The 55,768-nt window shown below is 71.1% G+C and carries 53 protein-coding genes (2 of these 53 only partly in view); 21 read left to right on the top strand and 32 right to left on the bottom strand.

Annotated elements, in window-relative coordinates; all coding sequences use genetic code 11:
- A protein-coding gene (locus ACIBI5_RS19505; protein ID WP_397248552.1) for a VOC family protein crosses the window boundary here: on the bottom strand, window positions 1–57 show its start. 642 nt of this gene lie to the left of the window's left edge; only the first 57 of its 699 coding nucleotides appear in the window; the start codon lies at window positions 55–57; its stop codon lies beyond the left edge, outside the window.
- Between the two features lie 49 nt (window positions 58–106).
- Here ACIBI5_RS19505 and ACIBI5_RS19500 point away from each other — a divergent pair, with 49 nt between their 5' ends.
- The 3 genes from ACIBI5_RS19500 (at window position 107) to ACIBI5_RS19490 (ending at window position 3,046) form a co-directional block, all read left to right on the top strand.
- Window positions 107–844: an IclR family transcriptional regulator gene (locus ACIBI5_RS19500; RefSeq protein WP_397248550.1), complete on the top strand. Its 738-nt coding sequence runs from the start codon at window positions 107–109 to the stop codon at window positions 842–844.
- Between the two features lie 3 nt (window positions 845–847).
- Complete coding sequence (locus ACIBI5_RS19495; RefSeq protein WP_184966672.1) at window positions 848–1,060, top strand: DUF2277 domain-containing protein; 213 nt, start codon at window positions 848–850, stop codon at window positions 1,058–1,060.
- A gap of 72 nt (window positions 1,061–1,132) precedes the next feature.
- A complete protein-coding gene (locus tag ACIBI5_RS19490; protein ID WP_397248548.1) occupies window positions 1,133–3,046 on the top strand; it encodes a hypothetical protein in 1,914 nt (637 codons plus the stop codon).
- Here ACIBI5_RS19490 and ACIBI5_RS19485 read toward each other — a convergent pair.
- Window positions 3,043–3,450 carry a hypothetical protein gene (locus tag ACIBI5_RS19485; RefSeq protein WP_397248546.1) on the bottom strand — a complete coding sequence of 136 codons (408 nt, stop codon included), beginning with the start codon at window positions 3,448–3,450 and terminating at the stop codon, window positions 3,043–3,045. The genes ACIBI5_RS19490 and ACIBI5_RS19485 overlap by 4 nt on opposite strands.
- 50 nt (window positions 3,451–3,500) lie before the next feature.
- Here ACIBI5_RS19485 and ACIBI5_RS19480 point away from each other — a divergent pair, with 50 nt between their 5' ends.
- The 3 genes from ACIBI5_RS19480 to ACIBI5_RS19470 are packed head-to-tail and all read left to right on the top strand — an operon-like array spanning window position 3,501 to window position 5,762.
- Complete coding sequence (locus ACIBI5_RS19480; RefSeq protein WP_397248544.1) at window positions 3,501–4,181, top strand: response regulator transcription factor; 681 nt, start codon at window positions 3,501–3,503, stop codon at window positions 4,179–4,181.
- Window positions 4,178–5,416 (top strand): sensor histidine kinase, encoded by a 1,239-nt coding sequence (locus tag ACIBI5_RS19475; RefSeq protein ID WP_397248542.1) that lies wholly within the window; start codon window positions 4,178–4,180, stop codon window positions 5,414–5,416. Before ACIBI5_RS19480 ends, ACIBI5_RS19475 begins: the two co-directional genes overlap by 4 nt.
- A gap of 46 nt (window positions 5,417–5,462) precedes the next feature.
- The gene (locus ACIBI5_RS19470; protein ID WP_397248540.1) at window positions 5,463–5,762 is read left to right on the top strand and encodes a PepSY domain-containing protein; all 300 of its coding nucleotides are present in this window, start codon (window positions 5,463–5,465) and stop codon (window positions 5,760–5,762) included.
- A gap of 3 nt (window positions 5,763–5,765) precedes the next feature.
- On the opposite strand, the gene ACIBI5_RS19465 is transcribed toward ACIBI5_RS19470, so the two are convergent.
- Window positions 5,766–6,437, bottom strand: coding sequence for an HNH endonuclease family protein (locus ACIBI5_RS19465; protein ID WP_397248538.1), 672 nt, complete (start codon window positions 6,435–6,437; stop codon window positions 5,766–5,768).
- Between the two features lie 186 nt (window positions 6,438–6,623).
- On the opposite strand from ACIBI5_RS19465, the gene ACIBI5_RS19460 reads away from it, so the two are divergent.
- Window positions 6,624–7,205: an RNA polymerase sigma factor gene (locus ACIBI5_RS19460; protein ID WP_397248536.1), complete on the top strand. Its 582-nt coding sequence runs from the start codon at window positions 6,624–6,626 to the stop codon at window positions 7,203–7,205.
- Window positions 7,202–8,269 (top strand): CU044_5270 family protein, encoded by a 1,068-nt coding sequence (locus ACIBI5_RS19455; RefSeq protein ID WP_397248534.1) that lies wholly within the window; start codon window positions 7,202–7,204, stop codon window positions 8,267–8,269. The genes ACIBI5_RS19460 and ACIBI5_RS19455 overlap by 4 nt, the downstream gene beginning before the upstream one ends.
- Here ACIBI5_RS19455 and ACIBI5_RS19450 read toward each other — a convergent pair.
- From ACIBI5_RS19450 to miaA, 10 genes are all read right to left on the bottom strand, one after another.
- Window positions 8,229–11,321, bottom strand: coding sequence for a 2Fe-2S iron-sulfur cluster-binding protein (locus ACIBI5_RS19450; RefSeq protein WP_397248532.1), 3,093 nt, complete (start codon window positions 11,319–11,321; stop codon window positions 8,229–8,231). The two genes, ACIBI5_RS19455 and ACIBI5_RS19450, sit on opposite strands and share 41 nt — an antisense overlap.
- Entirely contained in the window at window positions 11,318–11,557 is a 240-nt protein-coding gene (locus ACIBI5_RS19445; RefSeq protein WP_397248530.1) for a sarcosine oxidase subunit delta, read from the bottom strand. The genes ACIBI5_RS19450 and ACIBI5_RS19445 overlap by 4 nt, the downstream gene beginning before the upstream one ends.
- Complete coding sequence (locus ACIBI5_RS19440) at window positions 11,557–12,759, bottom strand: sarcosine oxidase subunit beta family protein (RefSeq protein ID WP_397248528.1); 1,203 nt, start codon at window positions 12,757–12,759, stop codon at window positions 11,557–11,559. Before ACIBI5_RS19440 ends, ACIBI5_RS19445 begins: the two co-directional genes overlap by 1 nt.
- A 201-nt stretch (window positions 12,760–12,960) precedes the next feature.
- Entirely contained in the window at window positions 12,961–15,372 is a 2,412-nt protein-coding gene (locus ACIBI5_RS19435) for an FAD-dependent oxidoreductase (protein ID WP_397248527.1), read from the bottom strand.
- A gap of 341 nt (window positions 15,373–15,713) precedes the next feature.
- Window positions 15,714–16,076: a phosphomannose isomerase type II C-terminal cupin domain gene (locus ACIBI5_RS19430; RefSeq protein WP_397248525.1), complete on the bottom strand. Its 363-nt coding sequence runs from the start codon at window positions 16,074–16,076 to the stop codon at window positions 15,714–15,716.
- A gap of 37 nt (window positions 16,077–16,113) precedes the next feature.
- The gene (locus ACIBI5_RS19425; protein ID WP_397248523.1) at window positions 16,114–16,872 is read right to left on the bottom strand and encodes an SDR family NAD(P)-dependent oxidoreductase; all 759 of its coding nucleotides are present in this window, start codon (window positions 16,870–16,872) and stop codon (window positions 16,114–16,116) included.
- Entirely contained in the window at window positions 16,872–19,148 is a 2,277-nt protein-coding gene (locus ACIBI5_RS19420; protein ID WP_397248521.1) for a tetratricopeptide repeat protein, read from the bottom strand. The genes ACIBI5_RS19425 and ACIBI5_RS19420 overlap by 1 nt, the downstream gene beginning before the upstream one ends.
- Window positions 19,149–19,167: 19 nt before the next feature.
- The gene (locus ACIBI5_RS19415) at window positions 19,168–19,923 is read right to left on the bottom strand and encodes a hypothetical protein (RefSeq protein WP_397248519.1); all 756 of its coding nucleotides are present in this window, start codon (window positions 19,921–19,923) and stop codon (window positions 19,168–19,170) included.
- Between the two features lie 25 nt (window positions 19,924–19,948).
- Window positions 19,949–20,761, bottom strand: a complete 813-nt coding sequence (dapF, locus tag ACIBI5_RS19410) for a diaminopimelate epimerase (RefSeq protein WP_397248517.1) — start codon at window positions 20,759–20,761, stop codon at window positions 19,949–19,951.
- Window positions 20,758–21,651 (bottom strand): tRNA (adenosine(37)-N6)-dimethylallyltransferase MiaA, encoded by an 894-nt coding sequence (gene miaA / locus ACIBI5_RS19405; RefSeq protein ID WP_397248515.1) that lies wholly within the window; start codon window positions 21,649–21,651, stop codon window positions 20,758–20,760. Before miaA ends, dapF begins: the two co-directional genes overlap by 4 nt.
- Window positions 21,652–21,730: 79 nt before the next feature.
- On the opposite strand from miaA, the gene ACIBI5_RS19400 reads away from it, so the two are divergent.
- Window positions 21,731–22,012, top strand: a complete 282-nt coding sequence (locus ACIBI5_RS19400) for an antitoxin (protein WP_397248513.1) — start codon at window positions 21,731–21,733, stop codon at window positions 22,010–22,012.
- Here ACIBI5_RS19400 and ACIBI5_RS19395 read toward each other — a convergent pair.
- A complete protein-coding gene (locus ACIBI5_RS19395; protein ID WP_397248511.1) occupies window positions 22,009–22,536 on the bottom strand; it encodes a methylated-DNA--[protein]-cysteine S-methyltransferase in 528 nt (175 codons plus the stop codon). The two genes, ACIBI5_RS19400 and ACIBI5_RS19395, sit on opposite strands and share 4 nt — an antisense overlap.
- On the opposite strand from ACIBI5_RS19395, the gene ACIBI5_RS19390 reads away from it, so the two are divergent.
- Window positions 22,505–23,401 (top strand): ribonuclease Z, encoded by an 897-nt coding sequence (locus tag ACIBI5_RS19390; RefSeq protein ID WP_397248509.1) that lies wholly within the window; start codon window positions 22,505–22,507, stop codon window positions 23,399–23,401. The two genes, ACIBI5_RS19395 and ACIBI5_RS19390, sit on opposite strands and share 32 nt — an antisense overlap.
- Here the strand turns inward: ACIBI5_RS19390 and ACIBI5_RS19385 are convergent.
- The 3 genes from ACIBI5_RS19385 to ACIBI5_RS19375 form a co-directional block, all read right to left on the bottom strand.
- A complete protein-coding gene (locus tag ACIBI5_RS19385; RefSeq protein WP_397248507.1) occupies window positions 23,398–24,066 on the bottom strand; it encodes a class III extradiol dioxygenase subunit B-like domain-containing protein in 669 nt (222 codons plus the stop codon). The genes ACIBI5_RS19390 and ACIBI5_RS19385 overlap by 4 nt on opposite strands.
- Window positions 24,067–24,102: 36 nt before the next feature.
- Window positions 24,103–24,837, bottom strand: a complete 735-nt coding sequence (locus ACIBI5_RS19380) for an isocitrate lyase/phosphoenolpyruvate mutase family protein (protein ID WP_397248505.1) — start codon at window positions 24,835–24,837, stop codon at window positions 24,103–24,105.
- A gap of 99 nt (window positions 24,838–24,936) precedes the next feature.
- Entirely contained in the window at window positions 24,937–25,461 is a 525-nt protein-coding gene (locus tag ACIBI5_RS19375; protein ID WP_397248503.1) for a hypothetical protein, read from the bottom strand.
- Between the two features lie 185 nt (window positions 25,462–25,646).
- Here ACIBI5_RS19375 and ACIBI5_RS19370 point away from each other — a divergent pair, with 185 nt between their 5' ends.
- A complete protein-coding gene (locus ACIBI5_RS19370) occupies window positions 25,647–26,150 on the top strand; it encodes a hypothetical protein (RefSeq protein ID WP_397248501.1) in 504 nt (167 codons plus the stop codon).
- A 206-nt stretch (window positions 26,151–26,356) separates the two neighbouring features.
- Here ACIBI5_RS19370 and miaB read toward each other — a convergent pair whose 3' ends face one another.
- Window positions 26,357–27,844, bottom strand: coding sequence for a tRNA (N6-isopentenyl adenosine(37)-C2)-methylthiotransferase MiaB (gene miaB, locus ACIBI5_RS19365; RefSeq protein WP_397248499.1), 1,488 nt, complete (start codon window positions 27,842–27,844; stop codon window positions 26,357–26,359).
- A gap of 173 nt (window positions 27,845–28,017) precedes the next feature.
- On the opposite strand from miaB, the gene ACIBI5_RS19360 reads away from it, so the two are divergent.
- The 5 genes from ACIBI5_RS19360 (at window position 28,018) to ACIBI5_RS19340 (ending at window position 33,105) form a co-directional block, all read left to right on the top strand.
- Window positions 28,018–28,737, top strand: a complete 720-nt coding sequence (locus tag ACIBI5_RS19360; RefSeq protein WP_376773517.1) for an amino acid ABC transporter ATP-binding protein — start codon at window positions 28,018–28,020, stop codon at window positions 28,735–28,737.
- An 18-nt stretch (window positions 28,738–28,755) separates the two neighbouring features.
- Entirely contained in the window at window positions 28,756–29,619 is an 864-nt protein-coding gene (locus ACIBI5_RS19355; protein WP_397248497.1) for a glutamate ABC transporter substrate-binding protein, read from the top strand.
- A 62-nt stretch (window positions 29,620–29,681) separates the two neighbouring features.
- A complete protein-coding gene (locus ACIBI5_RS19350; RefSeq protein WP_397248495.1) occupies window positions 29,682–30,350 on the top strand; it encodes an amino acid ABC transporter permease in 669 nt (222 codons plus the stop codon).
- Window positions 30,347–31,216, top strand: coding sequence for an amino acid ABC transporter permease (locus ACIBI5_RS19345; RefSeq protein ID WP_397248493.1), 870 nt, complete (start codon window positions 30,347–30,349; stop codon window positions 31,214–31,216). Before ACIBI5_RS19350 ends, ACIBI5_RS19345 begins: the two co-directional genes overlap by 4 nt.
- Window positions 31,217–31,281: 65 nt before the next feature.
- Window positions 31,282–33,105: a prolyl oligopeptidase family serine peptidase gene (locus ACIBI5_RS19340; RefSeq protein WP_397248491.1), complete on the top strand. Its 1,824-nt coding sequence runs from the start codon at window positions 31,282–31,284 to the stop codon at window positions 33,103–33,105.
- On the opposite strand, the gene ACIBI5_RS19335 is transcribed toward ACIBI5_RS19340, so the two are convergent.
- Together ACIBI5_RS19335 and ACIBI5_RS19330 are read right to left on the bottom strand one after the other, a co-directional pair.
- Window positions 33,102–33,932 (bottom strand): NAD(P)H-binding protein, encoded by an 831-nt coding sequence (locus ACIBI5_RS19335; RefSeq protein ID WP_397248489.1) that lies wholly within the window; start codon window positions 33,930–33,932, stop codon window positions 33,102–33,104. The two genes, ACIBI5_RS19340 and ACIBI5_RS19335, sit on opposite strands and share 4 nt — an antisense overlap.
- Before the next feature lie 363 nt (window positions 33,933–34,295).
- A complete protein-coding gene (locus tag ACIBI5_RS19330) occupies window positions 34,296–35,324 on the bottom strand; it encodes a saccharopine dehydrogenase NADP-binding domain-containing protein (protein WP_397248487.1) in 1,029 nt (342 codons plus the stop codon).
- An 88-nt stretch (window positions 35,325–35,412) separates the two neighbouring features.
- On the opposite strand from ACIBI5_RS19330, the gene ACIBI5_RS19325 reads away from it, so the two are divergent.
- Window positions 35,413–36,000, top strand: a complete 588-nt coding sequence (locus tag ACIBI5_RS19325) for a TetR/AcrR family transcriptional regulator (RefSeq protein ID WP_397248485.1) — start codon at window positions 35,413–35,415, stop codon at window positions 35,998–36,000.
- A gap of 437 nt (window positions 36,001–36,437) precedes the next feature.
- Here ACIBI5_RS19325 and rny read toward each other — a convergent pair whose 3' ends face one another.
- From rny to ACIBI5_RS19305, 4 genes are all read right to left on the bottom strand, one after another.
- Window positions 36,438–38,054, bottom strand: coding sequence for a ribonuclease Y (rny, locus tag ACIBI5_RS19320; protein WP_397248483.1), 1,617 nt, complete (start codon window positions 38,052–38,054; stop codon window positions 36,438–36,440).
- Between the two features lie 385 nt (window positions 38,055–38,439).
- Window positions 38,440–39,417 carry a recombination regulator RecX gene (gene recX / locus ACIBI5_RS19315; RefSeq protein WP_397248481.1) on the bottom strand — a complete coding sequence of 326 codons (978 nt, stop codon included), beginning with the start codon at window positions 39,415–39,417 and terminating at the stop codon, window positions 38,440–38,442.
- A gap of 11 nt (window positions 39,418–39,428) precedes the next feature.
- Entirely contained in the window at window positions 39,429–40,541 is a 1,113-nt protein-coding gene (gene recA, locus ACIBI5_RS19310; protein WP_397248479.1) for a recombinase RecA, read from the bottom strand.
- 142 nt (window positions 40,542–40,683) lie between these two features.
- Window positions 40,684–42,051 carry a PhoX family protein gene (locus ACIBI5_RS19305; RefSeq protein ID WP_397248477.1) on the bottom strand — a complete coding sequence of 456 codons (1,368 nt, stop codon included), beginning with the start codon at window positions 42,049–42,051 and terminating at the stop codon, window positions 40,684–40,686.
- Window positions 42,052–42,202: 151 nt separating this feature from the next.
- Here ACIBI5_RS19305 and ACIBI5_RS19300 point away from each other — a divergent pair, with 151 nt between their 5' ends.
- Window positions 42,203–42,475 (top strand): hypothetical protein, encoded by a 273-nt coding sequence (locus ACIBI5_RS19300; RefSeq protein ID WP_184966736.1) that lies wholly within the window; start codon window positions 42,203–42,205, stop codon window positions 42,473–42,475.
- On the opposite strand, the gene ACIBI5_RS19295 is transcribed toward ACIBI5_RS19300, so the two are convergent.
- Window positions 42,458–42,652 carry a DUF3046 domain-containing protein gene (locus ACIBI5_RS19295; RefSeq protein WP_184966738.1) on the bottom strand — a complete coding sequence of 65 codons (195 nt, stop codon included), beginning with the start codon at window positions 42,650–42,652 and terminating at the stop codon, window positions 42,458–42,460. The two genes, ACIBI5_RS19300 and ACIBI5_RS19295, sit on opposite strands and share 18 nt — an antisense overlap.
- A gap of 249 nt (window positions 42,653–42,901) precedes the next feature.
- Entirely contained in the window at window positions 42,902–43,390 is a 489-nt protein-coding gene (locus ACIBI5_RS19290; RefSeq protein WP_379611423.1) for a VOC family protein, read from the bottom strand.
- A gap of 88 nt (window positions 43,391–43,478) precedes the next feature.
- On the opposite strand from ACIBI5_RS19290, the gene ACIBI5_RS19285 reads away from it, so the two are divergent.
- Complete coding sequence (locus ACIBI5_RS19285) at window positions 43,479–48,032, top strand: ATP-dependent helicase (RefSeq protein ID WP_397248475.1); 4,554 nt, start codon at window positions 43,479–43,481, stop codon at window positions 48,030–48,032.
- A 682-nt stretch (window positions 48,033–48,714) separates the two neighbouring features.
- Complete coding sequence (locus ACIBI5_RS19280; protein WP_397248473.1) at window positions 48,715–49,806, top strand: glutamate--cysteine ligase; 1,092 nt, start codon at window positions 48,715–48,717, stop codon at window positions 49,804–49,806.
- A gap of 458 nt (window positions 49,807–50,264) precedes the next feature.
- Here ACIBI5_RS19280 and ACIBI5_RS19275 read toward each other — a convergent pair whose 3' ends face one another.
- The 4 genes from ACIBI5_RS19275 to ACIBI5_RS19260 are packed head-to-tail and all read right to left on the bottom strand — an operon-like array spanning window position 50,265 to window position 54,411.
- Window positions 50,265–51,992 carry a hypothetical protein gene (locus tag ACIBI5_RS19275; protein ID WP_397248471.1) on the bottom strand — a complete coding sequence of 576 codons (1,728 nt, stop codon included), beginning with the start codon at window positions 51,990–51,992 and terminating at the stop codon, window positions 50,265–50,267.
- Window positions 51,977–52,732 (bottom strand): ABC transporter ATP-binding protein, encoded by a 756-nt coding sequence (locus ACIBI5_RS19270; protein ID WP_397248469.1) that lies wholly within the window; start codon window positions 52,730–52,732, stop codon window positions 51,977–51,979. Before ACIBI5_RS19270 ends, ACIBI5_RS19275 begins: the two co-directional genes overlap by 16 nt.
- On the bottom strand, window positions 52,729–53,319 hold the full coding sequence (locus ACIBI5_RS19265) for a TetR/AcrR family transcriptional regulator (RefSeq protein ID WP_397248467.1): 591 nt from the start codon (window positions 53,317–53,319) through the stop codon (window positions 52,729–52,731). The genes ACIBI5_RS19270 and ACIBI5_RS19265 overlap by 4 nt, the downstream gene beginning before the upstream one ends.
- Before the next feature lie 42 nt (window positions 53,320–53,361).
- On the bottom strand, window positions 53,362–54,411 hold the full coding sequence (locus tag ACIBI5_RS19260; RefSeq protein ID WP_397248465.1) for a cytochrome P450: 1,050 nt from the start codon (window positions 54,409–54,411) through the stop codon (window positions 53,362–53,364).
- 127 nt (window positions 54,412–54,538) lie between these two features.
- Between ACIBI5_RS19260 and ACIBI5_RS19255 the strand changes: the two genes are divergently transcribed.
- Entirely contained in the window at window positions 54,539–54,958 is a 420-nt protein-coding gene (locus ACIBI5_RS19255; RefSeq protein ID WP_397248463.1) for a MarR family winged helix-turn-helix transcriptional regulator, read from the top strand.
- Here the strand turns inward: ACIBI5_RS19255 and ACIBI5_RS19250 are convergent.
- Entirely contained in the window at window positions 54,945–55,592 is a 648-nt protein-coding gene (locus ACIBI5_RS19250) for a M15 family metallopeptidase (RefSeq protein ID WP_397248461.1), read from the bottom strand. The genes ACIBI5_RS19255 and ACIBI5_RS19250 overlap by 14 nt on opposite strands.
- 12 nt (window positions 55,593–55,604) lie before the next feature.
- Window positions 55,605–55,768, bottom strand: partial view of an ROK family protein gene (locus tag ACIBI5_RS19245; protein ID WP_397248459.1) — the final stretch only. 985 nt of this gene lie beyond the right edge of the window; 164 of the gene's 1,149 nt are visible here — the last part of the coding sequence; its start codon lies beyond the right edge, outside the window; its stop codon occupies window positions 55,605–55,607.

Below are 55,768 nucleotides of genomic sequence, written 5' to 3'. Positions count from 1 at the left end.
GGCGGCGTCGGGCGTCAGCAACTGCACCCAGCAGGGTGTGCCTTCCGAGAATTCCATGAGCGAGAGCTTCCCACCCGCCACCGACAGAACCCAGTAGTGTTGCGTCATGAGCAACAGCTCGGTGCAGTCGGTGGATCGGGCGATCGCGATCCTGGAGATCCTCGCCAGCAAGGGCGCCACCCGGGTGACGGACCTGGCCGTGGAGCTGGACGTGCACAAGTCCACCGCCTTCCGCCTGCTCAACGCCCTCGAACAGGGCGGCCTGGTCGAGCAGAGCGGCGATCGCGGCCGCTACCGGCTCGGGTTCGGGGTGGTCAGGCTGGCCGGGGCGGCCACCGCGCAGCTCGACCTGTCCAAGGAGAGCCGGGAGGTCTGCCGCCGCCTGGCCGAGGACGTCGGCGAGACGGTCAACCTCGCGGTCCCCCAGGACGGCCACGCCGTCAACATCAGCCAGGTACGCGGCCCGTCGGCCATCAGCGGACACAACTGGGTGGGCCAGCGCACCCCCTCCCACGCCACCTCCAGCGGCAAGGTCCTGCTGGCCTTCGGCGCGCTGCCGCTCCCCCGCGAGCTGGAGCGCTACACCCCTGCCACGATCGTCACCGTCGAGGGTCTCGCCCTGGCCGAGATCAGGGAGCGCGGCTGGGCGGGCACGGTCGAGGAGCTGGAGCTGGGCCTGAACGCGGTGGCGGCGCCGGTGCGCGGCTCGGACGGTTCGGTGGTGGCCGCGGTCAGCGCGTCGGGACCGTCGTACCGGCTGACGGCCGAGCGCCTGCCGGAGGTCGGCGCGATCCTGGCGGCCGGTGCCCGGGAGATCAGTCAGCGCATCGGCTATTACCGTTGAGGCATGTGTAGAAGCATCAAGACGCTGCGCCCGCCGTACACCGAAGACGTGACCGAGGAGGACGTGCGGGCCGCGGCGCTGCAGTTCGTGCGCAAGATCTCGGGATTTCGCGCGCCCGCCGCGCACAACGCGGAGGCCTTCGACCGCGCGGTGGAGTCGATCACCCAGGCCTCCGAGGAACTCCTCAGCTCCCTCCAGGTCCGCGGAGCTCGCTGAAACGGCCTGTTGACAGGCTCCCTCAGCGAGGGGAACGTCCCCGGTGTAACCCCCATCGGGAGGGAGCCCCCCATGATCAGCGGGCTGTATCAGGGCCAGAACGGCGACTCGCGGCTGGAGCTGAGGGTCGACGTCGACGGAGCACGACCCACCGGACGGGTCAGCGGCGACCTGTTCTCGGTGGCCGGGGCGACCACCTCGTACGTGGGCTCCTTCCGCGTCGACCAGCCGAACACCCAGACCGAGGGCGACAAGACCCGCGTCTGGGGTTCCGGCCGGTTCACCTACAGCGTGCCGACCGGAAGCGTCAGCATCACGGTCACCGACGAGGGCGCGTCCGCGCACGTGGGCGGGGACGACTTCCAGCTCGCCTACGTCTCGCCGTACTTCCGCACCGTCCTTCTGGAGCAGGACTCGGTGGCCGGGACGGCGCCGTTCGTGTCGTACAACACGGGCGCGCTGCCGGGCCCGACCGGCTCGCCCGCGCGCGAGCTCAGCGTCCCCGCCGCCTACGCCGAGGCCGGGATCGAGCTCCGCGTCACCGAGCCGGGCATCGTGCCCACCGGCGGCGAGGGCGCCGACCTGGCCTGGGACGACGCCGAGCTGCATCATGCGATGACAACCCAGTTCAGCCGGTACGGCGACGCCGCCGCCTGGCGGGTCTGGCTGCTGGTGGCCAGCAAGCACGTGGGCGGCTACCGGGGCATCATGTTCGACTACAACGACGGCTTCCAGCGGCAGGGCGCGGCCGTCTTCTACGACGCCATCCAGGGCCAGAGCCCGCAGGCGCAGCGCGCCCAGCTCCGTACGTACGTCCACGAGCTGGGCCACGCCTTCAACCTGCTGCACTCCTGGCAGAAGAACCTGGCCACGCCGCCCCAGCCGCTGGGCCCGAACGGCGGCTTCGGCGACCTGTCGTGGATGAACTACGTGCAGAACTACCGCCCCGGCGGCGAACAGGGCTACTGGTCGGCCTTCCCGTTCCAGTTCACCGACGTGGAGCTGGTCCACCTGCGCCACGGCTTCTTCCGCGACGTCGCGATGGGCGCCAACGCGTTCGGCACCGGCGCGGCCGAGATCGACCCGTTCGAGCAGCCGGTCATGGACCAGTCGGGGCTGCGGCTGGAGCTGCGGGCCAAGGAGTCGTTCGGCTTCGGCGAGCCGGTCGTGGTGGAGCTGAAGCTCGGCGTCACGGGCGAGGCGCGGACCACGCACAGCCACCTGCACCCGGACACGGAGTTCACGCAGGTCTGCATCACGCAGCCCGGCGGCCGGACGGTCGTCTACCGCCCGATGATGCGCCATTGCGTGGACGCCTCGCCGGACGTCCGCCTCGACGAGAACAACCCGGCGGCCTACCGCAGCGCCTACATCGGCCACGGCCGCGACGGCCACTACTTCCAGCAGCCGGGCGAGTACCAGGTGCGCGCCCAGTACATCGCGGGCGACGGCTCGCGGATCGTCTCCAACGTCTGCCTGGTCAGGGTCGGCTATCCGGTCTCCGCCGACGACCACCGGGTGGCCGAGCTGATGCTGGGCGAGGAGCAGGGCAAGCTGTTCTCGCTGCTCGGCTCCGACTCTCCGGCGCTGCGCTCGGGCAACGACGCGCTGGACGAGGTGATCTCCCGGTACGGCTCGCACCCCTTGTCCGTCTACGCCCGGATGGTGAAGGGGCTCAACGCGGAGCGGGAGTTCAAGGACCTGACCCCGGCCAGGAACCTGCGCATCCGCCCGCCGGACACCAAGGAGAGCATCGAGCAGCTCGGTGTGGTCGTCAGGGACGCCTCGATCGACAACATCACGCTCAACATGGTCATGCGGCGCCTGGCCCGCGCCGAGGCCCGTCAGGGCGACCTGGCCCAGGCCCACGCGGTCATGGACACGATGATCGCGACCTTCGAGGCCAAGAACCTGAACCCGGTCGTGATGCGCCAGATTCGCCGCCAGGCCGAGCTGACCAAGGCGGCGCTGAGCGCGGAAGGCTAGATGACCGGCCGGCCGTTCTGGCAGCGGACCACGACCTCGACGTCCTCGCCTTCCTCCCGGTCGAACTCGACCTTCAGGGAGGGGGCGGGGCCGGGCTCGGGGTCGTCGACGGAGTAGCCCTGGAAGGGACTCCAGTTGCGGAGGCTGACCTGCCCGGCCGAGCAGGTGGCGATGACGGTGCCGCCGGCCGTCCTGATCACCTTGCCGCCGCCGGTCGGCGCGGGGGTGGCGGCTCCGGTGGAGGTTCCCGACGGCAGGGTGGCGAGCGCGGAGCGGGCTTCGGCCTGCGTCATGACATTTCCGGACTGGCCGGTGAGGACGCCACCCAGGAGCCCGAGCACCGCCACCGCCACCCCGGTAGCCGCCAGCGCGGTCACCGCCCATGCCAGCATCAGTCTCTTCACGGCCCCACACTCCCCCAACCAGGTCTAACGCCAGGTTAACGTGGAGTTATATGGCCTCCATCCTTCTCATCGAGGACGACGTGACCATCCGCACCGCCCTGACCAGGGGCCTGCGCGAGCTCGGTCACGCCGTCTCCTCCTCGTCCACCGCCCTCGACGGCCTGCGCCTGGCCGTGCAGGACCGTCCCGACCTGGTCGTGCTCGACCTCGGCCTGCCCGACCTGGACGGCCTGGAGCTGCTGCGCATGCTGCGCTCGGTCAGCCAGGTGCCGGTGATCGTGGCCACGGCGCGCGACGGCGACGCCGAGATGGTCCCGGTCCTCGACGCGGGCGCCGACGACTACGTGGTCAAGCCGTTCAGCGCCGCCCAGCTCAACGCCCGGGTCAAGGCGGTGCTGCGCCGTACCTCGGAAGACCGCCCTGACGCGTCGGTGAAGGTCGGCGGGCTGAGCGTCGATCCGCGCTCGCGGGTGGCCGCGCTCGACGGGACACCGCTGGACCTGACGCCGCGGGAGTTCGACGTGCTGCACTACCTGGCCGCCCGCGCGGGCGAGGTGGTCTCGAAACGCGAACTGCTCACGGAGGTCTGGCAGCTCCCGTACGGCGGCGCCGACAAGACCGTCGACGTCCACCTGTCCTGGCTGCGCAGGAAGCTCGGCGAGACCGCCTCGGAACCCCGCTACCTCCACACCGTCCGCGGCGTCGGCGTCAAGCTGGTCGGGCCCGCGTGAGGCGCTGGCTGGGGCTGCTGGTGGCGGCCACGACGTCGGTGGTGCTGATCGCGCTGCTGGTGCCGATGGCGCTGCTGATCCGCTCGGTGGCCGAGAACGGCGCCATGGCGCGGGCCACCAGCGCGGCCGAGTCGGTGGTCGTGGCGGTCGGCACGCCGGACCTGGAGCTGGCGGTCGAGCGGGTGTCCGCGCCCGTGTCGGTGTTCCTGCCGGACGGGCGGGTCGTCGGCGCGCGGGCGCGGGAGTCGGACGCGGTCCGGCTGGCGCGCGCGGGGCGCAGCGTGACCGCGGAGGCCGCGGGCGGCAGGGAGGTCCTGGTCTCGGTCAGGTCCGCGCAGGGCCCGGTGGTGATCCGGGTGTTCGTGAGCGACGCGGAGCTGTTCGCGGGCGTGCGGGAGGCGTGGCTCGCGTTGCTGCTGCTCGGGCTCGCGCTGGTGGTGCTGGGGATCGTGCTGGCCGACCGGCTGGCGGTGCGGGTGACGCGGCCGGTGGACGAGCTGGCGCGGGTCTCCCACCGGCTGGCCGGAGGCGACCTGGAGGCGCGGGCGGAGCCGGGCGGGCCGCCCGAGGTGGAGTCGGTGGGCCTGGCGCTCAACCACCTGGCGGGCCGGATCGGCGACCTGCTCGCCAGTGAGCGCGAGTCGGTGGCGGACCTGTCGCACCGCCTGCGCACGCCGCTGACCGGCCTGCGCCTGGACGCCGAGTCGCTGCGCGACCCGGAGGAGGCGGCCCGCATCGGCGAGCGCGCCGACGCCCTGGAACGCGCGGTGAACGCCGTCATCACCGAGGCCCGCGGCCGCACGGGCGTCCGGCCGCCGCGCGCCTCGTGCGACGCGACGGCGGTGGTGGGCGATCGGGTGCGGTTCTGGGCGGTGCTGGCCGAGGACCAGGAGCGCGCCCTCACGGTCGAACTGCCCGGCGAGCCGCTGGAGGTCGCGGTGGGCGCGGCCGAGCTGGCGGCGTGCGTGGACGCGCTGCTGGGCAACGTCTTCGCCCACACCCCCGAGGGAGTCGCCTTCTCCGTACGGCTGGCGCCGCACGAGAGGGGCGCCGCCCTGACCGTCGCCGACGAAGGCCCCGGCTTCCCGCCCGAACTGCAGGAACGCGGCTCCAGCGCGGGCGGCTCCACCGGGCTGGGCCTGGACATCGCCCGCCGTACGGCCGAGTCGTCGGGCGGCGCGATGACGGTGTCGAGGGCCGCGGTCGAGCTCGTACTCGGGTTAACCCAGCCTTAGGGTTGCCACAGCGCGGCTTTACCGTTGATCGCGCTTTTCTTGACCCATGAACATCACCAAGAAGATCGTCATCGCCGGCGCCGGCGCCGTGGTCCTGCTCGCGGGCGGCGGCGTCGCCTACGCCTCGGTCAACGCCCCCGTCGCCCCGAAGGTCGGCGTCGAGCAGGCCATCGACATCGCCAAGAAGCAGGTCCCCGGCGCCTGGGTGCGCTCGGTCGACCACGACGACGACGGCACCTGGGACGTCGAGCTGATCAAGGGCGGCACCGAGCACGAGCTGGAGCTGGACGCGGCCAGCGGCAAGGTGCTCAAGAACAGGACCGAGAAGGCCGACAACGACGACTGAGCCTCAGCACCCGTCGAGTACGCGCTCCATGGCCTCCTTCTCCGCGGCCGTCACCCAGAGCGCGTACTTGACCTTCACGTCGATCTGCCGCGCGATGTAGGCGCACCGGTAGCCCTTGCGCGGCGGCAGCCAGGTGGCCGCGTCGGAGTCGCTCTTCTGGTTGTTGAGCGGCCCGTCGACGGCCATGAGGTTGAGCGGGTCGTTGGCGAACTCCCTGCGCTTGCCGTCCGCCCACTGCTGGGCTCCCTTCTGCCAGGCGTCGGAGAGCGGGATCACGTGGTCGATCTGCACGGCCATGCTGGTGTCGTTGCCGCGCTTGAACTTGATCGTCTTTCCGCTGTAGGGGTCGTCGAGCACGCCCGTGAGCACGATGCAGTCGTGGGTGCCCGCCTTGAACTTCTCCTCGCGCATGTCGCGCTTGAGGATGTCGTTGCGCGTGTCGCAGCCGTTGCGGTCGACGTCGGCCCAGGCGGGCCCGAACTTCTCGCGCTCGAAGCCGGTGCGCGGCGCCCGCCCCTTGACCGGGAGCTTGTCCAGCTTCTTCCGCGCTTCGCCTGCCTTGACCGGAGTCGTGGACTTCTCGGCCCCCTGCTCCACGCCGGCCTGCAACCCTCCGCACCCGGCGGTCAGTGCCGCGACGACGGCCAGCCCGCCCGCGAGACGACGTACGCGCACCGCAACCTCCATGCCAAGAAATGGTCAAGCGACTCCCCCTAGAGTCTAAACAGGGCAAATTCCTTAATATCCTGATCTCGCCTTTCAAAAAGATCTTGGGAACCGAACGGCCGGTGCGGGTGAGAACGGGGTGAAGGGCGCGAACGCGCCCTACGGAAGGAAAGCCCCCATGGAAAGACTCACGCTGTGGTGAGCGCCGCGCTGTCCGGTCGTCCAACGGCCGACGCCGACGCCGCCGTCATCGCGGAGTCGCTGGCCGAGCCCGATCGTTTCGCCCGCATCTTCGACCTGCACGCGGACGAGATCCACCGCTACGCCGCCCGGCGGCTCGGCGCCGACCAGGTGAGCCTGGCCGACGACGTGACCGCCGAGACCTTCCTGGTCGCTTTCCGCAAGCGCCGGCGCTACGACCTCACGCGCCCCGACGCGCGCCCCTGGCTGTACGGCATCGCCGCCAACCTCATCTCCAAGCACCGCCGTACCGAGACCAGGAAGCTCAGGGCGCTCGCCCGCACGGCCGAGCCGGAGGGCGAGGCGTTCGAGCAGCGCAGCGTCGACCGGATGGACGCGGAACGGCTCGGCCCCAGCCTGGCCGCCGCCCTGGCCAGGCTCGGCGCGGCCGAGCGGGAACTGCTGTTCCTCGTCACCTGGGCCGAGCTGTCCTACGAGCAGGCGTCCGAGGCGCTGGGCATCCCGGTGGGCACCGTGCGCTCGCGCCTGTCACGCACCCGAGCCAAGATCCGCAGCGCCCTGGAAGGCACCCCATGAACGAGTTCGACCTGGTCGGCCAGGCACGTCCCGACGTCCCCCCCTACGATCCCGGCACCAAGGCCATGGCCAGGGATCAGCTGGTCGCGGCGGGCAGGAAGCGCCTCGCGTGGCGCAAGCCGTACACCTTCGCCGTGGCCGGAGCGCTCGCGCTCGCGGTCGGCGTGGGCGCGGCCGTGTTCCTGCCCGCCGAGACCCCTCGCGTGAGCCCGCGGCAGAGCGCGCCCGTCGCGCTGCCGAAGATCGCGCTCATGTCGGCGGAGCAGGTGTTCGACCGTGCGGCGGGGGCCGCTGTCGAGGAGCTGGAGCCACGCGACGACCAGTACGTGGTCACCGAGTCTCAGACCATGTACACCTCACAGTCGATCGGCGAGAACACGGAGGAGCGCTGGCTGTACCGGACGAAGCGGAAGATCTGGCTCAGGGCCGACGGGAAGCAGGACTCCCAGGGGCGTGACGGCGTGCTCCAGATCGAGACCATCGACCCGGTCGCCTATCCCGGCTGGGAGATCCCGAAGCAGGCCTACGAGGAGAAGGGCGTCTCGGTCATGCCGCTGACGTCCTGCGGCACGAAGGGGCCGTGGAGCAAGGACTACGCGACGCTCAAGCAGTTGCCCACCGACGCCGAGGCGATGAAGGCGTGGCTGTACAAGACCTTCCCCAGCAACGGCGACAAGCAGATCGCGCCCGAGTTCGCGGTCTGGGACGGCGCCAGCGAACTGCTGCGCGAGGCGTACATGCCGCCGGCGCAGCGGGCCGCGCTGTTCAAGGCGCTGGGCACGCTACCCGGCATCACCGTCACCGAGGACGCCGAGGACGCGGCGGGCCGTAAGGGGCTCGGGGTCGGCGGCGTCTGGGACGGCCGGCGCTCCGAGCTGATCATCGACGGGCAGAGCTACGCGCTGCTCGGCGAGCGCAGCGTGGTCGTCGACGAGAAGGCGGGCGGGGCGCCTGTCGGCAGCCTCCTGGCCTCCACCGCGCAGCTGAAGGTCTCGGTCTCCGACACCGCGCCCGACGCGCCGGTCACCTCGAAGGAGGACTGCTCCCAGAGCCAGGGTGGCTGAGCGCGTCCAGCAGCCACTCGGCCAGGTAGCCGGTGAACGACGAGCGCACATAGACGCGGAAGACGTCCGGGGCGGTCCGTTCCAGGATCACCCCGGCCTTTCCGAGCAACGTCTGCGCGTATCCGGGGAAGACCGCGGGGTGCAGGTCGATCGGGCAGCCGGTGACCAGCACCTCGACGGCGTCCGGGCCGGACAGCTCCAGCACGGTGCGCTGGCCGGAGACGTCCGTCCAGCCATCCATGCCGCTCTCCCCGGTCACCAGCCACCAGGCGGGACCCAGGCGCAGTCCCTGACCCGGGTCCTGGCCGCGTACCTCCCACATGTGTGCGAACGGCAGCTCGCGCAGCCGTACCCGCTCAGAACTCGCGGCCAGGAAACGGTGGGCGAACCGACCGGCCGGGCTCTCCGGCCGCCACTCCCCCACCGTGCCGACGCGCTCGACCGGGTCGCCGTCGCGGCGGGCGTTGCCCGGGTCGTAGAAGACCGGCTCGACCACCGTGACCGGCACCGTACGCCCGCCCGAGACCGCCTCCAGCCGGTCGCCCGGCGCCACGTCACGCGCCATCGCCAGCACGGCGCCGGTGTAGCTGGAGGTCACGTGACCCAGCATCTCGCGACCGCCGGGCGCGACCAGTTGCGCCCCTTCCTCCACGAACGCCTCCGGCCGCAGCCCGACCAGGCGCTTACGGCCCTCGCGCGCGGTGTCGGGGCGGGCGTGCGAGCGCTTGCCGACGTAGTCCGGCTTGCGGCGCGAGACGATCCACTCCATGCCGAGGTCCTGCGGGGTGACGGTCCCGTCGGTCTCCTGCCCGACGATCGCGAAGCCCTTCTCCGCGCGCAGCACGTGCATGGCCTCCGTCCCGTACGGCACCGCCCCCAGGGCCAGCACGCTCTCCCACAACGCGGCGCCGTACCACCAGGGCACGTTGACCTCGTAGGCCAGCTCGCCCGAGAAGCTGATCCTGAACACGCGCCCGTCCACCCCGGCGACCGGCGTCTCCACGCACCGCATGAACGCCAGCTCCGCCGCCTCGGGCGCGAGCGCCGCCACGACCTCGCGCGCCTTCGGCCCCGCCACCGCCACGGTCGCCCAGTGGTCGGTCACCGAGGTGAACCGCACGTCCAGCTCGGGCCACTCGGTCTGATGCCACTCCTCCAGCCAGTCGAGCACGGCGGCGGCGTTGCCCGTCGTGGTCGTCATGAGGAAGTGGTCGGGCCCGAGCCTGGCCGTGGTGCCGTCGTCGAAGACCATGCCGTCGGCCTTGCACATCAGCCCGTAGCGGCAGGCGCCCACGGCCAGCGTCGAGTACAGGCTGGTGTAGATCCGGTCCAGGAACTCACCGGCGCCGGCGCCCCTGATGTCGATCTTGCCGAGGGTGGAGGCGTCCATGGCGGCCACCGCCGTACGCGCCGCCCTGCACTCACGCCGCACCGCCTCGTCCATGTCCTCCACGCCGAGGGGGAAGTAACGCGGGCGCTTCCACTGGCCGACGTCCTCGAAGACCGCGCCCCTGGCGAGGTGCGACTCGTGCATGGCGGTGGTCCGCACGGGGTCCGACAGCGCGCCGCGGTCGCGCCCCGCCAGCGTCGCGAAGGACACCGGCGTGTACGGCGGGCGGAACGTCGTCGTCCCCATCTGGCCCGGCGCCGTCCCGAGCAGCGCGGACATGACGCCCACGACCACCGCGCCCGCCGTCTTGCCCTGGTCGGCCCCGGTGCCGGCGGTGGTGTAGCGCTTGACGTGCTCCACCGAGCGCATGCCGGTGCCGGAGGCGCGCCGCAGGTCGGCCACGGTGACGTCGCGGTGGAGGTCGGCGAAGGACGCGGCGGGATCGTCGCCCATCACCCAGAGCGCGGCGGGCGGCCTACGCGGCGGCTCGTCGCTGCCGGGGACGTGGTGGCTCGCCCGCTCGGCGAACCCGGTCAGCCCCGCCGCCTGGGAGCCGGCGGCGAAGCCGTCCGCGATCGCCTCGGCGGTGCCGTACAGGCCTCTGCACGCCCCGGCCGAGCGCTCGGCCTGCGCCGACAGGTGCGGCACGAACGCCTGCAGCTCCTCGTCGAACCGCAACCTGCCCTGCGACTGGCTGAACAGGTGCACCACCGGGTTCCATCCGCCGGCCACGGCCAGCAGATCGGCCGCGAAAAGCCCGCCGCCGCGCGTACGGACGCCGGTGAGCACCCCTTCCGCGTCGGCTGTGGTGCCGGTGATCTCCGCGCCGTCGCGGGCGTCGAGGACGGCGAGCACCTCCACCCCCGCCGCCGCCAGGTCGCGGGCGGCCTCGTGTCCGGAGTCGGCGCAGGTGAAGACCACCGCTCTGGTGCCGGGCCGCACGCCGTACCTGTTGGCATAGGTACGCGCCGCGGAGGCGAGCATCACGCCGGGACGGTCGTTGCCAGGGAAGGCCAGGGAGCGCTCCTGCGCGCCCGTCGCCAGCACCACGCGGCGCGCACGCAGATGCCACAGGCGCTCGCCCGAGCCGCGCCTCTCGACCGCGGTCAGGTAGTTGTCGTCGTAGTAGCCGATCGCGGTGGTCCTGGTCAGCACCCGCACCTCGGGCAGCACCGCGAGCCGGTGCGCGACCTCGGCCACCCAGTCGAGGGCGGGCGCGCCGTCCAGCCTGGCCCGGCCGGCGAGCAGGTCGCCGCCCAGGAACGGCTGGTCATCCACCAGGATGACGCGCGCGCCCGACTCGCCGGCCGCCAGCGCCGCGGCCAGCCCCGCGGGGCCGCCGCCCACCACGAGCACGTCGCAGTGCAGGTAGCCCTTGTCGCAGCGGCGCCCGTCCGGTTCGGACAGGTCGACGCGGCCTTTGCCGCTCAGGCTCCACGCGGCCAGGCCCTCGTACAGCTCGACCGTCGTGGCCGCGAGCATGGGGTCGGCGCCCACGCGGACCAGCGCGTTCGGCTCCTCGGGGCCCGCGGAGAAGACGCCGCGCGGGCGGCCCAGGTCGACGCTGCGCCCGACCACGCGCACGCCGTTGCGCAGCAGCGCGGCCGCGAGCGTGTCGCCCGGCCGCCCCTCGTAGGGCCGCTCGTCGAAGGTGAACCTCACGGGTGCGGCCTCATCTCGTGAGTGACGGTGTGGCGGGTCACGGAGAACCAGGTCCGGCAGCCGTGCGCGTGGAACCAGCGCTCGTGGAACCAGCCCTTGGGGTTGTCGCGCATGAACAGGTATCCGGCCCACGCCTCGTCGCCGGCGTCCGGGGTGTAGGCGATCCCGGCCTGGCCGCCGTAGGCGAACTCGTTCTCGTCGCGTGGCCCGCAGTGCGGGCAGTCGATCAGCATCATCAGTGCGCCACCGCCGCGGCTCCGTGCTCGTCGATGAGGGCGCCGGTGGTGAACCGCTCCAGCGCGAAGGGTACGGCCAGCGGGTGCGGCTCGTCATGGGCGATCGTGTGGGCGTAGACCCAGCCGGAGCCGGGGGTGGCCTTGAAGCCGCCGGTGCCCCAGCCCGCGTTGATGAACAGGCCCTCGACCGGCGTCCTGCCGATGATCGGGGAGGCGTCGGGCGAGACGTCCACGACGCCGCCCCAGGTGCGCAGCACCCGGACCCGGCTGAAGATCGGGAACAGCTCCAGGGCCGCGGCCATCTGGGCTTCGATGACGTGGAAGGCGCCGCGCTGGCCGTAGGAGTTGTAGGAGTCGATTCCGGCGCCCATGACCAGTTCGCCCTTGTGGGCCTGGCTGACATAGACGTGGACGGCGTTGGACATCACGACGCAGTCGAGGACCGGTTCCAGCAGTTCGGAGACGAGGGCCTGGAGGGGGTGGGACTGCAGCGGCAGCGGGATGCCCGCTTGGGCGGCGAGCACGGAGGTGTGCCCGGCGGCCGCGAGCGCGACCTTCCCGGCCGCGATCCGCCCCCTGGTCGTTTGAACGGCCGAGACCCTGTTTTTCACCATTTCGAAGCCGGTGACTTCGATGTTCTGGATGAGGTCGATGCCGTAGGCGTCCGCTTTGCGGGCCAGGGCCCAGGCGACGTGATCGTGCTTGGCGATCCCGCCCCGCCGCTGCAGCGTGGCGCCGAGGACCGGGTAGCGGGCGGAGTCCGAGACGTTGACGACCGGGCAGAACTTCTTGACCTCGTCCGCCTCCAGCCACTCGGCGTCGACGCCGTTGAGGCGGTTGGCGTTGACCCTGCGTCTGCCCTCGCGGACGTCCGCCAGGTTGTGGGCGAGGTTGAGCACACCCCGCTGGCTGAACTGCAGGTCGTAGTCGAGGTCGTCGCTGAGCCCCTCCCAGAGCTTGAGTGAGTGCTCGTAGATGGCGGCGCTCTCGTCCCACAGGTAGTTGGAACGGATGATCGTGGTGTTCCTGGCCATGTTGCCACCGGCCAGCCAGCCCTTCTCCAGGACGGCGACGTTGGTGATCCCATGATTCTTGGCCAGGTAATAGGCGGTGGCCAGCCCATGCCCACCGGCGCCGACGATGACCACGTCGTAGGCGGGCTTCGGCTCGGGATTCCGCCACAGAAACTCAGGATGGCTCACGCCGCCCACCTCCACCCTTCCCCAGCCCCGCACCAGCCGGGGCCCGCCCGCCTCCGGCCCAACCCACCCGAGCCCGTCCACCCGAACCCGTCCACCCCGAGTCCAACCGACCGGAGTCCGACCGATCGGGGTCTGACCGATCGAGGTCTCGGGGGTTCTGATCGGGTGTCGTCGGGTGGGGTGGGGGTTCCGTCGATCGGGTCATCGTCGGATCTTCTCCATCTTGGCGTCGAACAGGGGCTCGGCCGCGACCTCGGCCGGGACGGGGCGGCCGAAGTAGGCGACCTCCACCTCCGTGCCAGGAGCGGTGAGGTCGATCGGCAGCCAGGCGTAGGCGATCGGGCGGCCGATGGTGTGGCCGTAGGCGGCGCTGGTGGTGTAGCCGACCGTGGCGCCGCCGTGCCGTACCGGCTCCTTGCCCATCACGACCTCCGCCGTCAGCAGCGGCACGAGCTTGCGCGTGATCTCCTTGGACAGCGCGTCCCGGCCGAGGAAGTCCTTGTCCTCCCGGACCGCGAAGGCCAGCCCCGCCTCGTACGGGTTGTGCTCAGGAGTCATGTCCACGCCCCACAACCGGTACCCCTTCTCCAGCCGCAGGCTGTTGAACGCCGCCCGCCCGCCCGCGATCGGCAGCCCCGTCGCCCAGAGCGTGTCCCAGAGTTTGAGGCCCAGATCGGAGGTGGTGTAGAGCTCCCAGCCCAGTTCCCCCACATACGACACCCGCATGGCGGTGACCGGCACATGCCCGATGTAGCCCTGCTTACAGGTGAAATACCGGAACCCCTCATGAGACATGTCCAGGTCCGTGAGCGGCTGCACCAGTTCGCGGGCCCGCGGCCCCCAAACGCCCACACAGCATGTCCCGGGCGTGATGTCCCGGACCTGCGCATCGCCCGGCGCGTGCCGCCGCAGCCAGTCGAGGTCGAGGTTCCCGTTGGCGCCGACCTGGAACCGCTCCTCGCTCAGCCGCGCGACCGTGAGATCGGACCGCACCCCGCCTCCGGCATCGAGCAGCAGCGTGTACGTCACGGAACCGGGCTTCTTGTCGACGTTGTTCGTCGTCATCCGCTGCAGAAACGCCGCCGCCCCGGCCCCCGCCACCTCGATCCGCTTGAGGGGCGTCATGTCGTAGAGGGCGACCCGCTCACGGGTGTGGCGGGACTCGGCGGCGGCGATCGGCGACCAGTACCGCGCCGCCCAGTTGTCCCGCTGCCCGGGATCGCCATCGGAAAGCGGGGTGTTGGACGTGAACCACTGCGGGCGTTCCCACCCCGCCCCCTCCAGGAAGAACGCCCCGAGCTCCCGCTGACGCGGATGGAACGGGCTGGTCCGCAGAGGACGGGGCGATTCCATCGGCTGGAGCGGATGGATGATGTCGTAGACCTCGACGAAGTTCTGCTTGCCGCGTTCCTCGACGAAGGCGGGCGCGAGGTGCACGGGCTCGAAGCGGTTCAGCTCGCACTCGTGCAGGTCGAAGCTCGAACGCCCGTCGACCAGCACCTCCGCCAGCGCCTTGGCCACTCCCGCGGAATGCGTCACCCACACCGCCTCGGCCAGCCAGAACCCGTCGAGCTGCGGCGCCTCCCCGATCAGCGGGAACCCGTCCGGCGTGAAGGAGAAGATCCCGTTGATCCCGTCGGTGCAGGCCGACTCCTTGAGCGCGGGCAGCAGGTCGACGGCGTCCCGCCAGGCAGGTTCGAAGTCCTCTTCGGTGAACGCCTGCACCGACGGCATGGTGGTGCCGTTGGGCCCGATCTCCTCCTGCCGGACCGGCATCGGCCGGTGCGCATAGGACCCGACGCCGATCTGATCCCCGTGTTCCCGGAAATACAGGTCTCTGTCCTGGTGCCGCAGGATGGGCCGCACCGCTTCAGGATTTCCTTCCAGTACGGCCAGCGGCTCCGACCGCGCGTACTGGTGGGCCAGCGGCAGCAACGGCACGCTCACGCCCGCCATCGCCCCGATGCCCGGCCCCCAGAACCCGGCCGCGCTGACCACGACATCAGCGGGTATGACCCGGTACTCGAGCCCCTCCGCACCGACCTCGACCGCCACTCCGGTGACGCGCCCGCCCTGCTGTTCGATCCCGACCACGGTGTGGTGCGGCAGGAACCGCGCCCCCCGCTCGATCGCCCGCCGCGCCTGCGCCTCGCCGCACCGCAACGCGCTGGCCAGCCCGTCCGTGGGCACGAAGTAGCCGCCCAGCACCCGAGCGGGATCGAGCAGAGACCACAGTTCGAGGCACCGCTCGGGGCTGATCACCTCACCGTGCACACCCCACGCCTCGGCCCATCCCTGGCGTCGCCGCAGGTCCGCGAGCCGTTCGGGCGTCGTGGCCACTTCCAGCCCGCCGACCTGCTTGAAGCACCACTGCCCATCGAGCGAGAGCCCGCTGTACTTGTTGACCGTGTAGGTGGCGAACTCCGTCATCGTCTTGGACGGATTGGTCTGGAACACCAGCCCAGGCGCATGAGAACTCGACCCGCCCGCCGCGAACAGGGGCCCCTGCTCGACCACGGTGACGTCGGTCCACCCCCGCCCGGTGAGCTCATCGGCCAGGGCGCAGCCCACAATGCCGGCTCCAATGATCACTAACCGCGGCCGGGACACCATGCGCCCTCCGGTTGTTCCCTAATACGCAACACGTACCGGACTACGCAACGAACATAGAGCCCACCCGACCCCCAAACAAGAGCCCCACAGCCATCAACATCAAGCCGAACGGCACGAAAGACCAGGACCCCCACAGCCCAGCGACCAACAGGCCCACCGCAGGGCACGAGCGAGGTGGAAGACACTCAGCTCGAAGAACGAGGTTGACGAGGGCCGTTGCGGTGGGGACCACGTCCGACGTGAGAAGCGATCCCCCCGATCGGCGTCAACCGGCGACGGCGGGTGGCGGCAGCCTGGCTTGCCGTAACAGAAGGAAGCCCCTAGCAGAAAGAACGTAAAGACTAGGAGCGCCCGTAGGCGTCTTCCAGGCGCTCGATGTCGTCCTCGTCGAAGTGGCCGAAGGCGATCTCGAGGATGCGGGTGGCGGGGCCGGAGCTGCTGAGGCGGTGGGTCTGGCCGGCGCGGATCAGGACCCGGTCGCCGACCGAGGGCTCCGTGCGCTCGCCGTCGATCTCGAACACGCAGCCCGGGTCCAGCGCCACCCACAGCTCGTCCCGCGACGTGTGCCGCTGAAGGCTGAGCCGCTGACCGGGCGCCACATCGATGATCTTCACGGTCGACATCTCGTTCAGGGTGAAGCGCTCAAACCCACCCCAAGGCCGGTCGTCCCTGATAACTGCCGCAAGACGGTCGATGTCGCCCATAAATCCCTCCGAAACGTGAAGATCAGAGAGCAAACTATCAGGTCAGCAGAATCCCACCGTCAACCGGCAGCGTCACGCCCGTGATGTACGACGAGGCGTCGCTCGCCAGAAACACCGCCGCCGCCACGAGTTCATCGGCCTCGCCCACCCGGCCCATCACCACCCGTTGCTCCAGCATGCGCTCCAGGTACCCGGCGCTGTACTCCTCCGTCATCTCCGAGGCGAAGAATCCGGGCTCCAAGCAGTTGACCCGGATCCCGCGCCGCCCCGTCCACTGCTGCGCCAGATCACGGGTGAGCCCGATGACCCCGGCCTTCGACGCGCTGTAGGCCGCCTGCGGTAGTCCCGCCGTGGTCTCACCGAGGATGCTGCCGATGTTGACGATGGACGACCCGGGCCGCATGACGCGCGCGCACGCCTGCGCCATCCAGTAGCTCCCGTGCAGGTTGATGTCGATCACCCGCCGGAACTCCTCGGGACTCTCCCGCAACGCCGGTACGGCAGTGCCCACCCCAGCATTGTTGATCAGGACGTCGACCTGCCCGAACTCCGCCACAGCGGCCTCGACCAGGGCCTGGCACTGCTCGACCACGGTCACGTCGGTGGCGACGGCCAGGCAACGCCGCCCGGCTTCCTCGACCAGCTTCCGGGTCCCGTCGAGCCGATCGGCCCGCCGGGCGCCGATCACGATGTCGGCCCCCGCCTGCGCCAGCCCGCGGGCGAAGGCCACGCCCAGGCCCGACGAGGCCCCGGTGACGATGGCCACCTTCCCGTCGAGCCTGAACTTGTCGATCATCAGAGACCGTACTCCTTGACGATGCGCTCGTGCCGCTCGACCTCGACGTCGATCTCGCGGGCCAGGTCGAGCCAGGCCAGCGGGTGCGACCAGCGCTCGGTGGCGTCGTCGAGCAGGGCGTCGACATCGGTGGCGGCGACGTCCGGCGGGACGGCGACCCAGCCGTAGACGCCGGGCAGCGTCTCGCCGGAGGTCGGGTGGGTGACGGTGTAGTTTTCCTCCGAGTAGACCCACATCGGCCAGCCGCGTTCGGCCATGACCTCGGTGAACTCGGCCCAGTCGCTCTCGGACGGCGCGGCGCCGTCGAAGAAGTAGCTGACGTAGCCGCCGGGGCGCAGGATGCTCACGGCCGCGAACGGCGGCACGAAGTTCTCCTGCTCCTTCGGGTCGTCGGGGATGGGCTCCAGCAACTGCGGGTCGAAGACGACCAGGTCGCCGGCGTTGTACTCCATGCCACGCGGCTGCGGCAGCGCCAGGCGCGCCGTGGCCGGGCCGGTGCGGATGGACAGCACCTGCCGCTGACCGCCGTCGGGCGCCGGGAGGATGACCCGGATCAGGCCCATCTCCTCCTCGATCGGGCCCTCGGTGGACTGGATCGGCATCCCGATCTTGGCCGCGCCCTTGCGGACGGTGTCCCAGTCCTCGGCGGCGGTGGCCATCACGACCATGCGCCAGACGTCCTCGTCGTTGAGCTCGTCGAGGACCTCCAGCAGCACCTGGGCGCCGCGGGCGTTGTCGTCGAGCTGCTGCGCCGCGCCCGAGACCAGGCGGCGCGCCTCCGTGCCGGCGCCGGCGGCGATGGCGTGCTCGCCCTCGGCGACGGTCTCGGCCCAGCGCTCGCGAGCGCTGTGCAGGCGGGCGAGGGTGAGGTGCTGGGCGGCGTGCGGCAACATCGCGGCCATCTGCTCGAGCCGCTCGTCCTGGCGGGCCTCGATGAGCAGCGTGGTCAGGTACGCGACGTCGTCGGGGTCGGCTGTGGCGATGTCGCCGGAGTCGACGAACATCTTCCAGTAGATGTCGGCGCCGGTGGCCGGGTAGCCGAGGAAGCCGAGCGTGGTGGTGTGGCGGCGGGTGGCCTCCAGGTCGGAGCCGGAGATCGGGGCCAGCCAGCCGACCCACTTCTCGGGGTCGGCGTTGAAGCCGTCGGCGGCGTCGAAGTAGGCGACCCGCTCCTCCTCGGAGCCGGGGGCGTCCGGCTCGGAGGTGGCGTCGGCGGCGGCGCGCAGGCCGGCGATGCGCCCGGCGACGCTCTCCGCGTCGCGCAGTTCACCCGAGAACTGCTCGGCGAGGTCGGCCAGCAGCCGCGCCTGCCACACGCCCTGGCGCGCGATGGCCAGGTCGCCGGCGACCAGGGCCAGCTCCACGCGGGCCTGGTAGCCGCCCATCATGCTGAAGTAGTCGATCCACTGGCGCAGGACGCGGCCGAGCTGCCAGGTGTTGGTGATCTGCGAGGAACCGGCCAGCTTGAGCACGACCTGCGCCCACTCGACGAAGTCGCGCGGGTGGTTGCCCACGACGTCGAGGTCGGGCAGCGCGTCCACGGCCTCGGCGGTACGGCCGAGCTCGGCCAGGATGCGAGCGCGGCGTACACCGTCGCGGTGGGGCTTGGCGGGCGGGTCGTCGGCCGGGAAGTCGGCGGCGGCCTGCAGCGCGGTCAGCGCGGCTTCGGCGCGGCCCGCGGCCAGCAGCGCGTGGGCGCTCGCGGCGCCGAGCTCCCAGCTGGCCGGCTTGTCGACGGCGCGCAGCTGCTCGACGGCGGACTCGGCGTAGGTGACGGCCTCCTCGGCGCGCCCGGCGTCGACCAGGGCCGCGACGTACTGCGTCACCAGGCCGGTGAAGGCGGGCTGGTCGGCGGGCAGGCCCTCGATGACCGCGCCCAGCTTCTCCAGGCGCTGCTCGGCGTAGCCGGGGCCGTCGGCGTTGGCCCAGGCCAGGGCGAGCGCCTCGACGGCGGCCGGGGCAGCGGGGCAGTCACGCACCTCTTCGCGCTGGGCGAACGCGAGCAGTTCCTCCGCGTCGCCGATCGCCACCGCGCCCTGGGCCCGGTCGCCCACCCGGCCCACGAGATGCCAATAGCGGGCGTAGAACTCGAGCCAGGGCAGCCCGAGCGCCTCCGCCTGCTGCGCGATGGCCGGAGCCATCACGTCGAGCTGGGGATAGCGGCCCTCATAGGCCTGTGCGGGGAGGTCTCCCAGCGCCATGGCGAGGCCCACGTTGCCCGCCTCGGAAAGCTGCTGCTGGGTGTCGCCGACCCAGGCCCAGATGTCCACGTCCATGGGCAGTCAGTCTGCCAGGTCAATGGGCGTGCCCCAAACGGAGAAGCCCTATCAGCTCATCCGATTCAGCCGCGTTCAGGACAGAAAATACCGGAGCCATGAGCCGATCCGTCGTCTCCTCGATCTTAGCCCTGCGCTCGATCACCTCGGCGGGGAGCTGCGGATAAGGCTCCGGCCAGGTGAAGAACCGCGCGATCGACTCGCCGGTCGCACGTCCGAACGGGGTGCCCTCGTGCGAGGCGGCGAGGACGGCGTCCAGCGGATGCATCCCTTCCGCGATCACCGCATTGGCATGCAGACCGCCCCGTAGCTCGCGCACGACGTGCATGAGCTGCGTCGCCCGCGCGGGCGCGTCATCGGGCAGGGGTACGGCCCGCCACCCGGCGAACAGCGGAGCCCCGACCGGCGAGGCCTTCTCGACGACCGGTTCGAGCAACTCGGCGATCCTGGCGCAGCCGTCGAAGCCGCCGAGCTTGCGGCGCCCCCACGCGTGGCAGGCGCCGGTGTAGAGCTCGACCGCCTGCTCGACGGGCATCTTGCGGCCGCCGTCCCAGCTCTGGGAGACGTGCTCCGGCGGGAAGAAGACGGCCACGGAGGTGACCACGTCGGCCTCGCACTCGCCGAGCACGCCGCAGCGCCCGCGGAAGTAGAGCTCGCGTGGGCCGAGGCCGTGCTCCTCGCAGAGCGCCTTGGCCTCCCTCGACAGCATGAAGTTGCCGCCCAGGACGCCGATGGGCGCTTTGACCTCGATCGCGGTGGTCAGTGGATCAGCCATGCGCCCAGCATCGCTCAGGAGAACATTATTCTGCAAGGGTCAGGTCGCCGGAGGCGATGATCACCGCCGGTCCGCTGAGGTAGCTGGTCTCCTCGTCGAGGGTGACCGTGAGCCGGCCGCCGGCGACCTCCACGATCCACTCGCCGGTGACCTCGCCGCTCAGGTGGGCGGCGGCGACGGCGGTGGCCACCGCCCCGGTGCCGCACGAGCGGGTCTCGCCGGAGCCGCGCTCGAAGACGCGCATGACCGCGCGGCGCGGGCCCACGGCGTTGAACAGCTCGATGTTGACGCCGCTGGGGAAGACACCCGGGTCGAAGGCCGGCTGGTGGGTCAGGTCGAGCTGGACGACGGGGTCGCCGATGGCGCAGGCCAGGTGGGGGTTGCCCATGTCGACGTGCAGGCCGGTGTACTCCTGGCCGGAGACGGAGGTGACGCTCTCGCCGTACACCGTGGGCTTGCCCATGTCTATCGTCACGTCCCCCTCGGCCTGGAGGCGGACCTTGCGGACGCCGCCGCGGGTGGCGATGCCGAACTCTCCCGGCTCGGCGAGACCGGCGTCGACGAGGTAGCGGGCGAAGACGCGTACGCCGTTGCCGCACATCTCGGCCATGCTGCCGTCGGCGTTGCGGTAGTCCATGAACCACTCGGTCTGCCCGGCCTGCTCGGAGACCTCGGGGCTGATCTTGCTGCGGACCACGCGGAGCACGCCGTCGGCGCCGAGGCCGGTGCGGCGGTCGCAGATCTCGGCCACGAGCGCGGCCGACAGGTCGATCTCGCCATCCGGGTCGGGGATGATGACGAAGTCGTTCTCAGTACCGTGGCCCTTCAGAAACTTCATGACACAAGCCTATCGACCGCAAGTCCCAGCAGATCGGGCGCGTCGTAGGGTAGCCAGACCACGCGGGGGTCGCGGCGGAACCACGACTCCTGGCGGCGGGCGAAGCGCCGGGTGGCCCGGACGGTCTCGGCGAACGCCTCCTCCTCGGTCCACTCCCCCGCCAGATATTTCATGACCTGGGCGTAGCCGAGCGCGCGGCCTGCCGTACGGCCGTCCGCCAGGCCCTGATCGAGCAGGACCCGCACCTCGTCGACCAGGCCCGCCTCCCACATCCGCCCGACCCGCAGCTCGATGCGGGCGTCCAGTGCGGGGCGCGGCACGTCGAGGCCGATCTGGACACTCGGGTACAGCGCCTCGTAGGAGGGCATCGTCGCCGAGAAGGGGCGCCCGGAGAACTCGATGACCTCCAGCGCGCGCACGATCCGCCGGCCGTTGCTGGGCAGGATCGCCTCGGCGGCCTTGGGGTCGCCGGCCCGGAGCCGCTCGTACAGGACGGCGGGCCCCACCTGGGCCAGCTCCGCCTCCAGGCGGGCGCGGACCGCCGGGTCGGTTCCGGGGAAGTCGAGGTCGTCGAGGGCGGCGCGCACGTACAGGCCGCTCCCGCCGACGAGGATCGGCACCTCCAGCTTGTCCAGCAGCGGCCGGACCAGCCTCTGGTACTCGGCCACGCTGGCGGTGACGGTCACATCCCAGATGTCCAGTAGATGGTGAGGAACACCTCTTTGCTCGGTTTGGGAGAGTTTCGCCGTTCCAATGTTCATTCCTCGGTAAAGCTGCATGGAGTCGGCATTGATGCATTCGCCCCCCAGCCGGAGGGCCAGATCCACGGCGAGATCGGACTTTCCGGCCGCGGTGGGCCCCACGACGGCGATGACAGGCTGCGTACGCACACCGATAAGTGTGTCAACACAAGGGGTATGAAGGAGACGACGGCTCGGGGGGGCCGTCAATGAGACATCGGGGGAAGACATGTCGATTTTCGACAAGGTCAAGGAGATGTTCGGCGGGCACGACGAGAAGCTGAAGAACATCCCCGAACAGGCCAAGGACACCGCCGGTCAGGCTCAGGACTCGGCGGGCGGCATGATGGACGGCCTGCGCGAGAAGGCCGAGGACGCCGCCAACCAGGGCATCGACAAGGCCTCCACGGCCGCGAGCGAGGCCACCGGCGGCAAGTACGACGAGCACATCGCCAGGGGCACCGACATGGCCAAGGACGCCGCCGACAAGATCGACGGCAAGGAGGGCTAGAGATCCAGCAGCGTGGGCTGTAGATAGCCCTCGTGGGTGAGCAGCCAGCGTTTGGTCTCCACGCCGACACCGCCGCTGAAGCCGCCCAGGCCCGCCGCCGCGAGCACGCGATGGCAGGGCACCACGATCGGGATCGGGTTCGAGCCCATGATCGACCCGATCCCGCGTGCGGGCACGCTCGTGCCGCTCAGCCGGGCGAGCTCGCCGTAGGTGACGACCTTCCCGTACGGCACGCCGTGCAGCGCCCGCAGCACCGCCCGCCGCGAGCCCGCCATGAGACTCCAGTCGATGGGCGTCTCGAACGCCTTGAGCTCACCGGCGAAATAAAGCTTCAGCTCATCGAGCACGAAAGCCGTACGATCCGGGTCATGAACCTCGTCGAGGCCGACCTGGAGCGGACGCCAGCCCGTCGCGACCAGCCCGTCCTCGCTGACGGCCACATGGAAGGCGCCGACGGGCGTCGGCAGCTGAGCGTAGGCGACGGTGAGCATCGTGTCCTCTCGTGAACTGGTCGTGCTGGGCACCTCAAGCGCGGTCCCTACCCGACACCGTAATCACAATGGCTATGTTTTGCGGTGGGATGGTCAGGGCTACCTGTTCGATCCCGGCGAGGGCAGCCAGCGCCAGCTCCTGCACGCCGGGCTCAGCTCCAGCCAGCTGCACTGGATCTGCGTCACGCACTTCCACGGCGACCACTGCCTCGGCGTGCCCGGCATCGTCCAGCGCATCGCACGCGACCGCGTGAAACACGAGGTCAAAGCGGTCTACCCGGCCAGCGGCGAGCAGTACTGGAACCGCCTGCGCCACGCCGCGGTCTTCACCGACACCGAAGCCATCACCGAACACCCCGTCTCCGGCGACACCGCCACCCTGCCGCCGCTGACCGCGCGCCGCCTGTCCCACCCCGTCGAGTCGTACGGCTACCGCCTCCAGGAACCCGACGGCCGCCGCATGCTCCCCGACCGCCTCAGAAGGCACGGCGTCACCGGCCCCGACGTGCGCGTCCTGCAGGAGGAAGGCGTGCTCGGCGGTGTCACGCTGGAGATGTGCAGCGCGCCGCGCCCCGGCCAGTCGGCCGCGTTCATCATGGACACCCGCCTGTGCGAGAACGTCTTCGCCCTGGCCGACGGCGTGGACCTGCTGGTCATCGAGTCGACGTTCCTGTCGGCGGAGGCCGCCCTGGCCAAGGAGTACGGCCATCTGACCGCGCAGGAGGCCGCGCTCGTGGCCAAGGAGTCGGGCGCGCGCCGCCTGGTTCTGACCCACTTCTCCGAGCGCTACGGCCTCGACGCCGAGCCCGTCTTCCTGGAGGAGGCGCGAGCGGTCTTCGACGGCGACGTGATCGTGGCCCGCGACCTCATGACCGTCCAGGTCCCGAAGCGCCCCTAGCTCCAGACCGCCACGGCGTAGCCCACCCCGTAAGGCGCGCACTCCAGAACCAGCTCCGGCCGCAACTCCACCCCCGCCGCCGCTCCGGCCAGCACCTGCAGGGGCGCCCGCCCGCCGGCCCACAGCTCCGCCGCCTCGCCGGGGTCGAGCTCCGCGATCGCCGCGAGGTCCGCCTCGGCGAGCGCCTTGACCAGCCTTCTCTGGTACGGCTCCGCCGCGGGGTCCAGGTAGCCGGGGGACTTGCCGGTCAGCTTGGCCGACCCGTCGGCCATGACCAGCAGGGCGACACGCGACCCGGAGGCGAGGCGCTTCCCCAGCTCCAGGCAGCGGGCGGGACTCGCGTCCGCTGCCACCGCCAGGAAGCCGTCCGGGTCGCCGCCCAGCAGCCATCGGCCGATCGTCAGCGACAACGGCAGCACCGGATCGCCCTCGCCGGTCCTGACATCCACGCCCCAGGGGGCCAGCGAACCCGCCGAGCGCGGGCCGTACTCGCGTGTGGTGTCGTCACCGCCGACGACGAGCAGCAGGTCGGGCGCGGCGGCACGCAGGGCGGCCACGGCCTCCGCGCAGGCGGCGCGCAGACCGTCGAGCTCGGGGGCGGCGGCACCGGCGAGCTCGGGCACGATCAGCGGAGGATGCGGGCAGACTGCCGCGGCGACAAGCACGCCGCCAGGTTATGCGAACGCGTGACGGCGGTTCACCTACAGATAGGGGTTGTGCCCTTCGCGGACGCGGCCGAACAGGTGAACGGCATGGGCATGCGCCGCGGCGTGCAACCCGTGCCCGAAGCTCACCCTGGCCACCCCCATCGCGGCCAGCTCGGCCAGGGACGGTGAGCCCTTGTGGTAGATCACGTTCACCGGACCGTCGATCGCCGCGGCCAGATCGGCGGGGTCCGGGGCGAGGATCGGGTAGACGCAGTCGGCGCCCGCCTCCAGGTACCGGCGGGCTCTGGCCGCCGCGTCCTCCGGCGTCCTGGCGCCGCCCAGGAAGGTGTCGACGCGAGCGTTGATCACCAGCTCTCCACCGGCGGCGGCCCGCACCTCGGCCAGGAAGTCCGCCTGCTCCCCCGGATCGACCATCTGGCCGGTGCCGGGGTCGGAATCCTCCAGGTTGCAGCCCACGGCGCCCGTCGCCAGCAGGCGTTCCACCAGCTCGGCCGGCTTGAGCCCGTAGCCGCGCTCGACGTCGGCGGTCACCGGCGCCTCCACGACCCGCGCGATCCGCCCCACGGCGGCCAGCATCTCGGCCACCGGCGTCGCCTCGCCGTCGTCGTAGCCGAGCACGCGCGCGATCGCCGCGCTCCCCGTCGCCACGACGGAGAACCCCGCCTCCTGAACGGCCCGCGCCGACGCGGCGTCCCAGACGTTCGGCAGGACCAGGGGATCACCGGGCACGTGCAGAGCTCGCAGGGCGGCGGCCTTCTGACTCGTCATACCCGGAACCTACGACCGCACCAGGTCACCCCAGAAGGTCCATTCACCCCCAGAACCGCCCGACCACTCCAGCGCGCGGCACAGCGGGATGGTCAGGGGTCAGCAGCCGGATGCGGCGCATTGGCCGGTCAGTTCGCCGGCCGGGCCGTCCGCCGGGTTGTCCGGGGCGGTGGTGTCGTTGCCCGCCGACCCCGGCTTGTCCGTGCCGGGCTTGCCGGTTCCGGGCTTGGGCGTCGCGGGGTCCGCGGTGTTCGGCTTGGCCGGGACCTGCGGGTTGGGGTTCTGGGGGACGGCGTCCTGGGGAAGGTTCTCGTCGGCGGTGTCGCCGTCCTGCGGAGCGTCGGTGGTGACATCGCCCACCGAGGCGTCCTCGTCCTCCGCCAGTCGCGGATCCGGCTGCTGCCGCGTCTGCTGGACGGTCTGCGGCTGGGTGCCCCCGGCCGGGGATGGGTCGCCGTTGGCCAGGAAGAAACCGGCGCCACCCGCCGCGAGCGCGACCACCAGGGCCGACGCGACGATGATGACCGTCTTGTTCTTCTTGGAGGGGGTACGGCGTGCGCGCCGAGGCTCCTCGCCCGGTCCGTTGAGGATCTCAGGCTTGTCCGGCTCGGTCGGGTGATGCATGGGGGACAGCTCCCTGCGGTCGTATCGGGAAAGCTCGCCGGCTTCCGCGGGTGATGGACCACACTAGCCGCAGCAGTGGAATGCTCGCACAACAGTCGCCGCAACAATCACCGAGGAATCACGACTTGTCACGTTTTGGAGCCATTCGCCCAGGTGGGCGGGGCCGGCTGGCGTCCGCCACATCCGTGGTGATCGTCTTGGCCGTGGCCGGATTCGGCATTCTGCTGGCATTCGGGCCTTCCGAAAGATCACCCGAACTCCACTATCGGGTAACGCCTCTTTCCCCACCGCCCTCGACCCCAGCCCTCACCGGCGACGCCGCCTGGATCCAGCTGATCCCCGCCCCGGGCAGGACGGCCCCGCCTCCCCCTTCACCCAGCCTCGGCCCTGCTCCGGCGGACGGCTTCCCCCCGGCCCTGCCCAGCACTCCCCTGCACGACCACACCCCTCTGGCCACGGGACCTCCCCCTCAGGACGGCACCCGCCCAACCGGCCCTCCGGCGCGGAGCGGCGCCCCGGCGGCCGGCGACCCACCAGCCCAGAGCACCGCACCGGCCGGCGGCGGCGCCCCCGCCCAACCGGCCCAGCAGGCCCCCGACCCGGCGCCGAACCCGGGCCACAACCCGTGCGCCACCTTCCAGGACATCCGCCGGGACTACTGCGACCGCCTCCTCGGCAACCCCGGCTGACCCGGCGCCTACGGTCAGGGCACCGGGGCCGGAGCAGGGGGTCTGCGTGCGTTGTCGCGGTGGGGACCACGTCCGGCTGCCGGCCGCCGGACCGGGCCGCCCGCCAGGGTCGGCGAGCGGCGGGGGCGGTGGCTTGCCGTAACGGAAAAGGGGCGGACGCACAGACCCCAGAACCGACCCACGGCGAAACAGACGGAGAAGAGGATCTAGAGGGCTGAGCAGGAGGACGCGGGAAGCGGCGCGGGGCGGCCGATGGTGGGCATGCCGAGGGAGACGCCCTTGGGCGCGGTGACGCCCTGGCGGGCCTGCCACGCGTCGCCCGCGCGGGTCCGGCGGAGCGACCGCACGGCGCCGTCGGCCACCAGGTGGTGCGGCGCCGCGTACGTGACCTCGACCGTCACCATGTCCCCGGGGCGCGGCGCCTCCCCGTCGCCCACCGCGAAGTGCACGAGCCGGTTGTCGCCCGCGCGTCCGCTCAGCCGCAGCGTGGCCGCGTCCTTGCGGCCCTCACCCTCCGCGACCAGCACCTCCAGCGTCCGTCCGACCTGCTTCTTGTTCTCCGCCCAGGAGATCTCCTCCTGCAGGGCCACCAACCGCTCGTACCGCTCCTGCACCACTTCCTTGGGCAGTTGGCCGGGCATGGTGGCGGCGGGCGTGCCGGGCCGGATCGAGTACTGGAAGGTGAAGGCGTTGGCGAAGCGCGACTCGCGCACCACGTCGAGCGTGGCCTGGAAGTCCTCTTCGGTCTCGCCGGGGAAGCCGACGATGATGTCGGTGGAGATCGCGGCGTCGGGCATGGCGTCGCGGACCCGGGAGATGATGCCGAGGTAGCGCTCGGCCCGATAAGAACGGCGCATCGCCTTCAGCACCCGGTCGGAACCCGACTGCAACGGCATGTGCAGCTGGTGCATCACGTTGGGCGTCTCGGCCATGGCGGCGATCACGTCGTCGGTGAACGCGGCCGGGTGCGGCGAGGTGAAACGGACCCGCTCCAGCCCCTCGACGGAGCCGCAGGCGCGCAGCAGCTTGCCGAAGGCGAGCCGGTCGCCGAACTCCACGCCGTAGGTGTTGACGTTCTGGCCCAGCAGGGTGACCTCGAGGACGCCCTGTTCGACCAGGGTCTGGACCTCGGCCAGCACGTCGCCGGGCCGGCGGTCCTTCTCCTTGCCGCGCAGCGACGGCACGATGCAGAACGTGCAGGTGTTGTTGCAGCCGACCGAGACCGACACCCACGCCGCGTAGGCCGACTCGCGCTTGGTCGGCAGCGTCGACGGGAAGACCTCCAGCGACTCCTTGAGCTCGACCTGCGCCTCTCCGGCGATCCGCGCCCGCTCCAGCAGCACCGGCAGTGATCCGATGTTGTGGGTGCCGAACACGACGTCCACCCACGGCGCCTTGCGGACGATCTCGCCCTGGTCCTTCTGCGCCAGGCAGCCGCCGACGGCGATCTGCATGTCCGGGTTCTTGACCTTGGCCGGACGCAGGTGGCCGAGGTTGCCGTAGAGGCGGTTGTCGGCATTCTCCCTGACGGCGCAGGTGTTGAAGACGACCACGTCGGCGGTCCGGCCGTCGGTCGCGGCCACGTAGCCCGCGTCTTCCAGCAGGCCCGACAGCCGCTCGGAGTCGTGCACGTTCATCTGGCACCCGTATGTGCGCACTTCGTAGGTGCGGGCGCTCTCCTGGGTAACAGTCATCGCACGTTCAAGGGTAGTCGTTGTACGGCTTGCGCCGTCCCCCTCACTGGCTAAAACTCCAGCTTGGTGGCGTGATGTGATCGGATCGGTACCGCCTGGTTAGTGACCAGCGTCCTTACGCCCTTTAGGTTGCATCCATGACGGAGAACGGGCACGCGTCTCCACTAGTACAAATGGAGAACGTCAACAAGCACTTCGGGGCGCTGCACGTCCTGAGGGACATCAACCTGACCGTCTCCCGTGGCGAGGTCCTGGTCGTGATCGGCCCTTCGGGCGGAGGGAAGTCGACGCTCTGCCGTACCATCAACCGGCTTGAGACCATCGACGCCGGGAAGATCGTCTTTGACGGGCAGGTGCTTCCGGACGAGGGCAAGGCGCTGGCCAAGCTCCGGTCCGAGGTCGGGATGGTGTTCCAGTCGTTCAACCTGTTCGCCCACAAGACGATCCGCGAGAACGTCACCCTGGGCCCCACCAAGGTGCGCGGCACGGCGAAGGATCAGGCCGACAAGCGGGCCATGGAGCTGTTGGAGCGGGTGGGCATCGCCACGCAGGCGGACAAGTACCCCGCGCAGCTCTCGGGTGGGCAGCAGCAGCGCGTCGCGATTGCCAGAGCGCTCGCGATGGATCCGAAGATGATCCTTTTCGACGAGCCCACCTCGGCCCTGGACCCGGAGATGGTCCAGGAGGTTCTCGACGTCATGATCGGGCTCGCGCGCGACGGGATGACCATGATGGTCGTCACGCACGAGATGGGGTTCGCACGCAGGGCGGCCAACCGGGTCGTGTTCATGGCCGACGGGCAGATCGTCGAAGAGAACACCCCTGACGAGTTCTTCACCAACGCCCAGACCGACCGGGCGCGGGACTTCCTGTCGAAGATCCTCACGCACTGAAGATTGAGGTAGAGACTCATGTACAAGCGTCGAATCGGCGCCGCGGGCGCCGTGGCCGCACTCGCGGTCGGACTGGCGGCCTGTGGCGGCGGCGGGGGCGGCAGCTACTCGACCGTGGTCGACAAGGTGACCGGTGCCGGCGAGATCATCGTGGGCACGAAGTGGGACCAGCCCAGCCTGGGCCTGAAGACCGGCAACGAGCCCGTCGGCTACGACGTCGACATGGCCAAGGCCGTCATCAAGGAACTGGCCGCCGGCAAGGATGTCAAGATCACCTGGAAGGAGGCGCCTTCCAAGAACCGCGAGGCGCTGCTCCAGAACGGCACCGTCGACATCATCTTCGCCACGTACTCCATCACCGAGGAGCGCAAGGGCAAGGTCTCCTTCGCCGGGCCGTACATCGTCGCCCACCAGGACACCATGGTCCGCGCGGACGACGCGGCCATCGCCAAGGCGATGGACCTCAAGGACAAGCGGATCTGCCAGGCCGCGGGCTCCAACTCCTACAAGCGCATCACCGACCCGCCGCCGGACGGCAAGCTGGGCCTTCCGGCCAAGCTGGTCGGCGCGAGCAACTACTCGGAGTGCGTGCAGAAGCTGAGCGGCTCGAACCTCGACGCGGTCACCACCGACGACCTGATCCTGGCGGGCTTCGCCAAGCAGGCCGGCGGCAACTTCAAGATCCTCGGTGACCCGTTCACCGACGAGAAGTACGGCATCGGCCTGAAGAAGGGCGACACCAAGACCTGCGAGGCGGTCAACAAGGCCGTCACCTCGCTGTACCAGAAGGGCGAGGCCCAGAAGATCTGGACCACGTGGTTCGGCGACGCCAAGGGCCTGACGGCGCCCACCGCCGCGCCGCCCGCCGAGGGTTGCGCGTAAGGACACGCCCATGTCGCGGCGGCCGGTGATCCGGCCGCCGCTGCTATATGCGGTGGAGCACAATGGACGAACTCATTGAATACGGGCCGGACCTTCTCAAGGGCTTCCTGGTCAACCTTCAACTGTCGGCGATCTGCACGGTCCTCGCGCTGGTCCTGGGCACGATCCTGGTGGCGATGCGGGTCTCCCCCATCCCGGTTCTCCGGGCCGCGGGCACGACCGTCGTCAACGTCGTCAGGAACACGCCGCTGACCCTGCTGCTGGCGTTCAGCGCACTGGGCCTCAGCGACACGCTCGGCCTCACGTTCTCGGACGAGCCGTACGACAACGCGTTCTGGCTGGTCGTGATGGCCATGTCCATCTACGCCTCGACGTTCGTCTGCGAGGCGCTGCGCTCGGGCATCAACACCGTGCCCATGGGCCAGGCGGAGGCGGCGCGGGCGGTCGGGCTGACCTTCATGCAGACGTTGCGGCTGATCATCCTCCCGCAGGCCTTCCGCGCGGTCATCGCGCCGCTGGGCAGCGTCGTCATCGCCCTGATCAAGAACACCACGGTGGCCCAGGCGGGCGGCCTGCTGGCGGACGCGGCCTTCGTGATGTACGACACCTTCGACACCACGGGCGTCTCCATCCCGATCTTCATCGGGCTCGTCATCGCCTTCATGGCGGTCACTCTCCCGATCGGCTGGTTCACCGGCTGGCTGGCCAAGCGACTGGCGGTGGCGCGATGACCAAGCAGGCAACCGTCCTCTACGACGCCCCCGGCCCCAAGGCGCGCCTGCGCAACAACATCTACACGATGATCACCGTGGTCGTCCTGCTCGGCATCGCCGCGTTCGTGGTGGTCAAGCTGAACGACAAGGGTCAGTTCGCCGGCAACATCTGGGCGCCCTTCTTCGAATGGGAGACCTGGAACCAGTACCTGATCCCCGGCGTGCAGGGCACGCTGACGGCGGCGGTGCTGGCCTCGATCTTCGCGCTGATCTTCGGTTCCGTCTTCGGCCTGGCCAGGCTCTCCGACCACAAGTGGATCAGGATCCCGGCGGGCTGGGTGGTGGAGGTCTTCCGCGCCATCCCGCTGCTGCTGCTGATCTTCTTCATCTGGTTCCTGGCGCCCGACCTCATGGGCGGCGGCGACTACGGCCTGCTGGCGCTGGTGATCGGCCTGACCCTGTACAACGGGTCGGTGCTGGCCGAAGTGGTGCGGGCCGGCGTGCTCGCCGTGCCGAAGGGCCAGTCGGAGGCCGCCTTCGCGATCGGGATGCGCAAAAGCGGCGTGATGCGGCTGATCCTGCTCCCGCAGGCGCTCACCGCGATGATGCCCGCGGTGGTGAGCCAGCTCGTGGTCCTGCTCAAGGACACCGCGCTCGGCTACATCATCACCTACATCGACCTGCTGAACATGGGCTTCAAGATCCTGCCTTCCGTGCATTTCGGCACGAAGCTGGTCGCTGCCATCTTCATCGGCGTCTTCTACATCGGGCTCAACATGCTGCTCAGCTGGTTCGCCAACTGGCTGGAGAAGCGCAGCCGCCGCAGCCGTAAGACCGCGGCCAAGCCGGTGGCCCTGACCAACGACATGGGCAACATCGGCTGAGTTCGTGAGGGGTGGTTCCACGCGACCACCCCTCACGAGCGGCCGTTTTCCGGCAGGATGCGGCTATGCCGTGGCCTTCCCCCATCTCCACCACCGACGTCGCGCGTGCGGCACTGCGGCTGGGCTGGCCCAGTGCCCAGTCCGGCCAGGTGTGGTGGACAGAGGACCGCCCCGACGAGGGCGGCCGTACGACGATCATGCACAGGGCCGCCGACGGCGCGCGGAGCGAGTTGCTGCCCGCCCCCTGGAACGCCCGCACCCGCGTCCACGAGTACGGCGGCCGCCCCTACGCCGTCACCGCCGACGACCGGATCGTCTTCACCCACCAGTCCGACCAGCGCCTCTACCTTCTCGACGGCGAGCCACGGCCGCTCACCCCCGACGACGGCGCCCGCTACGCCGACCTGCTCGTCCGCGACGACCAGGTCTGGTGCGTACGCGAGCGCCACACCGGCGACGGCAAGGTCGTGCGCGCCATCGTCTCGGTCCCCTTAGAGGGCGGCGAGCCGCGCGAATGGGTGACCGGCGCCGACTTCTACGCCGCCCCCGCCCTCTCCCCCGACGGCCGTCACCTGGCCTACATCTGCTGGAACCACCCGCGCATGCCCTGGAACGGCACCGAACTGCGCGTGCTCCGCCTGGAGGACGGCTCGTCCTGGACGGTCAAGGGCGGCTCGTCCGAGTCCGTCCTGTCCCCGCAGTGGAAGGACGACCAGACCCTCTACCTGATCTCCGACTGGTCAGGCTGGTGGAACCTCTACCAGATCACCATGTACGGCACCTCCTCACAGGCGCTCTTCCCCGCCGAGGAGGAGTTCGCGTGGCCGCTGTGGGTGCTGGGCGGCCGGCCGTACCTGCCGCTTGGCGACGGACGGCTCGCGGTCGTGCACGGCCGCGGGGACCTGCGCCTGGCGCTGCTCGACCCCGACTCGGGCGAGCTCACCGACCTCGACGTCCCCTACGACGGGTGGGAGCCCAAGCTCGCCGCCGACGGCACCTCCGTCATCGGGCTCGGGTACGGCGGCGCCGTCCCCAGATCGGTGGTCAGGATCGACACGGTCACCGGCCGGGTGGAGGCGCTGCGGCGCGGCATCGACGAACTGCCCGACATCGCCTACCTGCCCAGGGCCCGCGCGGTCGAGTTCCAGGGCAGGTTCGGACGGCACGTGCACGGTTTCCTCTACCCGCCCGCCAACCCGGAGGTGCGGCAGGAGGGCCGCACGCCGTACGTCGTGTTCGTGCACGGCGGCCCCACCGGGCACGCGCAGTCGGAGCTCGACCTGGAGAAGGCGTTCTTCACCTCGCGCGGCATCGGGGTGCTCGACGTCAACTACGGCGGCTCCAGCGCGTACGGCAGGGCCTACCGCGACCGGCTCAAAGGCCAGTGGGGCGTCGTCGACGTCGAGGACACGATCGCCGCCGCCGAATGGCTGGCCGCCGAGGGCCTCGCCGACCCGGCCAAGATCGCGGTGCGCGGCGGCAGCGCCGGTGGCTGGACGGTCATGGCCGCCTGCTGCCGTTCCGACGTGTTCGCCGGCGGCGTCTCCTACTACGGCGTCAGCGCGCTGGCCCCGCTCATCGCGCACACCCACGACTTCGAGTCGCGCTACATGGAGTGGCTGGTCGGCGCCGACGAGTCCGTCTACGCCGAGCGCGAGCCGCTCGCCCTGGTGTCCGGGGTTTCCTGCCCGATGTTGCTGCTCCAGGGGCTGGAGGATCCGATCGTGCCCCCGGAGCAGTCGAGCGCGTTCGCCGACGCGCTGTTGGAGAGGGGGATCGCGTGCACGTACCTGGCGTTCGAGGGCGAATCCCACGGCTTCCGCCGCGCCGAGACCCGCACCACCGCCCTGGCCGCCGAACTGGCCTTCTACCAGCAGATCTTCAGCTAGCTCCGCCCGATCACCAGCGGCGCCCGCCCACCCACCCGCTCGATCACGTCGGTGACGCGGTAGAGCGGATGGTCACCCGAACCGATGAACCGGAAGATCCCCCACAGATGGGTCAGATGATCCACCGTGTACGGGTCCCCGTACCGCTCCATCGCCCGCTCCTCCCAGACCTCCGGCGCGACGTCCACATACTCCAGCCCGAGCGCCGCCGCCGCCTCCCCGGCCGTCGCCATCTGCCCGGTCAGCGGTACGACCCGGTCGACCGGCCCCGCCTCCTCCAGGAACCCCGCCGCGACCCTGGCCACGTCCTCGGCGGCGATGAGCGGGATCTTCGTGTCCGGCGCGCCCAGCGGGAGGGCCAGCTCATGTTCGCCGGCCGCCACCCTGAGGTTTTCGAAGAAGACCGCGGCCCGCAGGTGCACCGCACCGACGCCGGCCCAGTCGAAGACCTGCTCCGACAGCCAGTGGCGGCGCATGCGCGGGGTGAACGCCTCGGGTGAGGCGTCCAGCTGCGACACCTCCACCACCCGCTCCACCCCGGCCTGCTTGGCCGCGGCGGCGACCGAGGCGGTGGCGTCCATGAGGCCCGCGGTGACCGGGTAGGTGAAGTAGACCCGCGAGACCCCCTGGAACGCCTTGACCACCTGGGAGATCTCCCTGATGTCACCGACGGCCACCTCGGCGCCGAGCTTCCTCAGCTCTTCGGCTCGGTGGTCGTCCTGGCGCACGAACGCCCTCACGTGGTGACCACGTTCGAGCAGCAGTTCGGCGACCAAGCGCCCGGTACCACCCTGGGAACCACCTGCGGCTCCGGTGACAAGAATCATCGTGACGCCCTTCTCTCAGTAACCCAGCTCATCCGATGCCCGCGCGGTGTCGTCCACGCGCTGCCTCCACCCGCTCGTCAGCCGTCGCGTCCGGCGTGGCACCGCTCCCCACACGGCGCCACCCCGTGCCGGGCACCCGCGCAGCACCCCACCCGCTCGACGGCCCCGCACAGCGTGCCCCACGCCATGTCTGCCTCGACCCTCCGTGACGCCGCGCCCTGCGGGTGCCGCCCTGTGCGGAGTTCCCCGTTCAGCGCTCCCCCTCTGCCCGTGTCCGGGGGTGGTCAGGAAAGCGCCCACGCGGCCCTCTTCGTGCGGCGTTTCTCCCGCTCGGCGCTCCCCTCTGCCCGTGTCCCGAGGTGGTCAGGAGGGGGTGTGGGGTTCGGGCAGGGTCAGGGTGAAGAGGCCGAGCCGTTCCAGATCGCGCAAGAACGGCGTGGCGGCGAACGCCTGAGCGGGGCCGTAGACGCCCGGACGGTCGGGGCCGCGGCCGTCGGCCAGGCGGAGGGCGGCCTCCACCGAGGCCACCGCGCTCTCCTTCCACAGGTCACGCCCGCTTGCCTGACCGGCCCGGTTGCCGTCGGCCGTCACCACCTGGACGGCGACGGTGAAGCGGGATCCGGCGCGGGTGGCGGCGTCGACGTGTTCGTTGGTGAACGCGCGTTCGTCGCTGAACGTGTCGGCCGTCAGTTGCGCCTCCACCCGGCGGGCGGACACGTGGCGGGGGATGGTGACGACGTCCGACGACGGAAGGGGTGCGATCATGCTGCGCGGCCCCAGCGGCGGCGGGAAGGGGTAGACGGCGTTGCGCGGTTCGACGTCGCCGACGTGGAAGGCGCCGTCGGTGTAGGTGATGCGCCGCGTGTCGGCGAACAGCAGCTCGGCCGTCCCCTTCGCGCCGGTCGTCAGCATCCAGTCGCTCACCGCGTAGGCGACGGTGACCCGGTCGACCTCGCTCATCCCGGCCGCCACGGCGCCCGCGAGCAGGTCGCCCAGCCCGCCGTAGAAGCTCATCGCGGTGACCATGGTGATGCCCGAACTCTGGGCGCGGGCGTCCATCTCCGCGTACATCCAGGCCGTGTGGTGCTGCTCAAGCGCGTGGTCGACGTAGTGGCAGCCGCCGTCGGCGGCGGCCTGCGCGACCGGCCGTCCGGTGTGGGTGAATGGCCCCGCGCAATGGATCAGTACGTCGGCCTCGGCGGCCAGCTCCCGCAGGGCCGCCGGGTCGTCCAGTGCGGCCTGACGGACCCGGGCCCCGCCGAGTTCGTCGGCCATGGCTTTGAGCTTGCCCTCGTCGCGCCCGGCCAGGATGACCTCCGCGCCCCGGGCACGTAATTCGGCGGCGGCCAGGCGGCCGGTGTGGCCGGTGGCTCCGTAGACGGCGATGTTCACGACTCGCCTCCGTGTTTCATACTGACGGTAGGTAACTTGCCTTCGAAGTTACGTACCGCGAGTATGCAAGTCAATGGGGAGCACGAAGATGACGCGCCGCACGCAGGCGGAGCGCTCGGACACGACCACGTCGCAGCTGATCAGCGCGGCGCGAAAGCTGTTCGGCGAGTACGGCTACGCCGCCACCTCCATCGACGCCGTGGCCGCCACGGCCGGGGTCACCAAGGGCGCCGCCTACCACCACTTCAACGGAAAACTCGGCCTGTTCCGCGCCGCCTTCACCCGCGAACAGGAGGAGATCGCCACCCGCCTGGAAGAGGTGGGCGCCGCGTCCCCCGACCCGTGGACGGCCTTGCGGCAAGGCTGCCGCACCTTCCTGGAACACTGCCTCGACCCGGGCTTCCGCCGCATCGTCCTGCTGGACGCGCCATCGGTGCTGGGCTGGGAAGAGGTACGCGAGATCCAGCACGCCCACACCCTGCGTGTCCTGCTGAACGCCATGCGGGCAACCGACGGCACGCTCCCCGCCGACGCGTTGGCGATCAGAGGCCAGTTGATGTTCGGCGCTCTGTGCGAAGCCGGCATGCTCCTGGCCCGCTCCCCCAACCCCGCCGCCGCCCTACCCCCCATAACCACCCAAGCAAACCACCTCCTAACAGCCCTCCACGAGCCCTAACCCCAACCCCCAACCCCTGCTCCCCAAGGAACCCCGGCCCCCTCTCCACCCCGGCACGCCTCACTGCCCCCGCCAGCCCGAGCACGCCTCACGACCCCGCCAGCTCGGCCATGCCGCACCGCCGCTCTCCACGGGCCCGCCGCCTGTGAGCCTCAGCCCCTGAACACCTCAGCCCTCGAACCCCCGCCCGGCCCCGCCTCATAGCCCCCCTTGGACGCTCACCGTCTAGCTGTGTGGCATGCGGGGTCCGGGTAACCGGGGCCGTGGGAAGGGGTTGACGAAGGGCCGTTGCGGCGGGTGCCACGTCCGACGTGAGAAGCGACCCCCCCGACCTGCCCCGGCGCACGTCGGCGGGTGGGGGTGGCGGTGGCCTGCCGTAACAAACAAGAGGACTTGCCCTGCTTCTGAGGGGCGTGGAGGTTTCGCGGAGGGCGCCGTCAGCGAGCGAACTCGGTGGCGCGGGATTCGCGGACGACGGTGATGCGGATCTGGCCCGGGTAGGTGAGTTCTTCTTCGACCTGTTTGGCCACGTCGCGGGCGATCACCTGGGCCTGGATGTCGTCGATCGCGTCCGGCTTCACCATCACGCGGATCTCGCGCCCGGCCTGCATCGCGAACACCTTGTCCACGCCGTCGTACGACTGGGCGATCTCCTCCAGCCGCTCCAGCCGCTTGACGTAGGCCTCCAGCGACTCGCGGCGCGCGCCCGGGCGGCTGCCGGAGATGGCGTCGGCGGCCTGCGTCAGTACGGCCTCGACGGTCCGGACCTCGACCTCGTTGTGGTGGGCCTCGATGGCGTGCACCACGTCCTCGTCCTCGCCGTAGCGCCGGGCGATCTCCGCGCCGATCAGCGCGTGGGAGCCTTCCACCTCGTGTGTCAGGGCTTTGCCGATGTCGTGCAGCAGAGCGCAGCGCTTCATGAGCGCCTGGTCCATCTTGAGCTCGGCGGCCATGATGCCGGCGATGTGCGCGGACTCGATGAGGTGCTTCAGGACGTTCTGTCCGTAGGAGGTGCGGTAGCGGAGCTGGCCGAGCAGCAGGGTGAGTTCGGGGTGCATGTCCGTGATGCCCAGCTCTACCAGGGCGTCTTCACCGGCCCGCGCGCACAGGTCGGCGACCTCCTGGCGGCTGCGGTCGTGTGCCTCTTCGATGCGTTGCGGGTGGATACGCCCGTCGAGCACGAGCTTTTCGAGGGTGAGCCTCGCCGTTTCCCGACGTACCGGGTCAAAACACGACAGCAGCACCGCTTCCGGGGTGTCGTCAATGATGAGGTTCACACCGGTCGTGGATTCGAACGCGCGGATGTTGCGTCCCTCGCGGCCGATGATGCGGCCCTTCATCTCATCGCCCGGCAGGTGCAGCACGCTGACGACCGACTCGGCCGTCTGCTCGGCCGCCACCCGCTGGACGGCCAGCGTCACGATCTTGGTAGCCCGCTTCTCGCCCTCCTTGCGGGCGGTGCCCTCGATGTCGCGGATGATCAGCGCCGCCTCGCGCTTGGCCTGGTTCTCGATCTCCTTGACCAGCTCGGACTTGGCCTGATCCGCGCTCAGCCCGGACACCCGCTCCAGAATGGCCCGGCGCTCGTCCTCGACCTGCAGCAGTTCCTCGCGCCGCCCGGCCAGCTCCGTCTCGGTCTCGGCCAGCTTGCGGTCGCGTTCGCTCTGGCGCCGCGCCTCCTCGTCGAGCCGCTGCTCGCGCTCGGCCAGCCGGCCTTCCCGGCGTTCGAGGTCGGTGCGCAGCTCTTTGAGCTCGGTCTTCAGGATCCGGCTCTCCTCTTCGACCTCCCGCCGCATCTGCGTCGCGCTCGCCGCCGCCTGCTCCGACCTGCGCAGAATGTCCTCGGCGTCGGTCTCCGCCTTCGCGCGGATCTCCCCGGCCTCCAGGTGTGCCCGCTCCAGTTCCTCGTGGACGGCGGCCTCCTGCTCGGGGGACGGCTTCGCCGTGCCTGGAACGTGCCCGGACGTGCGCCGCAGCACTATCACCAGTGTCGCCATCGTCACGAACACCAACAGGAGCACAGCCACCAGCAACACCACGACCAGCGGATCCATGCGCTCCCCGCCCTCCTCGCGTCACAAGACTTTCAAAACGCGGACTGAAAAACGGGAGGGGTCACGTGCGCGGCACGGACAGCCCGATCGGCGTATGGACCGATATCAAGCCAAGACCGACCGGGCGTCGGCCCATGCGGCCAACACCTCGCCTGTCTCGGTCAATCGAGCTCGCTCGTACGTCGTTCACCGGTATGGCAATCCGCGCTGCGCGGAGTAACTCCTCACTGCCGTCGAGGTTATGCGTCGAACAAGTCACGAGCAAGCAAACGCATCATCAAGCGTGTCCTACCGACCACTACATACCAATTCAGACAGTTATCCGGCCCAACACCCCAAAGACCCCCAATGTCCCAACCCGGCAGCCTTCGGGTGCCGGCAGCCGCTAGGAGAAGTCATCCTCGATCTCCACGCCCTCCTGCTCCAACGCCTCCCGGATCACCCGGAACGCCAGCCCGCCCGAGTACCCCTTGCGCGCCAGCATCCCCGCGAGCCGCCGCGTACGGACCTGAGGGTCGAGCCCCCGGGTGGAGGACAGCTTGCGATCCACCAGCCGGCGGGCGGTCTCCGCCTCCTGGTCGGAGTCAAGGCGTTCTACCGCGTCCTTGACCGTGTCGTTGTCGACGCCACGATGGCGAAGCTCCGCGGCCAGAGCACGCCGGGCCAAGCCGCGGCCATGGTGCCGGGAGTCGACCCAGGCCTCCGCGAACGCCTCGTCGTTGATCAGCCCGAGCTCGGTGAACCGGTCGAGCACGGCATCGGCCGCCTCCTTCGGTATCTCCCGCTTGCGCAACGCCTCGGCCAGTTGTGCCCGGGTCTTGGGCGCCAGCGTGAGCATCCGCAGGCAGACGGCCCGCGCCACCGCCTCGGGATTGGCCGGTGGCCCGGCGGCCGCTCCACTGCCCTCGTCCGGTCCGTCCGGCAGCCACCCGCCGCCCGAACCGTCCTCGGACCGTCGCCGGCCACCACGTCCGGAGCCTCTGGAGCCCTTGGCCCCCCGCCCCGGCCGGCCGCCACGCCGCGATCCCCGCTTCCCCCCTCGATCAGGCTCCCCCGCGGGCTCGGCGAAGAGCCCCCGGTCTTCCCCCGCCGTGCCCGCCTCGGGCCCGGCCGGTGCGTCGGCAGCTCCCCAGCTGGTCCAGGGAGCCGGACCACCGAGGGGTTCGTCGAAGGCCCCGGGCTCCGGCCCGGCGGGCGGGGCCGGAGGCTGCCGGGTGGCGCGTACCTCGTCCAGCGAAGCCGGCCAGCCGTCCGCGGGCTTGCCGCGACGGGCGGAGCCCTTGCCGCGGCCCCGTGCGGGACCGTCCGGCCAGGCGCCCCAGTCGTTGGGGTGAGGCGCCCGTGCCGGGTCGTCGTCGCTCACGTGCCGACCGATCAGACGTCACCGGGCTTCGGCGCGGCCGCGGCCTTGGCGCGGCCCGTGGGGGCGGCGGGCGCCGTGGCCGGCGGAGCGGCGGCCGGCGGAGCGGCGGCCTCGGCCGGGGCGTCCAGGCGCGGGCCGACGCCCAGCTTGTCCTTGATCTTCTTCTCGAGCTCGTTGGCCATGTCGGGGTGGTTCTTCAGGAAGTTGCGCGCGTTTTCCTTGCCCTGGCCAAGCTGCTCGCCCTCGTAGGTGTACCAGGCGCCGGACTTGCGGACGAAGCCGTTCTCCACACCCATGTCGATCAGGCCGCCCTCGCGCGAGACGCCCACGCCGTACAGGATGTCGAAGTCGGCCACGCGGAACGGCGGGGCCATCTTGTTCTTCACGACCTTGACCCGGGTACGGTTGCCGACCGCCTCCGTGCCGTCCTTCAGGGTCTCGATGCGGCGGATGTCGAGGCGGACAGAGGCGTAGAACTTCAGCGCCTTGCCGCCGGTCGTGGTCTCGGGCGAGCCGAACATGACGCCGATCTTCTCGCGCAGCTGGTTGATGAAGATGGCGGTGGTGCCGGTGTTGCTGAGGGCGCCGGCGACCTTGCGCAGCGCCTGGGACATCAGGCGGGCCTGCAGGCCCACGTGGCTGTCGCCCATCTCGCCCTCGATCTCCGCCTTGGGCACCAGGGCGGCGACCGAGTCGATGACGATGATGTCGACGGCGCCCGACCTGATCAGCATGTCGGCGATCTCAAGCGCCTGCTCGCCGGTGTCGGGCTGGGAGACCAGGAGCGCGTCGGTGTCGACGCCGAGCTTCTTGGCGTACTCGGGGTCGAGGGCGTGCTCGGCGTCGATGAAGGCGGCGATGCCGCCCGCGCGCTGGGCGTTGGCCACGGCGTGCAGGGCGACCGTCGTCTTACCCGAGGACTCCGGCCCGTAGACCTCGACGATCCTGCCTCGGGGGAGCCCGCCGATGCCGAGGGCCACGTCGAGCGCGATCGACCCCGTCGGGATCACCTCGATCGGCGCGCGGGCGTCGTCACCGAGGCGCATGACGGAGCCCTTGCCGAACTGCCGCTCGATTTGCGCGAGGGCAGTCTCAAGGGCCTTCTCGCGGTCGTTGATAGCCATGGGAACTCCCCTGAAGGGTCGTGGTCGGTCGGTCGAGTGAAAGCTACGGGCTGCCACCGACAATTTCCCGCCGTCGCCACGAAGTCGCGGTCCGGCGTGTTTCATAGTAGCCGAACGACTGTTCGATCAACTCCGGAACACGCTACAACGAACCACGTCGCCAAGGACCGGTGATGGCGAAGGTGATCCCCGGCGTCTGGATGTTGGCGAAAAGCCACTTCCCGCTGGGGTCGAAGACCGATCCGCACCACTCGGAGCCCCGGTAGTCCCCGGCCGGGACGCTCTTGCCGGGCACGCCGCCCTCCGGGATCACCACCGCGTTCTCCGCGAACGGGAAGATCTCGCCGTCCGTGGTGAGCCCGTGCAGATACTCCGCGCCGCTCCCGTCCTCGCACAGCACGATCCCGCCGCGGGGGCTCACACAGATGTTGTCCGGGTTGTTCAGCACCGAGGCGTCCGGCGAGGCGAACAGCACGCGCATCTTGTCGCGCCGCAGGTCGTACTCGAACACCTGCCCCTGGCCCGCGGGCCCGCCGCTGGTGCTGACGATGTAGATCTTGCGATGGTGGTACCAGGCGCCTTCGAGCCTGCGGAAGGAGGCGCCGCCCTTGGCGATCCCCTGCTCCACCACGGAGGTCTCGCCGGGCCCCGGGTCAGGCTCGTCGATGCCGACCCACCCGATCTCCGGATAGACCGTCCCCGTCCCGTCGGCGTAGGTCGTGTAGGGGCCGTCGCCGATGGTCAGCATCTCCAGTTTGCCGCCCTTGCCCAGCTTGCCGCGTACGCGCGGGCGGAAGCGGTAGAGCCCGCTGGGAGTCGCGTCCTCCGTCTCGTACACGTACCCGGTCGCGGGGTCCACCGCGACGGCCTCGTGCGAGAAACGCCCCATCGCCTTGTACGGCACCGCGTCCGACACCCCGTCATGCGGCACCTCGAAGATGTACCCGTGCCGCACCTCCCCGTTGACCAGCGTGGTCTCCTCGCACGACAGCCAGCTCCCCCACGGAGTGGGTCCGCCGGCGCAGTTGCGCACGGTTCCCGACAGCGAGGCCCACGACGCCAGGAAGGCGCCCCTGCGGGTGTCGAAGGCGAGGTTGGTGGTGCCGCCGCCGGCCTGGGGGTCGTAGTTGGGGGACAGATAGGCGCCGGTCAGGTCGCCGACCTCGTGGTTGCGGACCAGGACGGTGGCGTGCGCCCCGCCGTACCGGAAACCCCATCGCGGGCGGAAGGCGGCCATTCCGTCGTGCAGGGCGGGGGTGGGGCGGCCGTCGGTCATGCGGTCGCCGGTCCAGCCGTGGGAGACGTAGGAGAAGCCTTCCGGCAGTTTGAGCAGTTCGAGGCCGGTCGTGCGGTCGCGTACGGGACGGAGCGGGCCGTAGTCGACGCTGAACGGGTGTTTCACCATCGTCGTGGCGTCGGCCGTGCGCGCGGAGAGCGCGGCGAGCGGTCCGCCGGCGGCCGCGCCGATCGCCGCGGTGCGTAAGAAGCGGCGCCTGTCGATGCTTGTCATGGTTGCACCCTCCTCGCCGCCAGTGTCCGTCCGGCGACGCGTGGGTGTCACGTGCCTGAACCGATAGGACATTCCCGGGCATTGCGCCAGCCCTGTTGCCAGGCCCCGTGAGCTGGGGAGATCCTGAGGACAACGGTCGAAGGGCGGCGACGTGGCGAGCACGTACACCGGGGAACGGCGCACCCATCTGGAGGCTCTGGCCGAGCTGCTGCCCGCGCACGGGCTGGTGGGTCGCATGGTCGGCGGCGACGATCCGGTCCTGTGGGCCTGGCATCCGCGCAGCGGCAAGCAGACCATCATCTTCGCCACGCCCGCGCACCGGGGCTGGATGTTCCTGTGGTCGCCCGGCGGGCAGGGCAGCGCCGACGATCTGGATCAGACCGCCAGGTCGCTCAGGGACACGCTGTCAGTGGAGCTTGGGTGAGACGCTCTCGACCTGGCAGACCGCCCGCCAGACGGACTTGACGCTCTCGCCGTCGGCGAGCGCCTGCACGACCGTGCGGCCGCCGAGCGGGGCCAGCACGTAGTCGTGGGCCCATGAGTCGGCGTACACGTCACCGAAGTGCACGCGCATCCTTCTCCAGAATTCGGTCAGGCGCATGCACCAAGTATCGACGAGCTGAGGCATGGGTAAGACACCCGCATGCCAAAGGCCTCCAAGTCTTCATCCCCCAGACCCCCCACATCCCCCAGGAAGAGAGCCCTTCGCGCTAAGCGCCGCCATCTGCTCGTCTTACTTCGCTCCGCCGTACAGCAGGAGAAAGCGGATCGATCCGAGCGGCACGCGGGAATCCGGCGCGAACCCCGCACAGGCCGGCCGCGCACCCGGCGGGCGTCGCGGCGCTGACCGTCACATCACCCGAGAGCCGTACATCTCACCGAGATGGTCGGCGAGCAGCTCCAGTCTGGCGCCGTCGGGGTCCTTGAAGTAAATGGAGGCGCCGCTCTCGATCTGGTGCGGCACGCCGGCCATCTCCAGCTTCCCGCGCAGCCGGTCCCACGTCGCGGGGTCGACGGAGATCGCGATGTGGTGCAGACCGCCGAGCACTTCCTGGTACGGTCCGAGGTCAAGGCCGGGGAAGTCGAAGAAGGCCAGCAGGTTCCCGTTGCCGATGTCGAAGAAGAAGTGGTTCGAGCCGCGGTAGTCGCGGTTCTCGAAGATCTCCGTGAGCGGGAACTCCAGAAGCTCCTGGTAGAAGCGGATCGTTCGCTCCACGTCCGAGGAGATGAGCGCGAAGTGGTGCAGGCCGCGGGCGCTGCTGGACGGCCGGTGCGGTAAGAGGTACTTCTCCCTCAGCCGGTCCCGTTGCGCGTCGATGGCCGCGTGGTCGGTGGTCACAGTCGGTGTATGTCCGTTCGGACGTCACTCAACCACCCCGAGCGGCGGCAATGAGTTTTCTGTCGGTGCGGCGAGGCATCATGTGCACGTGAGCTCGCTTGCCCATTTCAGCCCGCTGACCAGCCAATGGTTCACCGGCGCCTTCGTCGCGCCCACCGCCGCCCAGGAGGGGGCGTGGGCGTCCATCGCCCGCGGCGACAACACGCTCGTCGTGGCGCCCACCGGGTCGGGCAAGACGCTCGCCGCCTTCCTGTGGTCGCTCGACCGCCTGGCCACGCGCGCGCAGGAGGCCAAGGGCACCAAGGTGCTCTACGTCTCGCCGCTCAAGGCGCTGGCCGTCGACGTCGAGCGCAACCTGCGCGCTCCACTGGCGGGCATGAAGCAGACGGCGCGGCGGCTGGGCCTGCCGGTGCCGGAGATCTCCGTGTCGATCAGGTCGGGCGACACGCCCGCCGACGAACGGCGCAGGTTCGCCACCAAGCCCTCCGACATCCTCATCACCACGCCTGAGTCGCTGTTCCTGCTGCTGACCAGCCAGGCGCGCGAGGCGCTGCGCGGCGTCGAGACGGTGATCGTCGACGAGGTGCACGCGGTGGCGGCGACCAAGCGCGGCGCGCACCTGGCGCTCAGCCTCGAACGCCTCGACGCCCTGCTGGAGCGGCCCGCCCAGCGCATCGGGCTGTCGGCGACCGTGCGGCCGGTGAGCGAGGTGGCCGCGTTCCTGGGCGGCGCCCGCCCTGCCGCGGTGGTCCAGCCGCCGTCCGACAAGCGGATCGAGGTCGAGGTCGTCGTCCCCGTCGAGGACATGACGGAGATGGAGACACGCCCCGGCGAGCCGCAGGACGACTTCGCCGAGCCGGTCAACCGCTCGATCTGGCCGCATGTCGAGGACAAGCTGTTCGACCTGATCGAGGCCCACAGCTCCACGATCGTCTTCGCCAACTCGCGGCGGCTGGCCGAGCGCCTGTGCACCCGCCTCAACGAGCTGGCCTACGAGCGCGAGCAGGGCCCCGAGGCGCTGGACATGACCGGTTTCGACATGCCCGCGCAGATGATGGCGCAGGCAGGGGCGAGCAGGGGCGCGATACCCGAGATCGTCCGCGCCCACCACGGCTCGGTCTCCAAGGAGGAGCGCGCCCAGATCGAGGAGGCGCTCAAGTCCGGCCGGTTGCCCGCCGTGGTCGCCACTTCCAGCCTGGAGCTGGGCATCGACATGGGCGCCGTCGACCTGGTCGCCTGCGTGGAGGCGCCGCCGAGCGTGGCCAGCGGGCTGCAGCGCATCGGCCGCGCCGGGCACCAGGTGGGCGCGGTCTCCAGGGGCGTCATCTTCCCGAAGTACCGCGGCGATCTGGTGCAGACCGCCGTCGTGGCCGAGCGCATGAAGGCGGGCCAGATCGAGGAGCTGCGCTATCCGCGCAACCCGCTCGACGTGCTGGCCCAGCAGATCGTGGCGATGACCGCGCTCGACGAGTGGACGGTCGACGAGCTCGAAGCTCTGGTACGGCGGGCCGCGCCGTACTCCACCCTCCCCCGGACGGCACTGGAGGCGACGCTCGACATGCTCGCCGGCCGCTACCCGAGCGAGGAGTTCGCCGAGCTGCGTCCGCGCGTCGTGTGGGACCGCGTGACCGGCACCCTGCAGGGGCGGCCCGGCGCGCAGCGGCTGGCCGTCACCAACGGCGGCACGATCCCCGACCGCGGCCTGTTCGGCGTCTTCCTCGTCGGCGAGAAGGCCTCGCGGGTGGGCGAGCTGGACGAGGAGATGGTCTACGAGTCGCGCGTCGGCGACGTGTTCGTGCTGGGTGCGACCTCCTGGCGGATCGAGGACATCACCGCCGACCGCGTGCTGGTCTCGCCCGCGCCCGGCCAGCCCGGCAAGCTGCCGTTCTGGCACGGCGACACCGCCGGCCGTCCCGCCGAGCTGGGCAGGGCCATCGGCGAGTTCCTGCGCAAGCCGGAGGAGGAGCGGATGCGCGCGGCCGGGCTCGACGCGTTCGCCTCGGCGAATCTGCTGGCCTACCTGGCCGAGCAGCGCGAGGCCACCGGCTACGTCCCCGACGACCGCACGCTGCTGGTCGAGCGCTTCCACGACGAGCTGGGCGACTGGCGCGTGGTGATCCACTCCCCCTACGGCGCGCGTGTGCACGCCCCCTGGGCGCTGGCGATCAACCGGCGGCTGCGCGAGCGCTACGGCGTCGACGTGCAGGCGGTCCACTCCGACGACGGCATCGTGCTGCGCATCCCCGACACGCTGGCCGAACCGCCCACCGACGTGGCCGCCTTCGACGCCGAGGAGATCGAGCAGCTCGTCACCGAGGAGCTGGGCGGTTCCGCGCTGTTCGCCGCGCGTTTTCGCGAGTGCGCGGGCCGGGCGCTGCTGCTGCCCAGGCGGGTGCCCGGCCGGCGCAGCCCGTTGTGGCAGCAGCGCCAGCGCGCCGCCCATCTGCTCGGCGTGGCCAGCCAGTACGCCTCGTTCCCGATCGTGCTGGAGACCATGCGCGAGTGCCTGCAGGATGTCTTCGACGTGCCCGGCCTGGTGGCGCTCATGCGCGACATCGCCGCCAGAAAGGTGCGGGTGGTGGAGGTGGAGACCTCGCAGGCCTCGCCGTTCGCGGCCTCGCTGCTCTTCCACTACATCGGCGCCTTCATGTACGAAGGCGACGCCCCGCTGGCCGAGCGCCGCGCCCAGGCGCTGGCCCTCGACACCTCCCTGCTGGCCGAACTGCTCGGCCAGGCCGACCTGCGCGAACTGCTCGACCCCGACGTGATCGCCGACACCGAGCGGGAGCTGGCCCGGCTCGACCGGCCGCTGCGCGACCAGGAGGACCTCGCCGACCTGCTGCGTTCCCACGGTCCGCTGCTCGCGGCCGACGTCAGCGTGCGCGGCGGCGACCCCGCCTGGCTGGCCGGGCTCGAGAGCGCCCGCCGCGCCCTCTCGGTGCGGATCGCCGGCGAGGAGCAGTGGGTCGCGATCGAGGACGCCGCCCGCGTGCGCGACGCGCTCGGCGCGCCGCTGCCCGTCGGCGTCCCGCACGTCTTCCTCGAGCCGGTCGCCGACCCCCTGGCCGACCTCGTGGCCAGACACGCCCGCACCCGCGGCCCCTTCCATTCCGGTACGGCTGCCGCCCGCTTCGGCCTCGGCGTCGCCGTGGTCACCGACGCGCTGCGGCGGCTGGCCACGACCGGGCGGGTGGTCAGCGGCGAGTTCCGTCCCGGCGGCCGGGGCGAGGAGTGGTGCGACTCCGGTGTGCTGCGGATGCTGCGCCGCAGGTCGCTGGCCCGGCTGCGCAAGGAGGTCGAACCGGTCTCCCCGGAGACGCTGGCCCGGTTCCTGCCCGCCTGGCACGGCATCACCTCCCCCGCCTCCGGCTCCGGGCCCGCCTCTGGGCCCGGCTCCGGCGCCGCGCGCGACGGTGGCGCGGCGCGGGCCATGGACGCCCTGGTCGGCGCGCTCGACCAGCTGCAGGGGGCGGCGGTCCCGGCCTCGGCCCTGGAGACGCTCGTGCTCCCCGCCCGCGTCCCCGGCTACTCGCCCGCGCTGCTCGACGAGCTGACGGCGGCCGGCGAGGTCATCTGGTCAGGCCAGGGTTCGCTGCCCGGCGGCGACGGCTGGATCTCCCTCTACTTCGCCGACACGGCTCCCCTGCTCATGCCGGAACCCGCCGAGATCACCCTGACGCCGCTGCACGAGCAGATCCTCGGCGCGCTCGGCGGGGGTGGCGCGTTGTTCTTCCGCGGGTTGTCCGACCAGATGGGCTCGCTGGACGACGGGGCGCTGGCCGCTGCCCTGTGGGACCTGGTGTGGGCGGGTCGGGTGTCCGGCGACACGCTGGCGCCGATGCGCGCCGCCCTGGGCACCGGCCGACCGGCGCACCGGCCGGCGACGAACCGGCGGCGGCGGGCCGTACTGCCCAGCCGTACCGGGCCGCCCACGGTCGCCGGCCGCTGGTGGCTGCTGCCCGCCCCCGCCGACCAGCCGGCCCAGCGCGCGCAGGCGCAGGCCGAGGTCATGCTCGAACGCCACGGCGTCGTCACCAGGGGCGCGGTCACCTCGGAGCGCCTGCCCGGTGGGTTCACGCCTGTCTACCAGGTGCTGCGGGCGTACGAGGAGAGCGGGCGCTGTCGCCGCGGCTACTTCGTGGAGGGGCTGGGCGGCGCCCAGTTCGCCCTGCCCGGCGCGGTCGACCGCATGCGCGCGATGTCCGCGGAACCCGAGCCACGCCCGGACCCCCACCCCGGCCCGCACCCGGAGTCGCGCCGCGGTTCCGAAGCCGAGCGGGCCCGGCGAGCCGTGGTTCTGGCCGCCGCCGACCCCGCCAGCCCCTACGGCGCCGCCCTCCCCTGGCCCGCGCATCCCGGCAGCCACAAGCCAGGCCGGAAGGCGGGCGCCCTGGTGGTGCTGGTGGACGGGCACCTGGCGCTCTACGTGGAGAGGGGCGGCAAGACGCTGCTCTCCTTCGCCGACGACACGCGCCTGCAGCCCGCCGTGGACGCGCTGGCTCTGGCGGTGCGGGATGGGGCGCTGGGCAAGCTGACGGTGGAGCGGGCCGACGGCGGCCACATCAACGACTCGCCGCTGGCCGCGGCCTTGGAGTCCGCCGGATTCCACCCGACTCCACGAGGGTTGCGCCTGCGCGCCTGACCGGGGCGGCGGCTTCCACCTCCGGCAGAGGGCGGCTTCCATCCTCGGCACGGGGGCGGCAGGTTTCCACCCCGGCACGGGGGCGGCGGTTTCCACCCCGGCGCGGGTGGCGGCGGTCGCCGTCGCCTTCGAGGTTGGGTTCGCGGGCGCTCTCGGCCTCACTGCGGTCCCCAGTAGTCGCTGCGTCTGTGTGCTGGGGCCGGGGCCCGGGAGGAACAGTTGCTGGTTTGGAGGCGTGTGTGGCTGTGACCCGGAGGCGGTTCTTGGCCGGGTGCGCGCATAGCCCGTTCTTGGGACGCAGACACGGGACGCGGGGCTGCGAGCGTGGGGCTGCGGGCGCGGCGGGCGCAGGACTGCGGGCGCGGCGCGGCGGGCGCGGCGGGCGCGGGACTGCGGGCGCGGCGCGGCGGGCGCGGGACTGCGGGCGCGGGACTGCGGGCGGGGGGAACGCGGGCGCTGCGGGGAGGGCGGGGGACTGCGGGCGGGGGGAACGCGGGCGCGGCGGGGAGGGCGGGGGTGTCGCGGGGCTTGGATTGGGGTGGCGTTTGGCTCGGGGCTTGGGGTGCCTGGCTTGCGGTTGAGTGGGCAGGTTCGGTGCGGGGTTGGGGCTGGTCAGAGGGTGGTGGGGACGGGCTCACGATGGTGACGTTGCCGTAAGGGTTGAAATGGGTATAAACCACTCGTGACTCCCCTCATCGGGATCGAGGAGGAGTACCTAATCGTCGATCCCCACACACGACATGTGGCACCCCGGGCGGCGGATGTTCTGGCCGCAGCGACGAACGTGATGGGTGAGGACATCACCCAGGAGATCAGCCAGTTCCAGATCGAAGCCCGTACCGCGCCGTCGGGCGACCTCTCCGAGTTGGGGGCGAGACTGCGCGCCGCCCGCACGGAGGTGGCGAAGGCGGCGCAGGAATGCGGGCTGGCGCTGGTCGCCAGCGCGATGCCGGTCCTGGGCCGGCCGGGGCCGCTTCCGCTCTCCGACGATCCACGGTACGAGAACGGGCAGGTGCGCTACCGGGCTCTCCAGGACGAACTGTGCATCTGCGCCCTCCACGTGCATGTGGACGTGCCCGACGAGGAGCTTGCCGTTTACGTCGGCAACCACCTGCGGCCCTGGCTGCCCACGCTCATCGCGCTCGCGGCCAACTCCCCGTTCTTCGTCGGCCGGGACACCGGCTACGCCTCCTGGCGGGTGATCAGCTGGAGTCGGTGGCCGGTTTCGGGGGCTCCGCCGTACTTTGCGAGCTTTGCGGACTATGAGCGGGCGGTCGGCGCGCTGTCAGAGTCGGGCGCGCTCATGGACGCCAAGACCCTCTACTGGGACGCCCGCCCGTCCTCCACCCTGCCCACCATCGAGGTACGCGTCGCCGACGTGCCGCTCGACGCCAACGACAGCCTCACGATCATCGGACTGATCCGGGGGCTGGTGGTCACGGCGCTGGGCGATGTGGCGCGGGGTGATCGCGGGCTGCCGATCGGCGCCGAGGTGATGCGCGCCGCGTACTGGCGTGCGGCGCGCGACGGGCTTGAAGGGGCCTGTCTCGACCTGCGGGCGGGCGAACTGGTGCCGGCGCCGGAGATGGCGCGCCGTCTCCTCCGTCACGTACGGCGGGCGGTCGGCGATGCCGGCGACCTCCCGTTCATCGAGGAGGGCCTGGACCGGCTGATGCGCCGCGGCTCCGGCGCGGTACGCCAGCGAAGCGTCCACCGGCGCGACCACGACCTCGCGGACGTGGTCGACGACCTCATCGTCGCCACCGTCGCCTGACTCGCTCCCCACCCCACCGGCCCACCGTTGGGCCACCCACCCCGGTCCGACCTCCCATGGTCCGACCTACCCACGTTCGACAGACCGCGAGCTGACCAACCGCGGGCGGACGGACCGGGGCCCACGGACCGTGGGCTGAGACGCGCGACCAGGTAGCGCGGAGCCTGGGGTCCGTGAGCGCGAGCCAGGGAGCGGGATGGCGCGCTGGGGTTCGTGGACGGGGCGGGGGCGGTGGTGAAGGTCCGTGGGCAGAAGCGGCGCGCGGGGGTCCGCGGGCGGGGGCGGATGTGCGGGGTTCGTGGGCGGGGGCGGATGTGCGGGGTTCGTGGGCGGGGGCGGATGTGCGGGGTTCGTGGGCGGGGGCGGATGTGCGGTGGACAGGGTCCGTGGGCAGGATCGGCGTGCGGGAGTCCGCGGGGGTCCGCGGGAGTCCGCGGGGGTCCGTGGGCGGTGTGGGGTTAGGGGTTTTTGGGGGCTTTTAGGATTCGGGCGCCCACGGTGTACATGGTGAGGCCCAGGGCGATCATGGCTGCGGCTACCGGGTAGCGGAGGCCTGGAGGCATGTAGGTGGCCAGGAACCAGGTGTGGCGGAGCATGTCGTTGGCGACGAAGACGGCGGCCACGATGCCCTGGGGGAACAGGGGGATGGCGCCGAAGCCGAGGCACCACCATGCGATGGTCTTCTGCTTCTTGGACAGGGAGTTGTAACGCGAGGTCACCGTGGTCTCGGCCTTGCGGCCGGTGCGCATGATGTTGAGGAGTTCGGGGCCATGGGTGCGCAGGCGGCGTTCCGCCAGCAGGCCGAACCCCCAGTAGTACAGGGCGCCGGTGAGGAGGCCGGCGGCCACGCCGATCCAGCCGTATCGGAGTGCTATCAGGGCCGCGGGCGCGCCGGTCAGCGCCACCAGGGCGAGCATGACGTACGCGAGGCCGGTCAGACCGCCGTCGTCCTCGGTGGTGCGGAGCGGGTTGCCGGCGCGGCGGTGGGGGTCGGTGCCGGGGACCAGGGCGTAGAGGGAGATCAGGGGGACCAGTCCGGCGGCGCCGCCCAGTAAGGCGGCGAGGAGGGCGAGGATCAGGGGCCAGGGGCCGCCGGTGATGCCGGTGAAGGCCACGGTCAGGACGATCGCGATGGGAGCCTGGGTGGAGAGCCAGGCGAGCTGGCGGCCGCGTACGTCGCCGGGGCCCGGAGTCATGAGGGTGAGCCAGAGGGCGGTGCCGTCGGTGCCGTAGAGGTTGGCGGCCATGGCGGCGGCCATGACGACGAAGATCGGGCCGGCGAAGGGGAGCATCCCGTTCCAGCCGAGGATCAGGGGGCTGGCGGCGAAGCAGATGCCGTAGGAGAGCGCGAAGGTCAGCTGGTGGTTGCGGGCCAGGTCCCGGGACCAGGTACGCAGTTCCTTGGCGACGATCGCGCCGCCGGGGGTGGCGGCGGTGATGGGGCGGCGGCCGCGGGTGGAGGGGCGTACGGCGCCGGCCCGGCGGCTGAGCAGCGCGGCCCATGCGCCCAGCAGCAGGAGGACGAGGACGGCCAGCGCGCCCAGCGCCCACCACTGGCCCTGCACGGCCAGGACGCCCCAGCCGGACGGCAGGTACCAGACCGCCGCGGGCACCCCGATCTGCCCGAAGGCCCAGAAGAACACCCAGATCTGGCCGAGCCCTGCCAGGATGGCGCCGTTGAGCAGACCGGAGCCGATGGCCCCGGCCCGCGAACGCAGGGCGAGGCCGACCAGGCCCACCGACACCTTCGACAGCAGCACGAACACGGCCAGCTGCAGCACCGCCGCGGGCAGCGCGATCAGGGCGTTGGCCACGCCGAGCCGTACCCCTAAGATCACGAGACCGAGCAGCGCGACCAGGCTGACCAGCGGCGAGAGGCCGACGAAGGCGGCCACGAGCAGGCCCGTCGCCAGGCGGCGCGGGGGCAGGCCGAGCAGGGAGAAGTACTCGGGGCGGAGCGTCTCGTCGCCGCCGCCCATGAAGACGGGGCCGAGCATCCAGCCGAGCATCCACACGGCGTAGCCGGCGGCGAGCAGGTCGGCGCCCTGGAAGCCCAGGTAGACGGTGCCGGCGGCGAGGCACGCGCCGAGGGCGGCGCCGGTCCCGGCCATCTGGGCGCGCTCGCCGCGCATGGAGTGGCGCAGGACCGCGATCTTCATCTGGGCCATGGTCAGCGCGACAGCCACGACAGCTCCTTGATCCCGTTGCCCTGGTCGCCGACGAGCTCGACGAACGTGTCCTCGAGCGTCCGCGTGCCGCGGACCTCGTCGAGCGGGCCGGCGGCCGCCACGCGGCCCTTGTCGATCACCGCGACGTGGTCGCACAGCTGCTCGACCAGCGCCATCACGTGGCTGGACAGCACGATCGAACCGCCGCCCGCGACGAAGCCGCGCAGGATCGTCTTGATCGTCGCGGCGGAGACGGGGTCCACGGCCTCGAACGGCTCGTCCAGCATCAGGAGCCGCGGCGCGTGCAGCAGCGCGGTGGCGAGGCCGATCTTCTTGCGCATGCCGGTGGAGTACTCGATGACCAGCGTCTTCTCCGCCTGATCCAGTTCGAGTACGGCCAGCAGTTCCTCGGCCCGCGTGGCGACGACGTCCTTGGCCAGGCCGCGCAGCAGCCCGAGGTAGGTGAGCACCTCGCGCCCGGTGAGCCGTTCCGGCATGGCCAGGCCGTCGGGCAGCACGCCGACCAGCGCCTTGGCCTTCTCGGGGTCGGCCCAGACGTCCTGGCCGAAGATCCGTGCGCCGCCGCTGTCGGGACGCAGCAGGCCGACCGCCATGGACAGGGCGGTGGTCTTACCTGCGCCGTTCTGGCCGACGAGGCCGTAGAACGAGCCTTGGGGCACGGTCAGCGCGATGTCGTCGACCGCGAGCTTGTCGCCGAAACGCTTGGTCAGACCACTGATGTCCAGTGCGGGCGTCATGCCGGGCTCCTGGTGGCGAGGGAGAAGGTGGTGGTCAGCTCGGCGGTGAGCGTGCCGAGGTCGTAGTCCGGGTTGCTGATCAGGTAGGTGGGGACGGCGTCGATGGCGCCGCGGATGGCGATCGCCATGGAGCGCTGGTCGAAGTCGCGGAACTCGCCGGTCTGCTGGCCCCAGTCGAGGACCTTCTCCAGGTCGGTGAGGGCGATCTCCTGCTGGCCAGAGTAGGGGCCGTCGCGCTCGTGGAGGATGACCTCCACGAGGGCGATCAGCGGGTTGCGGTGCAGGCGCATGAACTCGAGGTTCGACTCGATGTAGGCGGTCAGCGCGGCGGCCGCGGTGGTCTGCGCCATGATGCGGGGGATCATCAGGCCGGTGGCGAGCTCGACCACGTGGGTGACGACGGCGTCGATCAGCTCGTCCTTGCCGCCGAAGTGGTAGGAGATGACACCCGGACTGATCTTGGCCAGCTTGGCGATCTTGGTCATGGACGCCTGCTGGTAGCCGAGCGTCGCCAAGGCGTCGATGGCGCAGTCGATGATCTGCGCGCGGCGGGCCTCTTCGATGAACGTCCGGCTTTCTGATGGCACGTTCAGAAGTTTAAACGGCCATTCAAAAATTACAAGCCTTGTTCAAGACCAGGTGACGGGGAGGCTGGCGGGGCCGTTGTCGAGGGGGTTGCCGGTCCACGGGACGTCTTCTGGCGCGCAGGCCGGCCGCAGGCCGGGCAGCTGCTCGGCCAGCGCGCCGACGACGGCGACCAGCTCCATGCGGCCCAGCGCGGCGCCGATGCAGTGGTGGGGTCCGTGGCCGAAGGCCAGATGCGGATTCGGCGTGCGGGCGGGATCGAAGCGGGCCGGGTCGGGGATGAGGTCGGGGTCCTGGTTGGCGGCCTCCAGGCGGACGAGGACCTGGTCGCCGGCTGCCAGCCGTACCCCGTCGAGGTCGATGTCCGTCTGCGCGTAGCGCGCGAAGGCCTCGCCGTGGAGGCCGGCGGAGTAGCGCAGCATCTCCTCGACGGCCGTGGGGACGTCTTCGATCCGGGCGAGCCCGCCGGCCTCGCCGAGGTGGACGACGCCGATCGACAGCGTGTTGGCCACGGTGAGGTAGCCGCCGAAGACCAGCGAGATGGCGGTCGTGAACAGCTCGTCGTCGCTCAGGCGGCCGTCGTCCGCGTCGCGGACCGCGATGACCTCGCTCAGCAGGTCGGGACCCGGGTCGGCGCGCTTGGCGGCGATCAGGCTCGGGAAGTAGGCGGTGAGCTCGCCCCACGCCCGCTCGAAGCCCTCGCCGCCGCCGGTGATGCCGGAGGCGGCGTCGGCCCAGGTGTAGAAGCGTTCGCGGTCGGTGACGCTGATGCCGAGCATGTGGCTGGTCACCCCGAGCGGCAGCGGGCGGCCCACGATGGAGACCAGGTCGGAGCCGGGTCCGCGCTCGCGCAGCTCGGCCACGAGCTCGCCGGCCAGCGTGGTGATGGCGGGGCGAAGCCGTTCCAGATTGCGGGGGGTGAAGGCGCGGGAGAGCAGGCGGCGCAGGCGCGCGTGCGGCGCGCCGTCGCTGAGCAGCGAGGCGGGCCCCTCGGGCGTGCCGGGCGGGGCCATCGTGAAGCGCGCGTCGGACAGCACCTGGCGGGCCAGCGCCGCCCCGACGACCACCCACGCGGGCTGACCGTCCGCGGTCACGACTCTCGCGATGGGTCCGGTACGGCGCAACTCGTCGTGGACCGGCGTCGGGCTGAACGGGGCAGGGCGCTCAAATGGTAGGTTCCGCATATCGTGAAGCTAGCATATAGTGAAGGTGCATCACTACATGACCATTGAGATATTCGAGCGGACGCTTGAGCTGGCCGAACTGCTCGGCGAGGAGATGGAGCGCAGGCTCGCGGCCGACGGCCTGACGCCGTCCCGCGCGCAGTTGCTGCGCGAGCTCGGCCGGCGCGGGCCGCAGCAGCAGCGGGAACTGGCCGGCACCCTGGCGGTGAGCGCGCGCAACATCACCGGCCTGGTGGACGGCCTCGCGGCCACCGGGTTCGTGACCCGCGAGCCGCACCCCGACGACCGGCGGGCCACGCTCGTCACGCTGACCGGGCGGGGCACGGCGGCGGTGCGCGCCATGGAGGAAGGGCGCGCGGACGCGGCGGCCATGCTGTTCGCCGGGATGCCATCGGAGCGGCTGGCCGCCTACGCCGCCGGCCTCGACGTGCTGCTGGGGAACCTCAGAAGGGCGTAGGCCCGTAGAGGGCGAAGGAGGCGCCGGTGGTGAAGGCCCAGTAGCGGTCGCCGTAGGACCAGTGCCACCACTCGGTCGGGTAGTTGACGAGGCCCGCCTCGTCGAGCGCCTTGCCCAGGATGGCGCGGTGCTCGCGGGCCTCGGGACCGATGTTGGCGGCGCCGGTGTAGCAGGCGCCGTCGCTCTGCTCGGGGTTGTCGTTGACGGCGGTGCCCATGTCGTACTCGACGCCTTCCGGCGAGCACAGCGTCAGGTCGACGGCGGCGCCGGCGGTGTGCGGCGCGACCTCGACCGGCGAGACGTAGCGGCTGGCCGCGACGTGCGCCTCCGCGGGCGTCATCTCCGGGAAGGAGGCCTGGAGCTGGTCGCGGTACTCCTCGAAGTAGTGCCGCTGCGTGGGGATCGGGCGATAGCCCTCGACGATCAGCAGGTGGTAGCCGGACGGCAGGAGGTTCTCAGCCTTCTCCAGCCGGGCCAGCAGGCCGGAACGCAGGTGCGCGTAGGCGCCGATCGCGTCGGCCAGCCGGTCGTCCACGCGCAGCCGCCCGCGTACGTCGGCGAGTGGCTCCCCGCTCTCCCGAACCGGAATCGCCGCCACCCGAGGGTCCGAAATCAGCACGATGTCAGCCGCCATGGGCATAAATTCTCACACAGTGTCGGAGAAGACCTGTTCACGGGCCTGCTCCAGCGCGGCCACGAGCGCGCCGCGCAGCACCGGATTGCCGGCCACGCCGGTGGTCACGACGCGGGAGGGCGAGGGGCAGACGCGGGCCACGGCCCGTTCCACCTTGGCCGCCAGGCGGGCTCCGC

It is taken from the genome of Nonomuraea sp. NPDC050540, from assembly GCF_044457485.1.
Lineage (GTDB): Bacteria > Actinomycetota > Actinomycetes > Streptosporangiales > Streptosporangiaceae > Nonomuraea.
This window is presented reverse-complemented; position numbering and strand designations above follow the sequence as displayed.

Excerpts from the sequence above, each read along its gene's own strand:
- ACIBI5_RS19500 (WP_397248550.1), top strand. The coding sequence starts at position 107 with ATGAGCAACAGCTCGGTGCAGTCGGTGGATCGGGCGATCGCGATCCTG.
- ACIBI5_RS19495 (WP_184966672.1), top strand. The coding sequence starts at position 848 with ATGTGTAGAAGCATCAAGACGCTGCGCCCGCCGTACACCGAAGACGTG.
- ACIBI5_RS19490 (WP_397248548.1), top strand. The coding sequence starts at position 1,133 with ATGATCAGCGGGCTGTATCAGGGCCAGAACGGCGACTCGCGGCTGGAG.
- ACIBI5_RS19480 (WP_397248544.1), top strand. The coding sequence starts at position 3,501 with ATGGCCTCCATCCTTCTCATCGAGGACGACGTGACCATCCGCACCGCC.
- ACIBI5_RS19470 (WP_397248540.1), top strand. The coding sequence starts at position 5,463 with ATGAACATCACCAAGAAGATCGTCATCGCCGGCGCCGGCGCCGTGGTC.
- ACIBI5_RS19455 (WP_397248534.1), top strand. The coding sequence starts at position 7,202 with ATGAACGAGTTCGACCTGGTCGGCCAGGCACGTCCCGACGTCCCCCCC.
- ACIBI5_RS19445 (WP_397248530.1), bottom strand. The coding sequence starts at position 11,557 with ATGATGCTGATCGACTGCCCGCACTGCGGGCCACGCGACGAGAACGAG.
- ACIBI5_RS19435 (WP_397248527.1), bottom strand. The coding sequence starts at position 15,372 with ATGGTGTCCCGGCCGCGGTTAGTGATCATTGGAGCCGGCATTGTGGGC.
- ACIBI5_RS19430 (WP_397248525.1), bottom strand. The coding sequence starts at position 16,076 with ATGGGCGACATCGACCGTCTTGCGGCAGTTATCAGGGACGACCGGCCT.
- ACIBI5_RS19425 (WP_397248523.1), bottom strand. The coding sequence starts at position 16,872 with ATGATCGACAAGTTCAGGCTCGACGGGAAGGTGGCCATCGTCACCGGG.
- ACIBI5_RS19420 (WP_397248521.1), bottom strand. The coding sequence starts at position 19,148 with ATGGACGTGGACATCTGGGCCTGGGTCGGCGACACCCAGCAGCAGCTT.
- ACIBI5_RS19415 (WP_397248519.1), bottom strand. The coding sequence starts at position 19,923 with ATGGCTGATCCACTGACCACCGCGATCGAGGTCAAAGCGCCCATCGGC.
- dapF (WP_397248517.1), bottom strand. The coding sequence starts at position 20,761 with ATGAAGTTTCTGAAGGGCCACGGTACTGAGAACGACTTCGTCATCATC.
- ACIBI5_RS19400 (WP_397248513.1), top strand. The coding sequence starts at position 21,731 with ATGTCGATTTTCGACAAGGTCAAGGAGATGTTCGGCGGGCACGACGAG.
- ACIBI5_RS19380 (WP_397248505.1), bottom strand. The coding sequence starts at position 24,837 with ATGACGAGTCAGAAGGCCGCCGCCCTGCGAGCTCTGCACGTGCCCGGT.
- ACIBI5_RS19375 (WP_397248503.1), bottom strand. The coding sequence starts at position 25,461 with ATGCATCACCCGACCGAGCCGGACAAGCCTGAGATCCTCAACGGACCG.
- miaB (WP_397248499.1), bottom strand. The coding sequence starts at position 27,844 with ATGACTGTTACCCAGGAGAGCGCCCGCACCTACGAAGTGCGCACATAC.
- ACIBI5_RS19360 (WP_376773517.1), top strand. The coding sequence starts at position 28,018 with ATGGAGAACGTCAACAAGCACTTCGGGGCGCTGCACGTCCTGAGGGAC.
- ACIBI5_RS19355 (WP_397248497.1), top strand. The coding sequence starts at position 28,756 with ATGTACAAGCGTCGAATCGGCGCCGCGGGCGCCGTGGCCGCACTCGCG.
- ACIBI5_RS19350 (WP_397248495.1), top strand. The coding sequence starts at position 29,682 with ATGGACGAACTCATTGAATACGGGCCGGACCTTCTCAAGGGCTTCCTG.
- ACIBI5_RS19345 (WP_397248493.1), top strand. The coding sequence starts at position 30,347 with ATGACCAAGCAGGCAACCGTCCTCTACGACGCCCCCGGCCCCAAGGCG.
- ACIBI5_RS19340 (WP_397248491.1), top strand. The coding sequence starts at position 31,282 with ATGCCGTGGCCTTCCCCCATCTCCACCACCGACGTCGCGCGTGCGGCA.
- ACIBI5_RS19335 (WP_397248489.1), bottom strand. The coding sequence starts at position 33,932 with ATGATTCTTGTCACCGGAGCCGCAGGTGGTTCCCAGGGTGGTACCGGG.
- ACIBI5_RS19325 (WP_397248485.1), top strand. The coding sequence starts at position 35,413 with ATGACGCGCCGCACGCAGGCGGAGCGCTCGGACACGACCACGTCGCAG.
- rny (WP_397248483.1), bottom strand. The coding sequence starts at position 38,054 with ATGGATCCGCTGGTCGTGGTGTTGCTGGTGGCTGTGCTCCTGTTGGTG.
- recA (WP_397248479.1), bottom strand. The coding sequence starts at position 40,541 with ATGGCTATCAACGACCGCGAGAAGGCCCTTGAGACTGCCCTCGCGCAA.
- ACIBI5_RS19305 (WP_397248477.1), bottom strand. The coding sequence starts at position 42,051 with ATGACAAGCATCGACAGGCGCCGCTTCTTACGCACCGCGGCGATCGGC.
- ACIBI5_RS19295 (WP_184966738.1), bottom strand. The coding sequence starts at position 42,652 with ATGCGCCTGACCGAATTCTGGAGAAGGATGCGCGTGCACTTCGGTGAC.
- ACIBI5_RS19270 (WP_397248469.1), bottom strand. The coding sequence starts at position 52,732 with ATGACGCCCGCACTGGACATCAGTGGTCTGACCAAGCGTTTCGGCGAC.
- ACIBI5_RS19255 (WP_397248463.1), top strand. The coding sequence starts at position 54,539 with ATGACCATTGAGATATTCGAGCGGACGCTTGAGCTGGCCGAACTGCTC.
- ACIBI5_RS19250 (WP_397248461.1), bottom strand. The coding sequence starts at position 55,592 with ATGGCGGCTGACATCGTGCTGATTTCGGACCCTCGGGTGGCGGCGATT.